This window comes from Vibrio sp. QJM3NY_39, from assembly GCF_057785895.1.
The window spans coordinates 3,169,208-3,226,878 of the sequence record NZ_CM173505.1 but is presented as its reverse complement, the minus strand read 5'-3'; the positions used below and the strand labels follow the sequence as shown (position 1 = coordinate 3,226,878).

Here is a 57,671-nt window from a genome sequence, read left to right as displayed (position 1 = left end):
TTTGGTTTTATTAAGAAGCCGTTTGTTTTTTAAGATACAGAAAGCAAAGAACCTCTCCTTATTTGTTCCTTGGTTGCAGGTCGATCTAGATCTTAGGTGATCGATCTAAACACGGATCTGCTAGAATTTATATCATTCCTTGATGAGTGGTAACGCAACGTAAGTGCGGAGTTAAAAAATGAAATTCGTTGATGAAGCATCAGTAAAAATAGAAGCCGGTGATGGCGGTAATGGTACAGTAAGCTTTTGGCGCGAAAAATTCGTCGCTAAAGGTGGTCCTGACGGCGGTGATGGCGGTGATGGCGGTGATGTTTACATTCAAGCGGATGAAAACTTAAACACACTGATCGATTACCGTTTCCAACGTTTTTACAATGCTGAGCGTGGCGAAAATGGCCGCGGTGGTAACTGTACTGGTAAACGTGGTAAAGATATGACGATGAAAGTACCGGTAGGTACTCGCGCTGTTGATATCCACACGAATGAAATCGTTGCTGAAGTTGCTGAGCATGGCAAGAAAGTTATGGTTGGTAAAGGTGGTTGGCACGGTCTTGGTAACACGCGCTTTAAGTCGTCTGTTAACCGTGCTCCTCGTCAAAAGACAATGGGTACTAAAGGTGAAGTTCGCGAACTACGTTTAGAGCTTCTTCTGCTAGCGGATGTTGGTATGCTTGGTTTGCCAAACGCTGGTAAATCTACGTTTATTCGCTCAGTATCTGCTGCGAAACCAAAAGTGGCTGATTACCCGTTTACGACGCTAATCCCTAGCTTAGGTGTGGTAAGTGTTGTCCCTGAGAAGAGTTTCGTCGTTGCCGATATCCCTGGCTTGATCGAAGGCGCAGCTGATGGCGCTGGTCTTGGTATTCGTTTCTTGAAGCACCTTGAGCGTTGTCGTGTTCTTCTGCATATGATCGATATTTTGCCGATCGATGGTTCTGATCCTATTCAGAATGCACTGACGATCATCGATGAGCTTGAGCAATACAGTGAGAAAGTTGCGCAGAAACCTCGTTGGTTAGTGTTCAATAAAGTTGACCTAATGCCTGAAGAAGAAGCTGACGAAAAGATTCAAGAAATCGTCGAAGCTTTGGGTTGGGAAGGCGAGTACTTCAAGATCTCTGCTGTAAACAAGATTGGTACCAAAGATCTTTGCTTTAAACTGGGTGAGTTCATGGAGAACTTACCTCGTGAAGTTGAAGCAATTGAAGAAGAAGAAAAAGTTAACTTTATGTGGGATGACTACCATAAAGATGCGATGGCCGGTAAGAATGTCGTTACTGAAGATGACGACGACTGGGATGATTGGGATGACGAAGAAGATGACGGTCATGTTATCTATGTTCGTGATTAATAATCCTCGTCGTTTCTTATAAGCACTTTGGTCGCTTTTTCTAAGATACGCTGATAGTTTTATTAAACCGCAATGAAAATTGCGGTTTTTTTGTATCTAAATCATGACGTCTTGCTGTTTTTTATGCAAAATTTATCTTTAGATAATTAACGCCTATGGGAAGGAAATCATGGCATCAAAACAAAGAGCGATCTCAAGGTTAGTCGCTCAATCAGGACAAATGTTATTAGCTCATGGCGCCGAGAGCACATTGGTCGGTGACATAATGCGCCGTATCGGTATTGCTTGTGGGGTGAATGAGGTTGAAGTTGCACTGTCAGCCAATGCATTGGTTGTGACAACAGTAATGGATGATCATTGCATAACGACGACTCGAAGTTGCGCTGATCGTGGCATTAATATGCAGGTGATAACCGAGATTCAACGTGTGTGTATCATGATGGAGAAAGGGATTCTTGATTATGATTTAGCTTATAAGAAGATCCAAGGGATCAGTCCTGAACGCTACAACCGTTGGTTAGTTGTCGTAATGATAGGGCTATCGTGTGCTTCTTTTAGCCGTCTTGCTGGTGGAGATTGGCATGTCTTTATGATGACGTTTATAGCTTCGGCTTGCGGTATGATCGTGAGACAAGAGATCGGTCATCGTCATTTTAACCCCTTATTAAATTTCGCTATTACCGCTTTTGTCACCACCACCATTTCAGCTCAGGCGGTGCTCTACAATATTGGTGGTCAACCCACTATCGTGATGGCTTCGTCAGTATTGATGCTAGTGCCTGGTTTTCCTTTGATTAACTCCGTAGCAGATATGCTTAAAGGCCATATAAATATGGGTCTCGCACGCTTCACCATGGCCAGTTTATTAACGTTGGCTACAAGCTTAGGTATTGTCGCAGCGATGAGCCTATCTGACGTATGGGGGTGGGTGAACTAATGACTATTTTTGAACTTTTTGTTGGGTTACTCAACGACATGTTTTTTGCTGCGATTCCTGCGGTTGGTTTTGCATTGGTGTTTAACGTCCCGCAACGAGCATTAATTTATTGTGCGCTGGGAGGTTCCATTGGTCACGGTAGCCGTTATTTGATGATGCACTTTGGTATTCCTATTGAATGGGCGACGTTCTTTGCTGCTACATTGGTAGGTATGATAGGGGTGCATTGGTCGCATAAATTGTTAGCACACCCGAAAGTATTTACGGTTGCAGCCCTGATTCCGATGGTCCCTGGCGTGTTTGCCTTTAAGGCGATGATTGCCATGGTTGAGATTAACCGAGCCGGATACAACCCAGAACTATTGGCATTGTTGATGGAGAACTTTTTGAAATCGATGTTCATTATCGCAGGGCTTGCGGTTGGCTTAGCAGTGCCTGGGCTGTTATTCTACCGTCGTAGACCTATCGTCTAGCTTCAACTTCATTTTCAAGTAAGGACAGGACTTTCGATTTATGATCATCAGCATGATAGCGGCAATGGCGAACAACCGTGTAATTGGTAAAGACAATCAGATGCCTTGGCATTTACCTGCAGATTTCGCATGGTTTAAACGCTCAACCATGGGCAAACCTGTCGTGATGGGACGTAAGACTTATGATTCAATTGGACGTCCTTTACCGGGGAGGCTGAACGTTGTAATCAGCCGTGACGAGAGTTTAGAAATCGAAGGCGTAACGACGGTAACTTCGATTGAAAAAGCACTAGAGCTGGTTAGTGATGTTGATGAAGTGATGATCATCGGTGGCGGTTCAATCTATGAAAGCTGCTTACCTAAAGCGAACAAATTATACCTGACTTATATCGATTTTGATGTGGATGGTGATACTCAATTCCCAGACTGGGGAGAAGGTTGGAAGCAGAGCTTTAATGATACTTATCAAGCGGATGAGAAAAACAAGCACGATATGGAGTTTGTGGTTCTCGAGCGTTAACGGTGGTTATTAAGAGTTAGGCTCTGAAAATGCTTGCGTTACTGTGCCCAGCTAGCGCAAGCTTCTCGTATCTCGTATCTCGTATCTCGTATCTCGTATCTCGTATCTCGTATCTCGTATCTCGTATCTCGTATCTCGTATCTCGTGCCTCTATAGCGCTTCTTGAGTGAAAAACTGTTTGTCTTCCCAGCGAAGTATCGTCAAGTCTCCCCCCCACACACACCCAGTATCAAGTCCAATCACATCTTTTCCTGAGTAACCTTCTAGCGCAGCCCAGTGTCCAAAAATAACTGTTTTATCCAGCTTTATACGTTGTGGTAGGTCAAACCAAGGCACTAACGGCTCAGTGGTAATTTCGCTTGGCGGAAGTTTACAGGCCATATCGAGTCGACCATCAGTAAAACAGAAGCGCATTCTAGTCAGGCTGTTGATCGTATAGCGATAGCGCTCAATCCCTTCTAAATTTTGACACCATGAGTCAGGCATGTTGCTGTACATGTTTTCGATAAGCCATTGCCACTGCTCGGATTTTAATAAATCAGCTATTTCCAGACTTTCAATACGCGCTCGCTCTAGATCCCATTGAGGTGAGATGCCAGCATGAGACATTACGAACTCTGGATGTTCTTGAATCAAAGGCTGTTGTCTTAACCATTCGAGCAGCTGTTCTCGGTCTTCTGCATCAAGAATGGGTTGAGTCTTGTCTTTTGCTTTAGCTGGAAATAGCCCTAAGGAAACCGCAAGTAGATGCAAGTCATGGTTGCCTAATACAACCTTAGCAGCGTTACCTAGGCTACGAATAAAGCGTAGCGTCTCCAATGATTTAGGACCACGGGCGACTAAATCACCAGCAACCCATAAGGTATCTTGCTGCTTATCAAAATTGACGGTTTTAAGCAGTAATTGAAGTTCGTCGAAGCACCCTTGGATGTCTCCGACAATATAATTCGACACAATAATTTCCTGTAGATACGGATGTACGGCTAATTAAGAATATTAGGGATCGCGAGTCTGAATGGATCAACTTCAGTTATGAAGTCGATGCCTTTGTTATCAGTCATCACATAATGACCTTGCATAACACCCACAGGAGTTTCGATGACGGTACCACTGGTGTAAGTGTATTCGTCGTTGGCTTCAATCACGGGTTGTTGCCCAACCACGCCATCACCTTCTATGGTGAGTTGTTTGCCGTTGGAGTCGGTAATCAGCCAGCGGCGAGACATTAGTTGGACCGTTGTTTTGCTGAGATTTTTGATGGTAATAATGTAGGCGAAGACGTAGCGGTTCTTCGTTGGTTCAGATTGTTCCTCTATGTATTTAGAGTGAACCTGACATTTGATACAAGGCGTAGATATATCCATATTCGCACCTTTTGTTGTTGGTATACTTTAAAGTATTACATAAAAAACAGGCTCCTCACCGAAGTGTAGGAGCCTTTTAGAATTATTTGTCAGCGCTGTGAGTGTCGTATAACCAGTTTGCCATGTCGACAAACTGCTCGAGCGTTAAATTCTCAGGACGCATGCCTGGGTTTACCCCTAGCTCTTCAAGTACTTCTTTGTCGATTAGGCTCTTGTAGCAGTTACGAACCGTTTTACGACGCTGGTTAAAGCCTTCACGACATACACGATCTAGCCATTTCAGATCTTTTGCCGGGTAAGGCAGCACTTCGTATGGCTGTAGACGTACTACTGCAGAATCTACTTTCGGTGGCGGAACGAAGGCCGTTGGTGGCACTTCTAGCACAGGCGTTACTTTACAGTAGTATTGAGCCATTACCGTAAGACGACCATAAGCTTTAGTACCTGGGCCGGCCGCTAATCGGTTAACCACTTCTTTTTGAAGCATGAAGTGCATGTCTTGCACGTCTTTATGGAACTCAAAAAGGTGGAACATCAATGGTGTCGAGATGTTGTATGGCAAATTACCGAAGATACGTAGCTTGTTGTTTGGCTTAACAAGTTGTTCGAAATCGAACTTCATTGCATCGCCTTCATAGATCGTTAACTTTTCAGCAAGATCAGGGTGATTACGTAGGCGTTCAGCAAGATCTCTATCCAATTCGATAACTGTGAACTTGTCAACAAGCTTGCCAACAGGCTCAGTAATTGCGCCAAGACCAGGGCCGATTTCTACTAAGTTCTGGCCTGGTAGTGGGTTAATACTCGATACGATTCCATCAATAATGTATGGATCGTTAAGGAAGTTTTGACCAAAACGTTTACGCGCTTTGTGCCCTAAGTGGACATCATTTCTCATTGCTTTTTCTCTACTAATTCAATGGCGTGCGTGAGCGCTGTTCTAAAGCTCCCTGTATCGGCTTGGCCTTTCCCTGCCAAGTCTAAGGCGGTACCGTGATCGACTGATGTGCGAATAAACGGTAAGCCAAGCGTGATGTTCACTGAGCGACCAAACCCTTTGTATTTCAATACTGGGAGTACTTGGTCGTGATACATACCTAAAACAGCATCTGCATCTTGCAAATATTTTTCATTAAAGATGGTGTCTGCTGGCAATGGGCCAACTAAATTAATACCATCTTTCTGGCGAATTTTTTCCAGCGTAGGGGTGATAGTGTCTATCTCTTCACGACCCAAACAACCATCTTCACCCGCATGTGGGTTCAATCCACACACGTAAATAGTTGGTTTCTCTATAGCAAACTTTTCGACCAAATCTTTATGCAGAATCGTAATGATTTGCTCTAATCTGTCTTCGGTCACTGCTTGAGATACATAAGCTAGCGGGATGTGCGTTGTTACGAGAGCAACACGCAGCCCTTCTGTTGCCAACATCATCACGACAAGTGGAGTATTGGACTTCTCTGCAAAGAACTCGGTATGGCCACTAAAAGCAACGCCAGCTCGGTTAATTACACCCTTGTGAACAGGGCCGGTGACAATAGCATCAAATTCATCATTCATACAGCCAATTGCTGCGGTTTCTAATGTATTTAATACGTAGTGGCCGTTCGCTTCATTAAGTTGACCCGCAACGGCGACTTCAGCGAGTGGAACATGTTTCACAACCAGTGTTCCAGAGCGTTGAGGTTGCTTAGGCGCTGTTGAGTCGTAGTCCAAGAGCTCAACCTCAATCCCTAACATTTCAGCTCGCTCTGCCAGTAAGGTTTTGTCCGCACAAACGACGAGCTGATGTGGCCAGCTTTCTTGAGATAGAGCCAGAGTTAAATCTGGCCCAATTCCCGCGGGTTCACCTGCCGTAATGACAAGGCGTTTAGTTGTCATCTTGGTCATCCTCAACCATTTCAACAAAAGCACTCGCTCTTACTTCTTGTAGCCAAGCACCAGCTTCTTCGTTGAACTTACGGTTAAATAGAATTTGGTATGCTTTATTCTTTAAAGCTGAATCGGTACGGTCTACTTCTCTGCGATCTAACACTTCAACAATATGCCAGCCATGAACCGTTTTGAATGGTGCACTGATTTTACCTTCAGGTAGTGTTTCTACTTGGTGTTTGAACTCTGGTACGTACAAGTCAGGTGTTTGGTAGCCTAACTCGCCGTCTTGAACAGCTGAACCTGGGTCTTGGCTGTATTGCTGTGCAAGGTCACCAAAGCTCGCTTCACCCGAGTTTACGCGACGAGTGATTTCTTCAAGCTGCTCTTTAGCGCCGTCATCACTCAAGATAACCGTTGGTTTAATCAAAATATGACGTGCATTAACTTCGGTAACTGCAACGGTTTCCAAACCTTTTACGTCTTCAATTTTTAGAATATGGAAGCCAACACCACTTCGGAAAGGGCCTATGATGCTGCCTTTGTTCTGCATTTTGATTTGGTCTGCAAAAATCGTAGGCATCTCTTCTTTACGCATCCAACCCCAATCACCACCTTGCAGTGCTTTAGGACCTTTAGAGTAAGTATAAGCCATAGTGCTGAAGTCTTTGCCGTTGTTTAGCTCTTCCACTAAATCTGTCGCTTGTGCTTCCAGCTCTTCTTTGGTTTGGTCATCATTGAATCGAAGTTGAATGTGGCCTATTTTGTATTGAACAGTCGCATTGGTTTCTTGCGCTAAGATGTCCGCTAGGTTGTCAACTTCTGCAGGAAGGATGTTAATACGACGGCGAACTAAGGCATTGCGAGCTTCACTTGCTGCAATCTCTTTTCTTACTTGCTCACGAAATGCGTTGTAGCTCAGGCCTTCTTCAGCAACGGAGGCTGTAAGCTGAGCGACTGTCTGGTTGTTGTCTTTTGCAATGCCTTCAATCGCTTGATCCAGTCGAGCATCATCAATACGAACACCGATACGTTCCGCTTCTTGAGTTTGAATCGTATCAATGATCAGCTTTTCTAGAACTTGCTCATTCAATACATCTTGTGATGGTAATGTTTGATTATTTTTCTTAGCGTTTGCACGCAATGTTTTCATTGAAGCGTCGATATCACTTTGTAAGATAACGCCTTCGTTAACGATCACTTTTACGCTGTCGAGCTCAACCGGTGCTGCATAGCTCGTTGATACCGTGCAAGCTGCTGCGATAGCAATTAATGTGTGTTTCCACAATGTCATGTGTAGTCCTTTAAATTTATTGATTGTTTACCAATAAAGAAAATTAGTTGTTTAAGAAGAATGGGCGACCATAGCTGAGAGAGTTATCAGAGCTGCTTTCCCCAACAGCACCAGAATCAGAGCCTATGTTGGTACCAAAGCCAACAATACCGAAATTCACACTGAAGTTATTTTCGTATTCAGGTGTGGTATTTGGAACGCTAATGTTATTCGTCAAACGGTTACTATAGGTAAAGCCGATGTACCAACAATCTGATCTGTAGTTTAAACGAGCTAACCACTCTAGATCTTCTTGCGTAGTTAAGTCATAGAAATATTGAGCACTTGTGCTCCACTTCGGTGAAATTTGGTAGGCACCAAGTAAGCCAGCTTGTGAGATACCATCTCTGGTTATTGATGATACGTCAAAATCTACAGTTTCATTTATGTATTCTTCTGTAACATAGCGGTAGTTGGTTTGTATATAGCCGCCGGCAAAGCGGTACTCAAGGGTGCTGTTAGCAAGTTGCATCGAAGATGAATCAATGTCGTATTGCACACCGCCATGGTAGAAAAGGTAATCATCATAATTGAAGTCCATTTCAATAGCCCAAGATGAATAATTAGTTTTATCACTTGAGTCTTCGCTGCTTAAGGTTTGCTTTGCATCTTTATCAAAATAGAAAATTTGACCAAAGGAGATGTTTAAGCGCTCTCGGTACTCATCATCAAAAAAGCGAGATGATGCGCCATAGCTAATTTGATTTGCTGACGCAATGCGGTCTACACCACTGTATTTACGGCTCCGAAATAGGCCATAATAATCGGTTTGAAGTAGTGTTGTATCGTAAAGTCCAATATCGCTTTGGTCTTGTTCTGGAACATACAAATACTGAATCTGTGGCTCTAGTGTTTGAGTGTAGTTGCCGACAATTGTGGTATCACGCTCTAACACGATGCCTGCGTGGCTCCTAAATTCAGGTATTACACGAGATGCCGTATCTTCAAGATTGTAGTATGGGTTCTTGTCTGTTGTTCCCGGAATAAATTCATTGGTCGTATCTACTCCATCAAGGTCTTGCTGATAGTATGTACCAAGTAGTCGTGCTTCAGTGGTCCAAGTACCCCAAGTATTCCCTACCGGGATAGTGATACCTGGCTCGACGTGTACACGAGTAGCAGAAGGCTTACCTGAAGCGTCGGTATCAAAGAGCGAAACATGGCTGATCATGTCGAAGTCTAAGTAGTCCATCACTTCAGGAGCATAGTAATTGTATTCTAATTGAGGCATTAGACGATAAGGTAGGTTATCGTCTTTGGTCAAAACTTGGAAATCTCGAACAAGTACCGATGCATCCCAGTTTTGAGAACGGTAAGTCGCTTTACCTTCTTGAAGTAACTGGCCATCTTCACGGTTACCGATACTGCTTGAGCTCACATCAGTGAAGTAATCGATGTCACTTACTTTTGAGTAATCAATCTCAAATAACCAAGATTGCTGGAATATTCCAGAATGTTCTAGTTGAGCGCCCCAGCGGTCACCTTTCTCTTCGAATTTTTTGTCATCGGGGAGGTATTCAGACTTAATGCTCCCTGAGCCAAAATCACTTAAGTAACGGAATTTACTGTTAAGCTGAGTACCACGCTCTTGCATGTACTTAAAAGTCGTTTCCAAGTCGTAATTTGGTGCCAAGTTCCAATACACTGGGATTTCAGCTTCAAAGCCATCGCTTGAACCGTATGAAACGGTTGGGTACAAGAAACCGGTTTTACGAGTATCACCGACAGGTACCGTTAAGTAGGGCAGGTAAAAGACGGGAATACTTTGGATTTCAAAACGTGGATTATAAAAGGTGGCTTGTTCTTCGTCTTGGTCGACACTGATGCTTGATGCTCTTAGGCGCCAAGCGTTGTCGCCAATAGGGCAAGAGGTAATCGAACCATCTTCGATCTCATAAACCGCTTTACCTGTCTTCGATACATATACAGCATTTCCTCGGCCTGGTTCGCAAAGGAATTCGTAATCAGTGTTCTCAAGCGTCATTTCATCTGTAGTCAGATTATTGGTCGCTTTATCGGAAATGGATTTTATTTGACCATCACTAAAGTTTACGTTGCCTTCAGCTACAACGATATTTTCTTGTTGGTGTAGGGTCACATTATCAGCAAGGATGGTCTTGTTCCCTTGCGTAACTCTTACGTCACCCGAATAGATTGCCTTGTCACCATTGATAGCTTCTAAGCGATCTGACTCAACATGAGCGGGTAGCTGTGTCTCGTTTTCTGCAGCGGGCTCGATCAAGCATTGATCTATAGAGGGCATTTCCTGCACACTACTATCGGTGATTGTTTCAGCTTGAGTTGTCGACACGTATAATGCCGTACTTATAGACGCGGCTAACAAGGTGCGGGAAAAAGATTGCATGAAGTTGAACTATCCTGTGTCACTAGATGAAGGGTTGATCTAGTATCAATCCAATTAATAAAGCATTTTCCTTATGATAAAGGAAATATTAGCATTCAGCATCATCAGACAGCGTTACTCAGATAAAATTCATAGATAGAGAACACATAATGCAAATATTTGGCAAAATTTTGGGCGCGTTTTTTGGCTTTTTATTTGGAGGGCCGCTCGGTTTAGTTTTTGGTCTGTTTTTAGGGCATCAATTTGATAAGGCTCGACGTTTAAGCCAATCGGGCTTCAATAGCTCTGGTTTTGGCCGAGGTCCAAGCCAAGCTGAAAGACAAAACGAGTTTTTCAAATCTGCTTTTGCAGTTATGGGACACGTTGCTAAAGCTAAGGGGCAGGTTACACCAGAAGAGATTCAGCTCGCTTCTACAATGATGGAGCGTATGAACCTGCATGGTGAACAACGTAAAGCGGCTCAAGATGCTTTCCGCGATGGCAAAGAGAGTGACTTTCCATTAAGTGATGTACTTGAGCGTGTGAAAATCTCATCGGGTGGTCGTTTTGATCTTCTGCAGTTTTTTCTTGAGCTACAAGTATCTGCAGCATTTGCCGATGGAAGCTTGCACCCAAGTGAGCGTCAGGTTTTGCATAAGATAGCGCAAGGTCTTGGGTTTTCTGCGGAACAGCTAGAGCGCCGTTTACAGATGCAAGAAGCAGCATTTCGTTTTCAACAGCAAGGTGGAAGCTTTGGTGGGCATCAAGGTCACGGACAGTCATCGGGGTGGCAACAGGCTTCGCAACAAAACCAATTGGCCGATGCGTTTAAAGTTCTCGGTGTGAGTGAAAGTGCCGACGGTAAAGAGGTTAAGAAAGCTTACCGCAAGCTGATGAATGAGCATCACCCAGACAAACTAATGGCAAAGGGCTTACCGCCTGAAATGATGAATGTTGCGAAAGAGAAATCGCAAGAAATTCAGAACGCTTATGATCTGATAAAGAAAGTAAAAGGTTTTAAGTAATTGAATATAGACCGAGTCATGATATTAAATGACTCGGTTTTTTATTAAAGGGAATTATATGACGGTAACGTATCAGGATGTTCTAGAGTTTTGGTTCGATGAACTGACGCCTAAAGATTGGTTTACTGGCGGCGCCGAGATTGACGCTTTGATAGCGTCTCGTTTTGCTGAACTGCACAAAGCCGCCATTCAAGGTGAGTTATTTGAATGGCGTCAGACAGCAGAGGGTCGCTTGGCTGAGATTATCGTGCTTGACCAGTTTTCTCGGAATCTTGGTAGAAATAGTCCAGATGCGTTTACTGCAGATCCTATGGTGTTGGTTCTAGCTCAAGAAGCGGTAGCGGGTGGCTTTGATCACCAACTCAATCAACAACAGAAAAGCTTCCTCTACATGCCTTATATGCATAGTGAATCTTTGCTGATGCATGAACAAGCGGTGCTGCTTTTTTCCCAGACAGGGCTAGAGAATAACCTTGATTTTGAGTTTAAGCACAAGGTGATCATTGAGCGTTTTGGTCGTTACCCTCATCGTAATGAGGTGCTAGGGCGAACTTCGACTCCTGAAGAGGTTGAGTTCTTGCAGCAACCGGGTTCAAGCTTTTAATTGTAGAAATACGGTTCAATAGATAAAAAAGAGGCAAGTGGTTAATAAAAACCTCTCGCCTCTTTTTTGTTTAGCTTAATTCATGAGCTTTAACGTTAAAACTAGTTTGCTTGGTTAAGCGACCAATCATAGTCATAACTGATTTTTTCAGTGTTCGTCACCGGCTTTGTTCGATACTGGTCTAAGTGTTGAATGAGTTGTTTTTCTGTACCAAAATCCACAGAAAACCAATCGTAAATCGATGATAGTTGTAGTTTATTGTTTTCAATTAACACGCCCTTATCACTATTTACAAAATCACTAGCAGCTTGTTCTAACAAGGCTCCAGTGTTGTCAGAGGTAAAAGCTTCAGGCTGCAAATTAGGACAACCTAAACTCGCACAGTTCACTGCATAATGCGTGCGCGGATCTTGCCAAATCGGTCTTAAAATTCGATGCTCAATATCATTGAGTGTTAGTGACTTCCCGTTAACGATTACCACATCATCTCCCCATGGCCCAAAACTAAACAGTCCGCCGAGCTTGGTGATGGATTTTATTGGGTAAGCATCGAGAATTAGATCGACAGTCACGGCGTTATATAGATTAACCCAGTAGGCATATTGTTCCGCTTTTGAGTAGTCGAGTGGATTCAACTGCTCTAGCCTCTTGATGTATTGCTTGAGCTTTGTCTTATCTACAGTGCTCACAGCTTGATAGCGAACTAGGGTGTTTTGCCCTTGTTTAACTAAGTAGCTATCGATAAATTGCTGCCAGTCTTGATGAGATACCTGTTCTTGGTTGGTTTCATTGCTTTGGTTCCAGTATGGCCAAAGATCAGGTTTAGGCGCAGACCAAGCTAAGGTTGAGAAAAGTAGGCTGACAATAAAAAGTAGTTGTTTCATGGCATTCTCCTGATGACTGACTACTAAGACCTTATGCTTTACGATTTTCTTTCATAGCTCTTCAGTTAAATAATAGAGCAGAGCTTAATAAGCACATTAAGTTAAGTTAATGTGCTCAGCCAAATAAAAAAGGTTGGCGCTAGGCCAACCTTTTATGTGTACACAAAATAGTGCGATTCTATTTCAAGACTTCTTATTTCAGGAAGCTAGGAATCTGAGCTTCAAACTCTGAAATCTTATCGGCGTGTTGAAGCGTTAGGCCGATGTTATCTAGGCCATTCAGCAAACAGTGACGACGGAACTCATCAATTTCAAACGAGTATTCTTTTCCATTCGCACTGACTTTCATTGCTTCTAAATCAACGTCGATCTCAGCACCTTCGTTCGCTTCTACGAACTGGAAGATTTCATCAACTTCCTGCTCTGTAAGACGAACCGGCACCATCTGGTTGTTGATCGAGTTACCGTAGAAAATATCAGCAAAGCTTGGAGCGATCATCACTTGAATACCGTAATCGGCAAGCGCCCAAGGTGCGTGTTCACGAGATGAGCCACAACCAAAGTTTTCACGAGCCAGTAGAATTGAAGCGCCTTTATAGCGTGGTGCGTTCATTACAAACTCAGGGTTTGGCTGCTGGCCTGCGTCATCTAGGAAGCGCCAATCGTGGAATAAGTGCTTACCAAAACCGATACGGTTCACTTTCTGTAGAAACTGTTTTGGAATGATCGCATCGGTATCGATGTTGGCCGTATCTAGAGGAACGACTAATCCGGTGTGTTGTTGAAAACCTGACATGTTAAATCCTCTAATTAAAGTTCACGAATATCGACAAAGTGACCAGCGATTGCTGCTGCTGCTGCCATTGCTGGGCTAACTAGGTGCGTACGACCATCACGGCCTTGGCGACCTTCAAAGTTACGGTTTGATGTAGAAGCACAGCGTTCTTGTGGACCTAGACGGTCATTGTTCATTGCAAGACACATAGAGCAGCCTGGTAGGCGCCATTCAAAACCTGCTTCGATGAAGATCTTATCTAGGCCTTCTGCTTCAGCTTGCGCTTTTACTTGCTCAGAGCCTGGAACGATCAATGCTTGAACATGTTTCGCTACTTGGCGGCCTTTTGCTACGGCAGCAGCTGCACGCATGTCTTCGATACGAGAGTTAGTACAAGAACCTACGAAGACTTTATCGATGTTGTAATCCGATAGAGATTTACCCGCTTCAAGACCCATATAAGCCAGAGCTTTTTCTGCAGATGCCTTTTCAACAGGGTCTGCGAAGCTTTCTGGTGCAGGGATTGGTGTGTCTACTGAGATCACCTGGCCTGGGTTAGTACCCCAAGTGACTTGTGGTTTGATGTCAGCCGCTTCTAGCGTTACAACCGCATCGAACTCTGCATCAGCATCGGTTTTCAAAGTGTTCCAGTATTCAATTGCGGCTTCTAAGTCTTTACCTTCAGGAGAGAACTTACGACCCTTGATGTATTCGTATGTGGTTGCATCTGGAGCGATTAAGCCCGCTTTCGCGCCTAGCTCGATCGCCATGTTACATACTGTCATACGACCTTCCATTGTAAGGTCGGTAATCGCCTCACCACAGAATTCAACCACGTAGCCAGTACCGCCAGCGGCTGTTGTCTTGCCGATGATAGCTAGTACGATATCTTTTGCGGTAATGCCTTCAGCGACTTTGCCTTTTACTTCAATCTTCATGGTTTTAGCACGCGCTTGTTTTAGCGTTTGCGTTGCTAGAACGTGCTCAACTTCTGAAGTACCGATACCGAATGCTAATGAACCAAATGCACCGTGTGTTGCCGTGTGTGAATCACCACATACGATGGTCATGCCCGGTAGCGTAATGCCTAGCTCAGGGCCCATTACGTGCACAATACCTTGGTATTTGTGGTTTAAGTCGTAAAGCGTGACACCAAACTCTTCACAGTTGTTCGATAGCGTTTCCATTTGGATACGAGCCATCTCGCCAGAAGCGTTGATGTCTTTGGTTTGTGTCGATACGTTGTGATCCATGGTCGCAAAAGTTTTGCTTACTTGGCGAACTTTACGACCTTTTTCACGTAGGCCATCAAAGGCTTGTGGCGACGTTACTTCGTGGACTAAGTGGCGATCAATATAAAGAATTGGGGTTTCGCCTTTCGCTGCAACCGCAACGTGAGCGTCATAAACTTTTTCGTATAAGGTTTTTGCTTGCTGGTTTGTCGACATAGCTTTTCTTCCTTGGGAGCATCAGTCCCAGTGTTTGTTTCTAGCCAAGTCATGCTGTTTAAGCTGACTTGGCTTGATATTATTCTTATGTACTTACTTCTAATCTAAGCATCTAGCTTATGAAGCTAAGATGTACTCAGCGATCTTGTCACCCATTTCAGAGGTAGTCAGCGCTTGGTTTTTGCCTGCAAGGTCAGCGGTTAGCTCGCCTGCAGAAAGTGCTTTAGACACCGCTGTTTCGATATCTTGAGCTGCGGCTTCTTCACCTAGGCTGTAACGAAGCATTAGCGCCGCAGAAAGAATTTGCGCTACTGGGTTCGCGATGTTCTTGCCTGCGATATCTGGCGCGCTGCCACCTGCAGGTTCGTATAGGCCGAAGTTACTTTCGTTCAAGCTTGCAGAAGGAAGCATACCCATAGAACCCGTGATCATTGCACACTCATCAGAGATGATGTCACCGAAGATGTTTGAACATAGCATTACGTCAAACTGAGATGGATCTTTGATTAGCTGCATGGTCGCGTTATCGATGTACATGTGGCTTAGTTTCACATCTGGGTAGTCTTTCGCGATTTCTTCAACCACTTCACGCCATAGGATAGAGCTTTGTAGAACGTTCGCTTTATCGATTGAGTAAACGTTTTTGTTACGTAGACGAGCAGATTCAAACGCAATCTTTGCAATACGTTCGATTTCGTAACGGTGGTAAACCTCAGTATCAAAGGCTTTTTCAGTTGCGCCTTCGCCTTCACGACCTTTAGGTTGGCCGAAGTAGATACCGCCCGTAAGTTCACGAACAACAACGATGTCGAAACCATTACCTGAAATATCAGCACGTAAAGGAGAGAAAGACTCTAAACCCTTGTGGATTTGCGCTGGACGTAGGTTACAGAACAGTTGGAAATGCTTACGCAGAGGAAGTAGGGCACCACGCTCTGGTTGGTCGTTTGGTGGAAGGTGTTCCCATTTAGGACCACCAACTGAGCCAAAAAGTACCGCGTCAGATTCTTCACAGCCCGTGACCGTCGCTTCTGGAAGTGGACAGCCGTGATTATCAATTGCAATACCACCAACATCATACTCTTCGCGAGAAAAGCTAATTGCGTGCTTCTTTTCAATCGCGTCTAGCACTTTGTGTGCTTGTTGCATTACTTCTGGGCCAATGCCATCACCAGGTAGTACGGCAATTTTGTATGATTTATCTGTCATGTTAATCCTTTAATTCTTGTTACTGAGCGGTTTGGCTCGCTTTAAATTTTGTCCCTAAAGCCAACAACATCGGCTCTAGGGCTCTGTTATTGGGGTCTTAAACTGTCGCGAATTTTTGCTGCTTCATTTCAGCAATAGTGTCTGCGCGTTGAATGCTATTGATAACGTGTAGCAACGCTTGACCAGAAGCTTCAACGATATCCGTTGAAACACCCGTACCGTGGTACTTACGGCCTTTATAGTTAGCAATGATGTCCGCTTGACCTAAGCCATCTTCGCCTTCACCTTTCGCAGTAAGGTCGAATTTATCCAACGCGATTTCGTAGCCTGTTAAGCGGTAAATACATTGGTATAAAGCATCAACAGGACCGTTGCCGACAGCCGCTTCGCATTTCTCTTCATCACCACATTGCAGCTTGATGCTGGTGGTAGACATAACACTACCAGATTGTACGCTTAGGTAGTTAAGTTTATAGAAGTCATCTTCGTCACGTAGATTCGCGAAGTGCATTAATGCTTCAAGGTCGTAATCGAAGACTTGTCCTTTACGGTCAGCAAGCTTCAAGAAGTCTTCGTACAATGAATCTAGGTTGTACTCATTATCTTTATAACCCATTGCGTCCATGTGGCTCTTAACTGCCGCACGGCCACTACGGCTTGTTAGATTCAATGCTTTGTTTTTCAAACCAATCGACTCAGGTGTCATGATCTCGTAAGTGTTTTTGTTCTTAAGCATGCCGTCTTGGTGGATACCTGAAGAGTGGCTAAATGCATTCGCACCGACGATAGCTTTATTGTCTTGAATTGGCATGTGGCAAAGCTGGCTAACCAACTTACTGGTGCGGTGAATCTCTTTATGATCCAAACCAGTATGAACACCTAACAACTCTTGGCGAGTTTTGATGATCATTGCGATTTCTTCTAGAGAACAGTTACCAGCACGTTCACCAATACCATTGATTGTGCCTTCAATTTGACGAGCGCCCGCTTGCACAGCAGCAATTGAGTTCGCAACCGACATACCTAAATCATCGTGACAGTGAACAGAGATGATGGCTTTATCAATGTTTGGTACGCGATTGAATAGCATTTGGATAATGCCACCAAACTCGTTTGGAACGGTGTAGCCAACGGTGTCTGGAATATTGATGGTTTTAGCGCCTGCGTTAATCGCGGCTTCAACCATTCGGCATAAGTTGTCGATGGGTGTACGACCTGCATCTTCACAAGAGAACTCAACATCGTCGGTGTAGTTACGTGCATGCTTAACAGCTTTCACCGCCATTTCAACGACATCGTCGTAGCTGCGACGTAGCTTATCTTGTACGTGTACCGTCGATGTTGAAATGAAGGTGTGAATACGGAATTGGTCCGCTACTTTTAGTGCTTCTGCTGCGGCGTCGATATCTTTCGCTACCGCACGAGAAAGCGCACAAATTCGGCTGCCTTTGATGTGTTTTGCAATCGTTTGAACCGATTCAAAATCACCTGGCGAAGAGATAGGGAAGCCAGCTTCAATAACATCCACACCCAGTCTCTCAAGAGCATAAGCGATCTGTAACTTCTCTTTTACTGTCAGGCTTGCTGCAAGTGCTTGCTCGCCGTCACGTAATGTCGTATCAAAAATTATCACTTGATCGTTCATGGGGGCTTCCTTATATCGATAATGAATCGATTGCTATCCAAATTATTATTAAGAATGATGTTCTTTTAAAAGTGCCAGTTACAAAAAAACCCGCTCAGCGCGGGTTTTAATATTTGTGTAGTTCTTGACCCACAACTTACCCGCGCGATTGGTTCACGATAAGGAGAAGTTTCAGCAGTCGAGAAGAAGAAAAAATCATTACACAAATATCCGTAAATAAACTGTTAACACCATATTTACCGTAATTTATTCTAAGCGTCAAACAAGAAAATCCAATAACAGTGTGTATTGCCAGTGTTTTTGTTTGGTTTGTGCTGTTTTTTACTTAAGTGTTAGCTAGATCGACTGATTGGTGGTTTTGTATTGGCGGGTTAGTTTATCGTTTGGTTGATGTGCAGGTTAAAACTTTGTAGTAAATCTTTTTAATGGAACGATTCACCAAAAAAATCACAAGCGTGGCCAAAGTAATTAATCAATTGATTAAATAGTGAGTAATTAATCTTCTACTGTTATGTCTGTTTATCTCTATAATTAATCGAATGATTAATTATAGAGATAGGTTGATGCCATGACGGCACGAAAAGCGGGGCGACCTCAACAGAACTTAGATGTTCGACAATTATTGATTGAGCATGCTCGTGATCTGTTTGTCGTTCAGTCGTACGACAAGGTCTCGACACGCCTGATTGCTGACCGCGCGGGTGTGAACATTGCGATGATCCGTTATTACTTTGGCAGTAAGGCTGGGTTATTTGAGGCGATGCTGCGGGAAACGCTTCGTCCAATGCAGCTACAAATGCAAAAGTTAGTTGAAGAGAGCAGTCATGAGAACTTTCTTGATTTAATGCGGACTTACTACAAAGAGATGGTCAAGGTGCCCAAGTTTCCTCGCTTGATAGCTCAGGTGATGAATATGCCTCCTTCAGAAGTGCAAAGAGAGTTACTAGAAAAGGTTTTCTTAGACGTGGCCAAACCAGCCCAAGATGTCATCTTTGAAAAGCTTGTTGAGCAGGGCATTTTGAAACAAAACATGGATCCGAAACTGTGTCGCGTTTCGTATATAAGCTTGATGGTCTTTCCTTTTATTGCCCCACCCCCTTTGTTAGCCATTCATGGCATTGAGTTAAATGAAGAATTTCTTAATCGTTTAATCGAACACAACATTCAACTGATGACCGAAGGCTTTATTAATGTAGCGAGCACTTCACCCTTGCAGGAACCAAGATAATGAAAATAAGCAAAAAACTCCTCTTTTTTCCAGCACTAGCGGTTGGAATCATCGGACTTGTGGCGGCGATTAATTTAAAACCTGATCTTCCAACTAAACCTGCGGGTGACCGAGCTCGTTTAGTGGAAACCGTAAGTCTAGAGCAGCAATTGATCGCGCCTTTGGCGGTTGGTTTCGGCAAAGTTGTGCCAAAAGTCGAATGGAAAGCGATTGCCGAGGTGACAGGACAGATCGTTTATCGTCATCCGGATCTTGAGAAAGGTCAGGTGATCCCTGCGGGAACGGTCGTGCTCAAGGTTGATCCATTGGATTACGAATTGAAACTGATACAAGCAGAGGCGGATCTTAAATCAAGCCAAATCTCATTAGCGAAATTGAATCAAGAAGAAGACAACCTGAATCAGACTCTTAAGATCGAAAAGAATCGCTTAGTGATCAGCAACAAAGAGCTACAACGTAAACAAGATCTGCGTAAGAAAGGGCTGACTTCTCAATCGGATGTCGACCTGCAACAACAAAGTGCACTGTCTCAACAGAAGCTAGTGTTGGATATCGCGAACCAAATCGCTTTAATGCCTGATGAAAAACGCGTTGCGGAAGCGGTGATAAAGGTCAATGTGTCTAAAGTAAAAGAGGCGCAGCGCTCTCTCGATAAGACCACCATCATTTTGCCAAGAGCGATGAGAATTGCTCAGGTTGATATCGAACAAAGCCAAGTGGTTAACCTTCAGCAAGAGATGTTTGTTGCTCATGGGATTAATATTATGGAAGTTGAGGCACAACTTTCTATTCACGACATGCAAACTTTAGCTTCAAGTTTTACTCAATTCCCTCGCGATGCTGCTGGAATTCCAACCCCTGACCAAGCACCGATCAAAGCGAGTGTTCAACTGAATAGTGGCAGTCTGAATCTGAGCTGGCCTGCAAAGGTAGCGAGAATTAGTGAAACCGTTGATGAAAACCAAGCGACAGCAGGGATTATTCTCGAGATCGCTCAAGACTATTCACAACTGCAGCCAAGCAATGCGACCCCGTTGGTCAACGGCATGTTTGTAAAAGCTGAGATTGAAGGTGTTGCGAATCTAAGTTGGGTGGTTCCAGAGCGAGCATTGCACGGTGACAAGGTTTACCTGATGGATGACAATCAGCGCTTGCAAGTGGTGAATGTTGAAGTGCTTTATCGCAGAGATAACCAAGTGGTTGTGAGTGGCGAGCTACAAACTGGAGATAAATTGGTTCTTAATGACGTCCTGCCAGCTATCGAAGGCATGTTATTGAAAGAATCGAACTCTGAAGAGGTTCAGCTTGAATCTGATACTCAGGAGAGTGCGTCATGATCAAGTTCTTTTCTAGGCACCCAACAGCGGCAAACTTGTTGATGCTTGGGTTATTGATAATGGGTATCAGCTCATTATCAACCATCAAGCGTGAAACCTTCCCCGCTTATGATCCGCCTTATATTATGGCTGCCATCGTTTATCCCGGTGCATCACCACAAGAAGTGGAAGAAAGCTTGTGTGTACGAATGGAAGATGCCGTCGATGGCCTAGCTAACATTGAAGAGACTCAGTGTGAAGCCATCGAAGGTAGCGCACGTCTAATCCTGAAGTTGAATGAGAAAGCGGATATCGGTCGAATGCTGGTGGATGTGCAAACTCAAATCAACTCGATCAATGATTTCCCAACTGAGATTGAATCGCCTGTTGTTCAAGAACTGGATTGGAATGAACCGGTTGTTGATATCGCCATCACAGCAGAAACGTCGTGGCCGGAGCTTAAGGCCTACGCTGAAGACCTCAAACGTATCATGAAGCTTGATTATGATGTTTCACTGGTCGATGTTAGCGGCTTCTCTGATCATCAATACCGCGTTGAACTGGATACTCAAGCGATTCGCCAACTGGGTTTGAGTGTCGGTGATATCGCAGACCAGATTGGCCGTCAGAATGTAAAACTGCCAAGCGGTAACGTTGAAACACCAGACAAGAATTTTCTGATTCGTTTTGATGAAAGACGAATTACACCGGTTGAGCTGGAAAGCATCGTGGTTGGCTCTGCGCCTAATGGATCAGTGATCCGTCTGAGAGACATTGCAAAAATAACCGACCGCTTTGAGCTTGATGAACAGAAGGTGTTGTTTGATGGAAAGCCATCGGCTCTGTTGAAAATCAGTAAAAACAAAGAAGATGATGCGTTACGAATCAAAGAGAACGTGACGCGTTTCGTTGAAGATCAGAGCGCGATTGCCCCTGATGGCGTGACGCTACAAATGACCAACGATCTCTCCTCTGTGCTGTGGGATCGCCTTACCATGATGGTTCGCAATGGCTGGCAAGGTATTGTGCTGGTATTTGCCACCATGTGGCTGTTCTTCAGTTTACGCTATTCATTCTGGGTTGCGGCTGGCTTACCGGTTGCCTTCCTAGGTGGCTTATTCTTAATGGCTAACCTTGGTTTATCGATTAACATCATGTCATTGGTTGGCTTGCTAATGGCGATTGGTATCATGATGGATGACGCCATCGTGATTGCCGAATCGATAGCCTCCCATTTAGATCGGGGGCAAAACGTTGATGATGCGGTGTACAACGGCGTTAAGAAAGTGCTTCCCGGAGTCTTATCTTCTTTCTTAACTACGGTGTGTATTTTCGGTAGCTTGTTGTTCCTCGATGGAGAGATGGGTGCGGTGCTTAAGGCTGTTCCTCAAGTATTGATATTAGTGCTCTCGTTGAGCTTGATTGAAGCCTTCCTGATTCTACCTAATCACTTGTCTCATTCATTACACAAAGAAAAGAATGACAAGCCAGCGCTGCGCTTCAAAGTGGTGTTGCTTGAAAAATTTGAGAACTTCCGCAATACAACTTTGATGAACATGGTCGAGAAGGTCGTGACGTTCCGCTATGCCTTTATGGGCGGAGTGCTGACACTGTTGTTACTTTCTATTGCCTTGATTGCGGGTGGTGCTGTTAAGTTCCAACCCTTCCCCGAATTGGATGGAGACATCGCTGAAGCGCGTATCATTCTTCCGCCGGGCGCATCATTGTCTCAAACCGAGAGAGTTGTAGACAAAATTGTCGCTTCTGCTGAGCGTTTGAATGAGCAATGGAGCGAAGAGGTTGAGGACGGTAATAAATTGGTTGAGCATATCACCAGCCAATTCAATGCTAACGCAGACGCCAACGAATCAGGCCCACACTTAGCCACTGTGCGCCTAGACTTACGCGGTGCAGAGAGCCGCAACACCGTTATCGATGATTTCATCAATGCATGGCGAGAGGATATCGGCGATTTGGCTGATCCTATTTCATTAGTGTTCAAGCAACCTACTATGGGGCCGGGCGGTCGTGCTATCGAGATCCGTGCCAAGCATGATGATCTGGCTGAATTGAAGTCTGCTTCTCTGGAGATTCAGGAGTACCTCAATCAGTTTGACGGAGTGCATGGTGTGCTTGATGACATGCGCATGGGTAAGGAAGAGATCTTAGTTAAACTTCGCCCTGGAGCTGAAACCTACAATGTGAATGGGCAGATGATTGCGTCTCAGTTACGTGCAGCCTTTTTTGGACAAACAGCAGACGAGATTCAAATCGGTGTTGAGAACATCTCGATCGAAGTGCGTCTTGATAAAGAACAGGCTGGCGATTTACAGCAACTGGCTAACTTCCCAATCATCACTGCAGATGGCAGTCAGATCCCGCTAGCAACATTGGCGACATTAGATTTCCAACGTAACTACGTGCGAATCCAGCGTATTGATGGCTTGAGAACCATCAGTATCTTTGGTGATATTGATAATAAGAAGGCGAGCTCATCAGCTATTTTGGCTCAGTTCCAAAAAGATGAAGCAGCCAAGCTTATTCAAAAATACCCAGGATTACGCTTTGATTTTGAAGGGGAGGCTAAAGATGCCGCGAAGACAGGAGCCTCGATGGGTAAAGGCTTCTTGCTTGGTTTATTCGGTGTGTTTGCGATTCTTAGCTATCAGTTCAGAAGCTACTTAGAGCCTGTGGTTGTGATGCTAGCCATTCCACTGGCCTTTATTGGGGTGGTCGTTGGGCACTGGATACTTGGGCACTCTTTGAGTATGCCAAGCATGATGGGCTTTGTGTCGCTTGCCGGGATTGTGGTTAATGATTCCATCTTGTTAGTCCAGTACATTCGTCACCATGTCGATGAGGGAGATAGCGTGCACGACTCGGTAGTGAAAGCCAGTCGCGAGCGTTTCCGTGCGGTATTCTTGACCTCAATGACGACAGCGGCAGGTTTGCTACCGCTGTTGACGGAAACCAGCTTACAAGCTCAGGTTATCCAGCCATTGGTTATTTCGATTGTGTTCGGCATATTTGCCTCGACCTTACTGGTGCTGTTTATGATCCCTGCGGCCTACGCGATACTGGCGGACTTTGGTTTAGTGAAAAAGCATGAACCATTAGAGCTATAACTTTTAGTGCTATAGCCTTTAGCGCTATTATCATTAGCGAACGCTATAACCATTAACACGATAGAAGTAGCGTTTGCTTGCTTATATAAAGAAATAAAAACGTAGAAGAATAAAGCGGCCTTGGGTCGCTTTATTTTTATCGGCAGTTTCTAGGCCCCATCAGCTTGCTTAGCGAAAGCGGTCAATTCGCCTCAAAATTCATTTTAGTTCATTCAAAACGTCACTTAACTGTCATTTCAGGAGCATAACTTGAGCCTTAACTGGATAAGGATTGTTAAGGAGATTGTATGCGTACTATCGAACCTATTGTCCGCTGGGATGTGGCATTTTCTGTTTTCTGTTTAAAGAGCCGTTATAGCGGACAACAGGCGACACTCAGTAAGGCGGTGTCTCATACTGGAGATGGACACCTTTACGTTTTGATTGCTTTGGTTGCACTACTGGCTGACAGTAACACCGGACGAGATTTTCTTTTGGTGGGCTTAACTGCCTTTGCAATCGAGTTACCTATTTACTGGTTTGCCAAAAATACCCTCAAGCGCCGCAGGCCAGCTGAATTTTCTTCATTGCTTCACTCTCACATTGTGCCATCTGATAAATACAGCCTGCCTTCTGGGCATTCCGCTGCGGCTTTTGTTATGGCGACTCTAATCGGACATTTCTATCCGAGCTTATATCTCTTTAGCCTGATTTGGGCGGCTGCGATTGCTGGCTCTCGAATCCTACTTGGTGTGCACTTTTTAACGGACGTACTGATTGGCGCAGCCTTGGGCATCGCTTGTACTAGCCTTGCTATCAGTTTCATCCTGTAATCATTTTTTTTGCAACAACCACTGCCGAGCTTAAGTGGCAAACATAAAGGAACATGCATGAAAATTTTATATGGCGTCCAAGGCACAGGGAATGGGCACATCGCTCGAGCGAGGGCAATGGCTGTGGCTTTTCGTCAGCAAAATATCGATGTCGACTTTCTGTTCTCTGGGCGAGACGAGAGCAAGTACTTCTCGATGGAAGCGTTTGGTAATTATCAGACCCGCAGCGGCTTAACTTTTTACAGCGAGCAGGGGCAGGTTAAATACGGCAAGACATTCATCAAGAACAACATCTGGCGATTTCTCAGTGAGATTAATCAGATCGATTTGACGCCTTATGACTTAGTGTTGAATGACTTTGAACCTGTGACTGCATGGGCAGCTAAGAGGCAAGGTGTGCCATGCATTGGCATAAGCCACCAGAATGCGTTCCGCTACGATGTACCCAAAGAAGGGGGCAACTGGATTGAACATTCGGTGATTCAACATTTCGCCCCAACTGAGCATTCGATTGGTTTGCATTGGTATCACTTTGAACAACCAATACTGCCGCCTATCGTTCACACGCTGGCTGGTGATCAACAAACCAAAACAGCACAAGACTTTACGTTGGTCTATTTGCCGTTTGAGGATCTTGAGTCGATCTCGGAGCTGTTGATGAAGTTTATTTCGCACAACTTTGTCTGTTATCACCCGAATGTCATTGAGCACCGTCGAGTCGAAAATATTGAGTTCAAACCACTGAGTCATACCGGCTTCCAATTCGACCTCAATCAATGCTCTGGTGTAGTGGCTAATGGCGGTTTTGAATTGCCATCGGAAGCCCTAACCTTGGGCAAGAAATTGCTTCTCAAACCACTTGAGGGGCAGTTCGAACAACAGAGTAATGTTGCGACGCTTGAAGCGCTCGGGTTGGCTCAAACCATGAGCTTTTTAGATGCGGCTACCTTGCGTGGTTGGCTCGGTGAAAAGCAGGCCGAAGTGGTTACTTATCCCGACGTGGCAAGTGCACTTGTTGAGTGGGTGTTAGCGGGCAATTGGTCCAACCAAGATGACTTAAGAAAGCAACTTTGGGACAAGGTAGATTTTCCTAGTTATGCATCGCTCACTTAACTCATAAGTGTTATTTCTGAATCAACCACTCAAACAATTCATGAGTTCAATAAATTGTAACAAATGTAACCAAACGATAGAACAGCTAAATAAGTCGAAATGAAACTCATAAGTGATGCATTTTATGTTTTTTTATAACTCTATAAATAATTGATTTTTAGATGTTATTTAATCATTAAGGTAAAATAAAATTATTCTTTATCAATCTTGTTGGTAGCTCGAGATTTATTGGTTAATAGTAATGGTAATCCGAAAAACATCGGTCTGATAAATATAAGAATTAGTGGTTATCTATTCCTATACCATTACCAATTTAACGCTGTCGAACCGACAAGAGGCAACTTGAATGTTAGAGAAAAAAGACGCAATGAGTGCTATTGCAAGCTACAGAATGGAAAGCACACTTCGTGGAGTCGACTTAAATCTTTTGACTGTATTTGATGCAGTTATGCAAGAGCAAAACATTACACGTGCAGCTCATAATCTGGGTATGTCTCAGCCTGCTGTAAGTAACGCTGTTGCTCGTCTAAAAGTGATGTTTAACGACGAACTATTCATGCGTCAAGGTCGTGGTATTCAGCCGACTCAACGTGCTCGTCAGTTGTTTGGTCCAATCCGCCAAGCACTACAGTTAGTACGCAATGAACTGCCAAGTTCTGTGTTCTCTCCAGAGTCGTCCTCTCGTCTGTTCAAGCTTGCGATTTGTAGCCCTTGTGACATGCGTTTTGCACCTAAGATCATGTCGACAATCAACGACCAAGCACCTAGCGTTAAACTGCACATGGATGCAGAATTCGATCGTCAACTTTCTGAGCGTATGCGCTACCAAGAAATCGACTTCGTTATTGATTACGCTCGTTTTGATGAGCAGGGCTTTTCAAGCACCGAGATCTTCCAAGACGAATTAGTTGTTGTTGCTTCTGCTTCTCACCCACGTATCAACGGTGAAGTTTCAGCGGCAGAGCTGCTTAACGAAAAGCACGCAAAACTGTCTCGCATCCATGGTCAACGCAGTTTCTCAGAGCAAGCTTACCGTGACCTAGATTGCACGCCTTTCTACGAAGGTACGAGCTTAAGCAACGTACTTTACGTTGTTGGTCAATCTGAGCTTGTGACTATTGCACCTCGTTGGATGGTTGAGCATGCCGCGAACAAAGATCAGCTTCAGATTCTAGATTTCCCATTCGATAATGCGGCAATTTCTGGCTTCCTAAGCTGGCACGAATCAAGTGAAAAGGACAAAGGACACATTTGGTTACGAGATCAGTTAATGATGATCTGTGGCGAAGTAGTGGCGCTTAACTAAGCACTAATCCCTATGATTTATAAGCCCTAAGCTGGGAGTCTGGCTTAGGGCTTTTTTGTACCTGCTATTTTTGTTGATAGAAAACTTAGCGTGAGACGTACTATTACTTATAACTTTGAGCTTCATCAGTTGCCTTTTCCATGATCAGAGGTACACTTGTGCGCTCAAAAAAGCTTACAGGTGTAAGCCAAAGGTAAAGAGATGGCCAATTTAGATTTTCATATCGTAAAAAGACTTCGTGACCAAATTGCCCAAGGTGGCAACCGTACAGCTTTGAAGCATAAAGTCGACAATGTATGGCAAGGTATTAGCTGGGAACAGTTTGGACAACAGATCGATACGCTTTCGTTAGCACTGTTGGCTCACGGACTGAGAGTTCAGGATAAGATAGGCATCTTTTCGAACAATATGCCTCAGTGGACTGTGGCAGATTTTGCATCTTTACAAGCCCGTCTTGTAACGGTACCAATCTACCCAACCAACACAGCGGCGCAGTCTTCTTACATTATCCAAAATGCAGATGTGAAGATCTTATTCGTTGGCGAGCAAGCTCAATTTGATGCGGCGGTTAGCCTTTTTGAAGAGTGTGAACAGCTAGAAGTTGTTGTGGCGATGTCTGCTGATATCGACACTCAAGAATATAGTTTTGCTGTTTCATGGCAGGACTTCATGGCTCGTGGTGTTGAAGCTCAACAAGCGGAACTTGACGTTCGCTTAGCTGATGCAAACATGGATGACTTACTGACCCTTATCTATACCTCTGGCACGACAGGCCAACCAAAAGGTGTGATGCTTGATTACACTAATATTGGCTATCAATTGAAAGGTCACGATGAACGTCTTAGCTTAACTAAAGATGACGTATCACTGTGTTTCTTACCTTTGTCACACGTATTTGAGCGCGCTTGGACTTTCTATGCCCTTTATAAAGGTGCAACCAACTGTTACCTGCAAGACACGATGCAAGTACGTGATGCTCTAAGCGATGTGAAACCGACAGTAATGTGTGCAGTTCCCCGTTTCTACGAGAAGATTTTCTCAGCGATTCACGAGAAGGTATCTAAAGCACCGTTTATCCGTAAAGTGCTGTTTACTTGGGCGGTAAATATGGGAGCGAAGCTTTCTGTTTGTCACCAAGAAGGTCGTACTCCATCATTCATGCTGAAGAAGAGCCATGCGCTTGCCGATAAGCTTGTGTTATCTAAACTGCGAGCTCTGTTAGGCGGAAACATTAACTTTATGCCATGTGGTGGTGCGAAGCTTGATGAAACCATTGGTCGCTTCTTCCACGCGATTGGTATCAACGTAAAACTTGGCTACGGCATGACAGAAACCACGGCAACAGTATCGTGCTGGGATGACCGCTGTTTTAACCCTGATTCGATTGGTATGTCGATGCCGGGCGCAGAAGTAAAAATTGGTGCGAAGGACGAGATTCTTGTTCGTGGTCCAATGGTGATGCGTGGCTACTACAAGATGCCCGAAGAGACCGCTAAGACATTTGACGAGCACGGTTTCCTAAAGACTGGTGATGCGGGACATTTTGATGAAAATGGTAACCTGTTCATTACTGATCGTATTAAAGAATTGATGAAGACCTCTGGCGGTAAGTACATTGCACCGCAAGTGGTTGAAGGCGCGATTGGTAAAGATCACTTTATCGAACAGATTGCCGTTATCGCTGATACGCGCAAATTCGTTTCTGCGCTGATCGTTCCTTGTTATGACTCGCTAGAAGAGTATGCCAAAGAGCTGAATATCAAGTATCACGACCGTGTTGAGCTTGTTAAACATCACCAGATTGTTGAGATGCTAGAGAAGCGCGTGAATGACTTACAGAAAGAGTTGGCTAAGTTTGAGCAAGTGAAGAAATTCAAGTTGCTGCCAAAAGCATTTTCTATGGATGATGGCGAACTGACACCTACTCAAAAATTGCGTCGTAAAGTTATCAACGATAAGTATCAAGATGAAATCGAAGAAATGTACAATGAAAAGCCTAAAGATAAGTAGTTTTCTGCTTAGATAAATTTTCAGTTGTTTAAAAATCCCCCTACGAATGTGATTGCATTTTTAGGGGGATTTTTTATGCCTGCCGACACAGCACAATGTGCGAAAGCGCACACCAATAAGGGCGTAATTAATCGATAAACCGTGATTCATTTGAATATTAAGCTCTTTTTTTTAGGTGTTAATTGGTTTTTAAATCTAACTATTGGGTTTGGTTTGGGTTTTATTTAATGCTTTCAGCTAATAGTTGGTTTTTTGACGTAATTATCGGATAACAGGTGTTAGACCAGATGATAATAAAGCGTTAAAGTTGTTTCGTATTACTGTTTGTTGTTATCACGACAGACAGCCATAGCCGAAAAAGTGGAAGTATTTCGAATTAGGCTACGAATAAGCCCTAGACTATGAAAAACCAGCCCAACATGTTCACCAAATATGGTTGGAAACTGGTGAGGAGAGCAATATGACAACAAAACCTGAAACAGCCATGTCATTCGGCGCTGAAATGTTATCCGGCGCTGAGATGGTGGTGCAGTCTCTAATAGAAGAGGGTGTAGAACAAATCTTTGGTTACCCAGGTGGTTCTGTACTTGATATCTATGATGCGCTGCATGCTAAAACTGCTGAAATTAAACACGTATTAGTACGACACGAACAAGCCGCTACCCATATGGCAGATGGCTATACTCGTTCTACCGGTAAGCCGGGCGTAGTACTTGTGTGTTCTGGTCCAGGTGCGACCAATACCGTTACTGGTATTGCCACAGCCTACATGGACTCAATTCCAATGATAGTTATTTCTGGTAACGTACCAAATAGCTTAATTGGTAATGACGCCTTCCAAGAGTGTGACATCGTGGGTGTATCCCGTCCGATTGTTAAACACAGCTTCCTCGTTAAGAAAGCGGAAGATATCCCTGAAGTCGTTAAAAAAGCATTCTATATTTCAACGACAGGACGTCCTGGTCCTGTGGTTATTGATCTGCCAAAAGACATCTTAAACCCACAAATCAAGCTTCCTTATGAATACCCAGAAACGATCAAAATGCGTTCATATAACCCAACGGTTACGGGTCATAAAGGTCAGATCAAAAAGGCGCTAAAAGCCCTTCTTGAAGCGAAGAAACCGGTACTTTATGTCGGTGGTGGTGCGGTTATTTCTGAGGCAGATAAGCCGCTGTTAAAATTAGCAGAGGCACTGAATTTACCTGTGGTAAGCACCCTAATGGGGCTTGGCGCTTTCCCTGGTACCCATAAAAACTCTTTGGGTATGTTGGGCATGCATGGTTTGTATGAAGCCAATATGGCGATGCACAATGCGGACTTGATCTTTGGTATTGGCGTACGTTTCGATGATCGAACCACCAATAACCTAGATAAGTACTGCCCTGATGCGAAGATCATGCACATTGATATCGATCCATCTTCTATCTCTAAGAACGTTAAAGTGGATCTACCGATTGTAGGTTCCGCGGAAAAAGTACTAGAGAGCATGGTTAACCTGCTTATTGAGCAAGGTGGAACTAACGATGCTGACGCGATGGAAAGCTGGTGGAGTGAAATTAAACAGTGGCAAGAACGTGACTGCTTAGCGTATGACAAAACGTCTGGTCGTATTAAGCCACAACAAGTTATTGAAACACTTCATAAAGTAACCAATGGCGATGCCTATGTTGCTTCTGATGTAGGCCAACACCAAATGTTTGCTGCTTTGTACTACCCGTTTGACAAGCCACGCCGTTGGATTAACTCTGGTGGTCTAGGCACTATGGGCTTTGGCTTACCTGCTGGTATGGGCGTTAAGTTTGCGAAACCAGATGAAGAAGTTGTGATTGTTACTGGTGACGGCAGTATTCAAATGAATATCCAAGAGCTGTCGACTGCGCTGCAATACAATATTCCCGTTAAGATTATTAACCTTAACAACCGTTTCTTAGGCATGGTCAAACAGTGGCAAGACATTGTTTATCAAGGTCGTTACTCTAATTCATATATGGACTCTGTTCCTGATTTTGCTGCGATTGCTGAGGCTTATGGCCACGTTGGCATGCGTATTTCGTCTCCGGATGAACTGGAATCAGGTTTGGAAAAAGCACTGGCGATGAAAGACCGTTTGGTATTTGTCGATATCAGTGTGGATGACACCGAGCACGTATACCCAATGCAGATCAAAGGCGAGGGTATGGATAACATGTGGCTAAGCAAAACGGAGAGAACATAATATGAGACACATCCTTTCACTATTAATGGAAAACCAACCAGGTGCACTTTCTCGAGTGGTTGGCTTGTTTTCTCAGCGTGGCTACAACATCGAGTCTTTGAATGTATCTCCTACGGATGATCCAACGCTTTCTCGTCTGAATGTCACCACTAACTCGAGCGAAATGCAGCTTGAGCAGATCCAAAAACAGCTACACAAGTTAATCGACGTACTTAAGGTACAAGAAGTGTCTGAGCTTGAGCATATCGAGCGTGAACTATTGATGGTAAAAGTACGCGCTAGCGGCTTTGCTCGCGCCGAAGTGAAGCGCACCGCGGATATCTTCCGTGGCCAAATCGTTGATGTAACGGCTTCGCAATATACGGTTCAAATGGCCGGTACTAGCGAGAAGCTGGATGCTTTCATTCAGGCATTATCTGAAGTAACGGAAGTACTTGAAGTGGCTCGAAGTGGGGTTGTTGGCATCGCACGTGGTGAACGAGCGTTAAAAGCCTAAACAAGAAGTATTTAAAAAATAGTTTTAAAGCCGCTTTTTTAAGCGGCTTTTATTTTGTTAATTTCCTAGAGTGCTATAATCTTGCGCTCTCTTTTTCTTCCTGAGCTAGTAATGCGAAATAAAAAATCAATAATTACATTACTAATCATCTCAATCACACTCTGTTCAGCTGTCGCTCTATATTACTTGCAGCGATATAAAGAAGTGAAGCAGCAGAGTTTTGACTACTCGGCCAAGCAAGCCGTCCATCAATTGGTGTACGCCAAGCGAGACTACGAGCTTCTTAAGACTCAATTAGTTTCCGTAATGGGCCTGTTGAGCCACAGCCAAAGCTTGGTTAACTTTGCCTCTTCTCCCTCTGACCAAACCAAAGATCTACTTGAAGAGGTTTGGCAGTCTGTCCTTGTTAATCAGAAATGGTATACACAGATCCACCTGCTAGATATCTCGGGTAAAGAGCTGGTTCGTGTGAACTACTCCGCTGATTCAGGCCACATAACGGTACCGCAACAGCTTCAAGATAAATCTGACTCGAGCTATTTTCAATACGCCCAAAAACTAGAAGCTGAACAAATTGGCGGCTGGGGCATTGAGCTTGAAATGGAACATGGTGAGATCACCTTCCCTTATATGCCGGTAATTCGTGTCTTTACCCCCGTAGAAACACCTGAGAAAAGAGTGGGCTACCTTGTTATTAATCTCGATGTATGGGGTTTATCGTCGCGTCTTAGTTTTTCACCTGATAATGATCTTAGAGCAGAAGTTCTTAATGAAGCGGGTTATTACATAGCGAGTAACCATAGCGGTAAGCTGTTTGGCGATTCTATTCCAGAAAGAAAAGGCTACAACCTGAAAAACATCGCACCAAAGGCATGGGAAGCGATCTCTAATGATCAGGTGGGGCAAGTTTTTGAAGATGGCAATTTGTTTGCGTTTAACACGGTGATGCTCGCGAATAATCAAAAGGTCCATTTACTGATTCAACTTAATCAGAAACAACTGATGGATCGAGCTGAACCGAGCTTAAGTGACCTCTCTCAAGAAGAAGTGTTTGTGTTGTTAACGGTACTGATTTTTGCGTTTCCGTTTGCTTATTTAGTGACTCATTACCGACGTCGAAGTCTAGAAAGTAAGTTGGCACGCGCCGCATTGAGCGGCATGTCGGCCGTCATGATCTCTGATAAGCAGCATCGTACTATGATGATCAACAACGAGTTTGAGAACATGACGGGGTACTGCAAAACTCAAGTTATCGGTCAAAATGCATTACAGCTGTTGCTTGAAAGTACCGAGCAGGCACTCTCTAGCGATTCAATCTGGCAACATTTAGAGCAAGAAGAAGTATGGGAAGGGGAAGTCCTGTGTAAGAACAAGTTACGTATCCCTTTCACCGTCATCATGCGAGTACAAGCTGTTAAGAATCGTTCTGGAAAGATCAGTTACTATATTACGTCCTTGGTTGATATTTCTGTTAGGAAGGAGCTTGAGGTGCGTTTGAGGATCTTAAGTGAACGAGATTCTTTGAGTAACCTTTGGAACCGCCGCAAGTTCGAAGAGCAGCTCGCGTATTATTCTCGCTTGGTCGAGCGTTACCCTAATGAAGCGACCACTTGCTTAGCTTTAGTCGATATTGATAACTTCAAACGAATCAATGACGAACTGGGCCACGATGAAGGCGACCGGGTGATTGCAAGTGTTGCAAGGCTTCTACAAGACAGCCTACGCAGTACTGATTTTGTTGCTCGCGTAGGGGGTGAGGAGTTTGCATTACTGATGCCACACACCTCACTGCCGGAAGCGAAACGTGTGTTGGATCGATTACGAATAGAAATAGAGCTATCCTCAGGGACTAAAGTGACGGTGAGTGTCGGTTTCACTGATTTGACAAGCAACAGCACTCGCTCATACAAATGTGCCGATGTTGGGCTCTACGAATCTAAATCGTCTGGGCGCAATACCGTCTCTATGTGCCCTAGTCATGCTGATGTCGCTTAATCTTTCATTACTCGATTAGTTTTTAATATTTCACTTGGCTTTCACTGTTTACTTAGCTTTCAACAGACTTAGCCCTTAAATAGATTTACGTTTTAAGTGACTAACCACTTTCCTATCAAGCCATCTTCCTCGCTTCGTATCTTTTAAAGCTAGCCTTCAGCTATTCCTTTCAACATCTATAATAGGAATCTCACTTTTGAGGCGATCTATGTCACAAGTCTTGTGTGGTTAGACTAAAGTCTAATGCTGATGGAAATTTGAGCTAAAATAAACAATAAGTAAACTACCTTGCTTCAGGTTGCGTCGTGTTAAGCGAACCAATAAACAGAGTGTTTACCCGATATAAAAGGGATGACACCGTTAACTTAATTCAGCTGGTTAGCTCGCCTTATCAATGGCTTGAGAGATAGCAGTAGAATTAGGTTAGCTGTAGCAAGAGTTTGGGGATCATACTGTCTGGTTAAAAGAGGCGTGGTATGTTTGTCGATTTTTTAGTGAGGTTAACCATAGGCACATTGGTCATTCTTGGCTTTCAACTGAGTGCACTGTATTTTTTACCTATGGTTGTACTGCTCAATACTCATCACAAAGAGTTTTTTGGGTGGTAGTTCAGTCGTGATACTGGAAACAAAAAACGGAGCCGTTGGGCTCCGTTTTTATTTGGTAAGAAATTACTTGAGCGTTATGCCGCTTCGATAACTTCTTCAATTCGTTTCATTGAACCTAGTAAATGTTGATCAAGTAACTCTGTTGCTTGTTCTGCATTCTTAGAGAGTACTAGCTTCATGATCATTTCGTGCTCATCAATATTGAACAGATCATCAGATGCTGTTTCAGCTGACATTGCTAAGAAGCGGTAACGTTTAACTTGGTTAATAAGTTCATCAAAGAACTTAAACATGTTCTCTGAATCAGCACCTTCAAGCAACGCGACATGGAATTGTTGGTGGCGTTCTTCCCATTCAACAGAATCAAATTCTTCTTCTACGTTCTGAAGGCGTGATAGTTTGTGGTAAGAGGTCAACACTTCTAATTCCCAGCTTTCATCGCCAGCTGAGATCGCTTTTTTAAGCAGAACGGAAGAGACCAGTCGAAGGCTTTCGTATAGGTCATTGAGTTCTTTCTTTGATACTGGAGATACCCAGCAGCCTTTCTGTGGCTCTAGCTTTACGTATTTACTCCAAGATAACTGCACTAAGGCTTCACGAATTGGAGATGCGCCTACGTTGTATCGTGCTTTTAGATCAGCAACAACGAGTTTTTGGCCAGGGGTTAACTCACCATTGAGAATATCTTGGCGAATCATCTTTGATACTTTGTCTGTGAGCGTAGGACTAGACATTACAAACCTCATGCATATTTGATTCTAGTCTGCTAATCCGTCTCTTAGAAAGAGCCCATGGAAGTTAACAGTACGTGATTCTACTGTGATTGATAATACAGCGTACTGAAAAGTTAGGCAAGATTTGTTTCATAAAAAAAGAGGGCCGAAGCCCTCTTTTATATTTTATGCGTATCGGTTCATTCTTATAGAACGTGAACAGATGCCGTGTTTGTAGTACCAGAAGCTACTAGAGCACCAGAAACCATAACTACGATGTCGCCTTTGTTACCTAGGCCAGATTGTAGAGCGATTTCTTTACCGTTGATGTAAAACGTGTCTGTGTTCTCGATAGAGTCAACAAGAACTGGTTTAACACCTTTAGTAAGAACTAGCTGTGCAGCTGTCTTTTCGTTAGTTGTTAGAGCAAGGATGTTTGCAGTTGGGAAGTACTTACGTACTGAACGTGCAGACTTACCGCCTTCAGTTGCAACAACGATTAGAGGAGCCGCTAGCTTCTCTGCTGTGTCTACCGCACCTTTACATACTGCTTCAGTAATGCGTAGACGTGGGCTGTCTAGACGAGAACCTAGCTCAGCTTTAAGAGCTGAATCAGTGCGGTTCGCGATTTGAGCCATGATAGTTACAGCTTCAACTGGGTACTTACCTTTAGCAGTTTCACCAGAAAGCATTACTGCATCAGTACCATCCATGATTGCGTTCGCAACGTCACCCGCTTCAGCACGAGTTGGACGTGGGTTGCTGATCATAGAGTCAAGCATTTGAGTTGCAGTGATAACCATCTTACGTGCGCGGTTACACTTCTCGATCATCATCTTCTGAGCGAAGATTACTTCTTCAGCTGGGATTTCAACACCTAGGTCACCACGAGCAACCATGATGCCGTCAGAAGCTTCAAGGATTGAATCGAAGTTATCTACACCTTCTTGGTTTTCAATCTTAGAAATGATGTGGATGTTCTCGCCGCCGTTAGCGTTTAGAAGCTCACGGATTTCTTTAACGTCGTCTTCTTTACGGATGAAAGAAGCAGCTACGAAATCAACGCCTTGCTCACAACCAAACTTAAGGTCAGCTTTGTCTTTCTCAGAAAGAGCTGGAAGTTGAACAGAAACGCCAGGAAGGTTAACACCTTTGTTTTCGCCTAGAGCACCGTTGTTAAGAACTTTACACTTAACTTCAGTTTCTGTTGTTGCGATAACTTCCATTTCGATTAGGCCGTCATCAACAAGGATAGTGTTACCAGCAGTTAGGTCTTTAGCGAAACCTAGGTAAGTTACTGCTACTACGTCTTTGTTACCAACAACTGTTGCGTCAGTTGTGAAAGTGAACTCTTGACCAGCTACTAGATCTACGTCGTTACCATCTTCAAGTTTGATAGTACGGATTTCTGGACCTTTAGTATCTAGAAGGATAGCAAGTTGCTCACCTTTTTTTTCCATTACTGTACGGAAGTTCGCGATACGAGTGCCGTGTTCTGCGAAGTCACCGTGAGAGAAGTTAAGACGCATAACGTTCATGCCAGCATCTACTAGTTCAGTTAGCTTCTCTACAGATTCAGTTTTAGGGCCAATCGTACATACGATTTTGGTCTTTTTCATGGAAGGTACTCTCCGGTAAGTATTGTTACAATTTGAAATTTATTTAAGGTCTGAAGATTGGTCCGCTACATCAACATTTTGTGCCTGTTGTGTAAAAGCGCGGGACTTCCAATATGTCCTTCAGAGTTGTAAGTCTTTCATCAATTTTAGTCATTTTATGACCAAAAGATTTTGATTCAATATCGGTTTTATGTGACTTACCCCACTATATAAGAGGTAAGTTGCAAAAAAATAACAGTCAGTTTTGTAATTTTTTTTCTTTTCGGGTGCGGATTCTACCACCTAATCAGTTCAATATCACTGCTTAACAATTGTCTTAGGACAAGGTTTTATCGCTATTTATTAATTTTTTGGATCAAAATAAATGGACTAAATAGTTTCGTTGTAACTATAATATGTTTCAAATCGAAACTTACTGGCCTTTTTTAAATGTCGAAACGAAACACCCAGCTCAGAAGACATGCTATTTCTAACCTCGTTAATGAAAAGGGGGAGGTTAGTGTTGATGAACTATCCGCTAAATTCGAAACCTCAGAGGTCACGATTAGAAAGGACTTAGCGTCTTTAGAGAAAAACGGTCAGCTTTTGCGCCGTTATGGTGGTGCGATTTCATTACCGAAAGAGGTTGTGAACGAAGAACTGGGTCCACAAGTTTCGACTCGAAAGATTTCATTAGCGAAAGCCGCTGCAGATTTAATTCGCGACCATAATCGCATTGTGATCGATAGCGGTAGCACGACAGGAGCGCTAATTCAGCAGCTCAATAGCAAACGTGGTTTGGTTGTAATGACCAACTCGTTGCATGTTGCTAATGCACTTAATGAGTTGGAAAGCGAACCAACACTGCTAATGACCGGCGGCACTTGGGATACCCATTCGGATTCTTTTCAAGGCAAAGTCGCAGAATCAGTACTTCGAGCTTACGATTTTGATCAACTATTTATCGGGGCTGATGGTATCGACCTTGATAGAGGCACAACTACGTTCAATGAATTGGTTGGCCTAAGTAAAGTAATGGCTGAAGTGTCACGAGAAGTGATCGTGATGGTTGAGTCGGAAAAGGTGGGACGAAAGATCCCGAACTTAGAGCTGGCATGGGAACACATTGACATCTTAATTACCGATACAGACTTAGGCGAAGAATCTAAAGCAAGTATCGAATCACATGATGTTCGAGTGATCCTGACCGATCCAGCGTAAAAACAAATTTAAGTATTATGCATTTACCTTCCTATAATTGATCTTAATAAAGATCTGGCCTTTGCTTGCTGCCAATAGGAATAAAACGAAATTGATGGAGTGAAACTATGTGTGGAATTGTTGGTGCAGTAGCACAGCGTGATGTAGCCGAAATTTTAGTAGAAGGCCTTCGCCGCCTAGAATACCGAGGCTACGATTCAGCGGGTGTCGCTGTAGTTGATAGCGAATCTAACCTAACTCGTGTACGCCGCCTTGGTAAAGTACAAGAGCTAGCAGACGCCGTCGATCAACAACATGTCATTGGCGGTACTGGTATCGCTCATACACGTTGGGCGACACATGGTGAGCCTTCTGAAGCAAACGCACACCCACACATGTCGGGCGATATTGCCGTTGTACACAATGGCATTATCGAAAACCACGAAACACTGCGCGCTCTGCTGCAAGAGCGTGGCTACGTGTTTACTTCACAAACAGATACCGAAGTTATCGCTCATCTTGTTGAGTGGGAACTTCGTACGTCAGCTTCTTTGGTTGAAGCTCTGCAAAAAACAGCAAAACAATTAGACGGTGCATACGGCACAGTGGCGGTTGATCGTAAAGATCCTAGCCGTATCGTTGTTGCTCGTTCTGGTAGCCCAATCGTTATCGGTTTTGGTGTGGGCGAGAATTTCCTAGCCTCTGACCAACTTGCACTGTTAAGCGTAACTCGTCGTTTCATGTACTTAGAAGAAGGTGATGTTGCTGAGGTGACTCGTCGTGATGTAACAGTATTTGATGTGGCGGGCGAGCGTGTTGAGCGTGAAATCGTTGAATCAAACGCAGAACACGATGCAGGTGACAAAGGTCAATACCGTCACTTCATGCAGAAAGAGATCTTTGAGCAGCCAACAGCGCTGATCAACACAATGGAAGGCCGTATCTCTGACACTTCGGTTATCACTAATGCAATCGGTGTTAAAGCTGAAGAGATCCTAAGCAAAGTAGAACACGTGCAGATCATCGCATGTGGTACGTCTTACAACTCAGGCATGGCAGCTCGTTACTGGTTTGAGTCTCTAGCAGGCGTAAGCTGTGACGTAGAGATTGCTTCTGAATTCCGTTACCGTGATTTTGTTGTTCGCCCGAACAGCTTATTGGTGACTCTGTCTCAGTCTGGTGAAACGGCTGATACGCTTGCTGCACTTCGTCTTGCAAAAGAGAAGGGTTACATGTCAGCAATGACTATCTGTAACGTTGCAGGTTCTTCGCTAGTTCGTGAATCTGATTTTGCCTTTATGACTCGCGCAGGAACAGAGATCGGCGTAGCTTCAACTAAAGCCTTCACAACACAGCTAGCGGCAATGCTGATGATGGTAACTTCAATTGGTCGTCTACAAGGTCGCATCAATGAAGAGAAAGAAGCTGAAATCGTTCAAGCACTGCATCAACTGCCTGCTGATATCGAGAAAGCATTAGCGTTTGATAAAGAGATCGAAGCGCTAGCACCTGATTTTGCAGATAAGCACCACACACTGTTCTTGGGTCGTGGTGAGTTCTACCCAATCGCGATGGAAGCGTCTCTTAAGCTGAAAGAGATCTCTTACATTCACGCAGAAGCATACGCGGCTGGTGAGCTTAAGCACGGTCCTTTGGCTCTTATCGATGCAGATATGCCTGTAGTCGTTATTGCACCAAGCAACGACTTACTAGAGAAGCTGAAATCAAACGTTGAAGAAGTACGTGCTCGTGGCGGTCTACTTTACGTATTCGCAGATGAAGATGCAGGCTTTGAAAGCGATGAGAACATGAAGATCATCAAGATGCCTCACGTAAGTGAAGTAACAGCACCTATCTACTACACAGTACCGATGCAACTGTTGTCTTACCACGTAGCACTAATCAAAGGTACCGATGTTGACCAACCTCGTAACCTAGCGAAAGCGGTTACGGTTGAATAATCGTTAGCTTGTCTAAGAAAATTAGATAATAAGAAGCCCATCCTGTGATGGGCTTTTTTGTGTCTGTTAGCTAACGATCAGCGTTAGAGCTAGCTTTACCGTTATTAAGTATTAAGCATTAAGTGCTTGTTCTAGGTCAGCCAAGATATCGTCAATGTGCTCAATACCTACTGAGAGGCGAATCATCTCTGGTGATACACCTGCTTGCTTTTGTTCCGCTTCGCTTAATTGACGGTGTGTTGTAGAAGCAGGGTGACAAGCGAGAGATTTTGCATCGCCAATGTTCACCAAGCGCTTGAAGATTTGCAGCGCATCATAGAAACGAACACCGGCTTCATAACCATCTTTCAAGCCAAAAGATAAAATGGCAGACGGCTTACCTTGCATGTACTTCTCAGCCAATGGGTAGAACTCAGAGGTTGGTAACCCCGCGTAGCTTACCCAACTCACGTTCTCATGTTGCTTAAGGTATTCTGCTACTTTCAGTGCATTCTCGGTGTGTCGCTCCATGCGTAGCGACAACGTTTCTAGACCCTGCATCAACATGAAGGCATTCATGGGTGACAGTGCTGCGCCTGTATTACGCAATGGAACGGTTCGAGCGCGGCCAATAAATGCGGCTTCGCCAAAGGCTTCGGTATAAACCACACCGTGGTAAGAAGGTTCTGGTTGATTAAAGACCGGGAAGCGATCTTTGTGCTCTGCCCATGGGAATTTGCCTGAGTCGACAATAACGCCCCCCAGCGTTGTTCCGTGACCACCAACGTATTTGGTTAGCGAGTGAACCACGATATCAGCGCCAAAATCGATAGGTTTGCATAGCACAGGCGTCGCCACCGTGTTATCAACAATCACAGGTACACCTTGTGCGTGAGCAAGCTCAGCAACACGTTCTAAGTCTATAATATTCCCTGCCGGGTTACCGATATTTTCACAATAAACCGCCTTGGTTTTTTCATCGATCAGTGCAGCTAAGCTTTCTGGTTTATCGTCTTTAGCAAAGCGAACTTCGATCCCTTGGTTTGGTAGCATATGAGCAAATAGGGTGTAAGTACCGCCGTAAAGCTGAGGTGTTGAAACGATGTTGTCACCGATTTGTGATCCGCACCAGCAGTTTTGGACACTGAGTTAAGTGAGTACAATCACTAATGAGGTGAACCATGACAAGTAAGAAGAAACGTATTATCCATTCTCCTGAATTTAAAGCAGAAACCCTGAAGCTGGCAGATAAAGTGGGAGTCGCTGCAGCCGCAAGACAGCTCTCGTTACATGAGTCTCAGATCTACGGTTGGCGAAAAGCCACAAAGAAGAATTCTAGTATTAGCCAACGAGAACAAGAATTGGCCATTGAAGTCGCTAAGCTAAAGAGGCAGTTGGCAGAGCAAGCAGAAGAGCTAGAAATCGTAAAAAAGGCCGCCACCTACTTCGCGAAAAATCTAAAGTAAATTGCTATGAATTTATGCTCGAACACCTGCTGAGTTTCAGTATTTCCCGTATGGCTAAGGTGTTCAGAGTTTCTCGAAGTGGGTTTTATTATTGGGTTGAGAATCGCCACAAGGCGGTTCAACGTGAGACAGAGCGTCAAAAGCTTTATACCAAAGTAAAAGAAGCCTTTGACGTTAGCAAAGAACGAGATGGCTCAAGACGTATTCAGAAAGAGCTAGCAGAGAGCGGTGATAACCATAATGTTAAGACCATTGCCGCCAGTATGAAACGTCAGGATTTGGTAGCGAAAGCAGCACGCAAGTTTAAGTGTACAACAGACAGTAAGCATAAAATGCCCGTTGCTCGGAACTTGTTCGCTCAAGATTTTAACGCAATGGCTCCGAATCAAAAATGGGCAGGAGACATCACTTATGTTGCCACAAGCGAAGGCTGGCTGTACTTAGCTGTCATTATTGACCTTTATTCAAGGCAAGTTATTGGTTGGTCTATGGATACGAGAATGACGGCCTCACTGGTCTGTGATGCCTTATCGATGGCTTTATTCCGTCGAGGGTTCCCTGAGCAGGTTATAACTCATAGCGATCGAGGTAGTCAGTACTGTTCGAAAGACTATCGAGATCTCATAAGCACTTATAATTTAAAACAAAGTATGAGTAGAAAAGGGAACTGTTGGGACAACGCATGTGTTGAGAGCTTCTTCCATTCAATGAAAGTTGAAGCAATCCAATATGAGCCGATCATGACGAGAGAGCAGATGCGCCAAACGATCTTCGAGTACATAGAAGTTGATTATAATCGAACGAGAAGGCACAGTGCACTTGGGTACCTAAGCCCAATGAACTTTGAAAAGCAAAATGTCGCTTAGCTAAGTGTCCAGTCTGACTGGAGCAGATCAAGATGCGCCAAGCACTTTTTGAGTACATCGAAGTTGATTATAATCGAACAAGAAGGCACAGTGCCCTTGGGTATCTAAGCCAAGTTAACTTTGAAAAACAATATGTCGCTTAGTGCGCTGTCCAGTCTGGCTGGAGGAGATCACCCGTATGTCGAGTCATTGTTCCGCACGGTAAAGTACATGCCAAGTTGACTAGTAAAAGGCTTTGAAACGAGCACAAGCACAGTAAGCTAAATTACGTCACGCCTTCAGATCGTCACAATGGAAAAGATAAAGAGATCTTGAAGCGCCGTGTAGAGGTATTGCTTGCTGCAAAACAGCGAAAGCCTGAGCGGTGGTCTGGTGATATCAGGAACTGCGCGCCTGTTGGTGAGGTTCACCTGAATCCAGAAAGAGAAGCTGCTTAATAAGCAAGCAAATGATGACAACTACCTTGAAAAACACCGATTGAATGCAATTATTAATGGGAGGATTACCCAGGCATTTCCTGTTATGTTCAATTGCGTAACAATATAACGAAGAACGGCTCCAGATTGAGAGCCGTTCTTTTGTCTAAACCTTGGGTTAGCACAACGAGTATTACATTAAGTCACACTCCAGGATTTGACAAATCTACTGGGTTAGGTTCACCTGAAACTTGTCGTATTGACTAAAAAGCATGCGAAACAGGGTAGGGCTATTTCTAAACTGAATTACGCAACAAAGTCACCTTCTTTAAAGGTGGTGATTAACTTTTAGTTCCCGCAGACCTGTGAGAACCAACATTATTTATCTTTGTTCTGACGCAATGCTCTTTGAGCTTCATAAAGTGATAAAGGGTACACAGGCTCCTTCTGGTTTAGTGCTTCTACATAAAACCAATCATTTTTTTGATCAGATGCTTTACGATCAACCGTTGATTGAAAGTATTGGCTATTTGCACCAACGACTATGGTTTTAGGATGTAAACGGTAGTGATCATAGCGATTCGATGTATATTGACCATCACCTTGTCCATTTTCATAAGCATAACCAGAGCGCTCATGCACCTCTTGTCCTCTTGTCGTTACATTCCACAGAACATTACGGGGACCTGAATGAGGTAAATTTCTCCAAGCTCCTGCACTGTTGATTTGAATTTGCCCTGACTGTTCGACTAAGTTGTGACCCAATACACCGCCATGAAAGTCAATATTGGCAATAAAGGCATTTGAATGTGTATCATTTCTAACTTTGGTTGATAAGTTTCGTAAGACATTACCACCAGAGCTTTGGTTATATGAAATAGCGTGTGTTCTGTTTGCACTCATTTCAATATTTTGTACTAAGTTATGATAACTACCAGCGCCTTGTGTTCCATAATAACCAATACCATGATGGCCAGCAACACCACTAATGGTGACATTATCTACGGTGTTATGTAGTGAATTACTTAACGATAAATCCATCGTAAAGTTGTGGATTGTCACATTTTTCACCCAGCTATTTTTCACTTGATGGAATCGAATACCACCATTACCATAATCGTAATTATAATCTGATGTTACTTTGTGATGAGCATATGCATATGTCTCAGGAACTATCATTTCTATTTGTAAGTTTTCAATACCAACATTCTCAAATCTTTGTGTGTATAACCTCAAATCTGAAGCCGAGGAAACTTTAAACTCATACGGGAAAGGGGTTGCAACGGTGACTTCAACAATATTTCCACCTAAATCACTGTCTATCTCTTTAACTTCAGTAACCGTATTTGCGAAACGTACTGCTCGGGTTCCATTACGAATGGTCCAAGTCTCATCAAGAGTCAATGGTTTTAGTGCTTCCAAAAGTGGAGCTCGGTTAAATTTACCATTTATATCATTCATATAGCTTGTTAAAGCAATCTTATCACCAGGCTTTAACGCAACTCTTGTATTAAGATCTATTTGTACTTTATCATCGCCAGGAATAACATCTTTAACCAACGCAGAAGAAAAAGAGCCAATGCCGGTATTCGTTCCTTCTCCAACATTGATTAAATGTTCAGTGGCCACAGCTTTAACCTTAAGCGTGGTTTCATGCTGTCTTATTATCGTGGCAGAATCCCCTTTATCACCACGACCTCTTAAAATAATATTTGATGCGCTGATCGAAAGTGTATTCCACTCATTCTTATCAACATTTATGTCATAAGAACCACTTTCAAACTGAACAATACCACCACCAGCTTCTGCTGCAGTATCAATTGCAGACTGTATAGCAACATAATCATCAACTCCGTCTTGGTTCGGCTTTGCCCCATAAGATGAAACATGAAAGATCTCTAAATCTGATAACTCAGATGCTTGTGGAAGCTCACTTCCCATTTTATAGCCAGCGGTTCCCCAGTCATTTAAGAAATAATCACCCGAGTAATCATTGTTTAGAAATTTATCATAAATTTTGGCGCTCTTAGGCTCTGAGTCATCTGGTTCATAGCTATACTCAATTCGTATTGTCGGTGGTTGAACCGTATTAAAATCAAATTGATCTTTTGTATAATATTGAACATGAACTTCACTTGCCGTGCTGCCATCTGAGTTTTCAATCGTGAGGTAAAATGACAGCATTTTCTTATCTGGGTTTCTGGCTAAAAAATCAGTGATATCCATCGTCATAATACCTGACTGTTCTTCGGCTTCCCAAGTGCCAATTTTTTCACCTAACTCAATTGGTGTACTACCACTAACAGTCATCTCTTCCCATGGAGAGTCCGTAACATAAATATCGGTAATCGGTTCACCTTGGGTTTTTAAAATTCTTAAAACTAATTCCACTTTACTTATTTCAGAATCTTTCGGTAATGATCCAAGAGCTTCCATATCAAACTTAATAAGACCGCTCGCTTTCATTCTGGCATCACCATCGCGTTTCGCTAAATGGATTTTTTGCTCGTGACCAAAGTTATTGGTATTGCCACTGGCTTCTCGAACCCAAGTGTCTGCAATCGCTGGAAAGTAGACAACATCTTGAATAATAATTGGTTCTACAGATTTACAATCAATATCATCCCAAAACCATGACCCTAAATGTGGTGTTTCCCATGTTCCTGGGTTGTTCTTTGCAATAAAACACTCATTATTATAGATTATGGTATCGCCATTTTTTACGATTGTTTGTCCAGGAATGAACTCAATATAAACCGGGTCAGGCTTAGGTTCTTCAGGGGAGGTATCGTCACAATCAATATTATCCCAAAACCATGAGTTTAAATATGGTGTCTCCCATACTCCAGGATTATTCTTTGCAATAAAACACTCATTTTTATAAGTTGCGATATCATCATTTTTTACGAATGTTTGTCCAGGTATGAATTCAGTATGATTCGTTGTTACCTCCTGAGCATTTTCGCTTGAATATGAATGATGAGAAAGCATTAAACACAAAGCACCATTTAGTATATGTACATATTTAGATGTATTACTCTTAATAAAATTTACTTCCCATTTTTTTGTCGCTGTCATCTTAGCTTTATCCTTATTTAAGAGACTGGATATTATTAGTAATTTTAAATAATGTCACATTATTCAAATAATGTTTGTCATGACCTTACCTCGATATTGATTGAGGTAAGGCCTTTATTTGGAACATTAGAATGTGGTGTTTATAACGCGCTTATCTAATAACAAAGTAAAACAAGTTTTACGCAAACGTCTGGCGTTGTTGATCAAATCAGCTTGAAGATCAACGACACCATACATCGCTAGCCGTTAGCTTCTAACAGGCATACCTAGTCCTATGACTTTGTTAATCGCTTTGATATTCGCCATGATTTCGCCAACTTGAGCGTTGTAACATCTCAAGCTCAATTTACCGCTTGTTAGTCCTTTATATCGGGACATTGCGGTCTCAGGTATTGAACGAGAGTGATAACCAGACTCAGTTTTCCACTCCGCTATTGTCCCATTTTTCAGGGTCTCGTGGCAATTTTTTGTATCATATGGGCTTTGTTGCGTAATTCAATGGAGCTAAATCAAGAGCCTACGATCTGATCAGCTACGTTCACTCCTTCTCGTAGCTCTATGCCTAAACCTCGTTACAAAACAACCAACTGGAAGCAATACAACCAATCACTTATTAACCGTGGCTCTCTGACCTTTTGGATTGATGAAGAGGCAATAAACGGGTGGGCGCAAAGCAAACAGAGTAAGAGCGGGAGGCCACGTCGGTTCAGCGATTTAGCTATCACGACAGCGCTCATGGTGAAACGAGTTTTTTCTATGCCACTGAGAGCTCTGCAAGGGTTTATCGACTCAATATTTATGCTTGCCCATGTTCCATTAAGTTGTCCGCATTACACCTGCATCAGTCGTAGAGCAAAGCAAGTTGAGGTCTCATTTAAGACTAAAGCGAGAGGAGCAATACAGCACCTGGCCATTGATGCGACTGGCCTAAAGGTTTATGGCGAAGGTGAATGGAAAGTCAAAAAACACGGGACAGATGGCAAGCGTAGAGTTTGGCGAAAGCTGCATATTGCCGTTGATACAAGCACTCATGAAATTATCGCAGCCGAGCTAAGTTTATCGACGGTTACAGATGGAGAAGCCCTCCCGAACTTACTGAAACAAACACGCCGAAGTATCCTTGAGGTGTCTGGTGGTGGAGCTTACGACACGAGATTGTGTCATGCTGCTATTAAGATTAAGGGAGCCATTGCGCTTATTCCCCCAAGAGAAGGGGCAGCCTTCTGGGAGCGTGGTCACCCTCGGAATCTCGCCGTGGGTTGCCAGAAATTATACGGCTCAAATAAGTATGGAAAGAGCGGTATGGATACCACAAACGTTTACTCTCAGAAACAGCGATGTATCGAGTTAAATAGTTGCTAGGAGGGAAACTAAGAAATTACAATGCCCAGGTGGGTGAAGCTTACGCGATGATAAAAGCGTTGAACAAGCTTACAGGGTTAGGTATACCTGAAACTTGTCGTATTGATTAAGAAATGCGCGAAACGGGGTAGTTCTATCTTTAAATTTAATTACGCAACAAAGCCCATTTTTTTCTACCTAATTTAAATACCATACGCTTAGAAGCCTTACGCTGCGTTAATTATGAGCGAACTTGAAACTCCCACTGAACCTTGCTGCTATCAAAGCCAATGCTTCCGTAAAACTTATGTGCATCAAGTCTTTTTTCGTTACAGCGTACTCTAAATTTACCCAAATTTTTAGCCTGAGCATATTGGACTAAAGCTCGACCAACACCATGACCACGACTTTTAGGGGAAACAACTAACCCACCGATTTCATAAAAGTTGTCTGAGGCGAGACGTCTAGCATAGAAAAGATGTAGCCAACCAATAATTTGACCTTTACACTCTGCTACAAATACTTGGTCTTGAGTAGAATTGAGCAGTTCTTGAAGTTTTGCAGCTGATTCAGTGGAGGATAACTGAGAATAGCCGAGGTATTCTGAGACTTCATTGATACCGACCGTATCCAATTCTGAAGCAGAGTCTGATAGTTTTGGACTTTCTTTAAATAAAGCATTTAACCAAGCTAAAGCTCTCATGATGATGGAAGGATTAAATGAAGAAAACACTCCGGAGTTATTTATCCAGTCAGGCTTAAACAGCGATGAGTTGATTATTGTAAGGCCAGAAGAATCCTAAAATCCTAAAATCCTAAAATCCTAAAATCCTAAGTCGCTGGGTCGGTCACACTAGACTGGCCCTGTAATCTCTCTCTAGCCCTTGCTCTACCTGATTCCCTCAGGAATTACTTTCCCTAGGTTTTGTTGACGGCGTCGTCGGTCCGGTCCTAGTCCGGTCTTTCGAGTCAATTCTAGGGTTGATAGGGTTGGGAAGTTGCCGAACGGATTCATTAGTTATTTCAGAACCAACCCTAGTAACCCTGTTAACCCTGTTAACCCTTCCAACTCCGACATCCCTGACATCCCCATCAACCCCGTCGATGGCATTCTCACGCTAGATTTCCATCTGATTCCACTGCCCCAACTTATCCCTCGAACTCATACGAGATTCGCCCTAGAACCACTCCTAGCGTTGAGATTACCGATTCCAGTATGAATACCAGTCCAGTGATTAGCCTTCATTTCTGGCTCTGTGGTTCACTGCTGCTGACGACTAACCTAAATCACTTAAGAGATATCAGACCAATTACCACTGAGGGTAATTGGTCATCATTGTTCAACAGTCATCTGGTTCTAATCTTCGGTGCTGAGTCTCCTGACTGATCTCAGCTAGAACTCCATTTAGGTATCTCATTTACATCTACATAAATTACTAAATCTAATGGAACTGAATGTTGGTTATATTTTTGTTGGTTTAGTCGGGAAGTTTTTCTGGGGGTCTTCTCTGGTGTTGAATGGTATGTATTTAGCGCAGAATCGTGTTGTACAGATAAGAGAGGTTACTGATGGTTGATATCAGCCTGAGATAGATTTACGGGTTCTGTGGTGATTAGGTGGAGTGTTTCACTGGCGCTAATGGAATGGTGCTTACAGGAAGTAATCGAAGACCGGATATGGAAAGGACTAGAAAAGATAAAGGCCCATGAATTTCTTCATGAGCCTTATCGGAATTTGGTGGCCCCTCCCAGATTTGAACTGGGGACCGAACGATTATGAGTCGTGCGCTCTAACCACTGAGCTAAGGGGCCGTAGGGCATAGATTATAGGGGAACCAATCAATGGTGTCTAGACACTATGAGGGGCAATTCCGCTTACATCTTAGCCACTTAAATCACGTAGGCACAAAAAAGGTGAGCCAACGCTCACCTTTTTTATTTTATGCTTAAAAGCTAACCACACTAAAGCGTGTAATTACTCGTCTAGGAAGCTACGCAGAGTTTCTGAGCGGCTTGGGTGACGAAGTTTACGCAGTGCTTTTGCTTCGATCTGACGGATACGTTCACGAGTTACGTCGAACTGCTTACCAACCTCTTCAAGAGTGTGGTCAGTGTTCATGTCGATACCGAAACGCATACGCAGTACTTTCGCTTCACGAGGAGTTAGGCCTGCAAGAACGTCTTTAGTTGCACCGCGCAGGCTTGTTGCCGTTGCAGAGTCTAAAGGCAGTTCTAGCGTTGTATCCTCGATGAAATCACCTAGATGCGAATCTTCGTCGTCACCGATTGGTGTCTCCATTGAGATAGGCTCTTTAGCGATTTTCAGTACTTTGCGGATCTTGTCTTCAGGCATTTGCATGCGCTCAGCCAACTCTTCCGGAAGCGGTTCACGACCCATCTCTTGTAGCATTTGACGAGAGATACGGTTTAGTTTGTTGATCGTTTCGATCATGTGAACCGGAATACGGATAGTACGAGCTTGGTCGGCAATCGAACGAGTGATTGCTTGACGGATCCACCAAGTAGCGTAAGTAGAGAATTTGTAACCACGACGGTATTCAAATTTATCTACCGCTTTCATCAGACCGATGTTACCTTCTTGGATCAGATCCAGAAATTGTAGGCCACGGTTTGTGTACTTCTTAGCAATCGAGATTACTAGACGTAAGTTCGCTTCAACCATCTCTTTCTTCGCACGACGAGCTTTCGCTTCACCGATAGACATACGACGGCTGATATCTTTGATGCTTTGAACAGTAAGAGACGTTTCACGTTCGATGATATCCAGCTTTTGGATAGAGCGACGGATGTCGTGTTCGTTACGTTTGATCTTTTCAGCGTATGGCTTGTCTGAAGCAAGAACTTCGTCCAACCATGCTTCGCTAGATTCATTGCCAGTAAATAGTGCAATGAAAGATTTCTTCGGCATTTTGCCGTACTCAACCGTTTGACGCATGATTAGGCGTTCTTGAGTACGTACGCGATCCATTGAAGTACGCAGTTCGTTTACTAGGTAATCAAACTGTTTTGGCGTCAGACGGAATTCTTTGAATACGTCTTGCATCATTGTTGTTGCAAGCGTTGCTTTCGGGCTTTCGTGGCCGTATTCATTGATTGCTAGTTGACGGTTTTGGTAGCTAGTGCGAAGCGCTGTGAATTTCTCAAGAGCAAGCTCAGGATCAATACCTGTATCTTCCTCTTCTTCTTCCTCGTCGTCTTCTGCTTCTTCTTTGTCTTCGTCTTCTAGATCAGTTTTAGCGAGCTCTGAACCGATGTGAGTCGCCGTTGGCGCAGCTGTGCCATCGTCGTCTGGGTCAACAAAGCCATTGATTAGATCTGTTAAGCGAATCTCTTCAGCGAGTACACGGTCAAACTGTTCCAAGATATATGGAATCGTGCCTGGGTACTCAGCAACAGATAATTGAACGGTATTGATACCATCTTCAATACGCTTCGCAATGTCGATTTCGCCTTCACGAGTCAGTAGTTCAACTGTACCCATTTCACGCATGTACATACGAACTGGGTCAGTAGTACGGCCAATCTCGCTTTCTACGCTTGAAAGCGCAGCAGCAGCAGCTTCAGCTGCATCTTCATCTATATTGGCATCGTCATCATTAAGAGCTAGGTCATCAGCGTCAGGTGCAGTTTCTACTACCTTGATACCCATGTCATTGATCATTTGAATGATGTCTTCTACCTGTTCAGAATCCACGATTTCTGCAGGTAGGTGGTCGTTTACTTCGGCGTAGGTCAGATAGCCTTGTTCCTTGCCTTTAATAACAAGTAATTTTAGCTGTGACTGCGGATTTTGATCCATAGATGATATCCAACTTCAGGTCTGGTGAAGGACGTTGCATTCTCAAATGCAAACCAATTATGTTAACAAATTTCTTAAATGCTGACTAATCAAACAGGGTTACGCTTTTAGATCTCGCATTAAAGCGAGTAGCTCCCTTTTTTCTTCGGCTGATAAACCGACACTTCTTGCTTTGGCCTGCAGGTTTTCAATTTGTTTTTCAACGCATTGGGCAAGGATATTGTCCAATGAGTCTAAAAATATGTCTTCTTGATTGTCTTCGTCGAGGGGGATTTCCCAGCTCGCGAGACGAGACAGAAGTGCCTCATGTTTGTTCTCTCGCCAATGTTCTAATAATTGGCCTGTGCTGATATGGGGGTTCACTCGGCAGATATCAAGTACTTCGATGAATAAACTTAGTCCTGGCAACTGTAAGCCTTTGACACTTGATAAATCCGGTACCATATCAGCATAGCTCGGATTTTGGATAAGCAAAGCGATAACTTCACGCATTGGAGTGCGCTTTAGCTCTTTATGTGGTTGAGGTTTATTGTCGCTATTAACCTTTAATAAAGCATTGAGAAACTTTTGAAGTTGGAAATCACTCCACCCCGTACCTAAAGCAAGTTCTCGCCATAAATATGCTTTTAAAGAAGGATCTTGAGTCTTATCTAGTAAAGGGGCTGCATTAGTAGCAACATAAGTTCCCCAACGTCGCGAGTCAGTATCCGGAGCGTCTTTTTTTATCTCAGTTAATAAAAAGTCGATTAACGATTCCGCATTTTTAATTTCATTTTCAAATGCGGCTTTCCCATTTTCTCTTATGTAGCTATCAGGATCATCACCATCAGGTAGGAATAAAACCTTTAGTACTTTGTTCGCATTAAGGAACTCTAATGCGTTTTCCATAGCTCTTCGTGCGGCTTCTCTGCCTGCTCGGTCACCATCGTAACAACAAATTACAGTATTAGTTTGTCTGAATAGTGTTTGCAGTTGCTCTGTACTTGTTGCTGTGCCAAGCGATGCTACTGAATAATCGACATCGTATTGCGCGAGTGCGACAACATCCATATAACCTTCAACCACAAGTATTTGCGGCGGTTCTCGGTAGGCCTGCATCACTTCATAAAGGCCGTAGAGCTCTTTGCCTTTATGGAAAATTGGCGTTTCAGGTGAGTTCAGGTATTTCGGTGTGCCGTCTTCTAAGATGCGACCACCAAAACCAATGACTCGACCACGACGATCGCGAATCGGGAACATCACGCGTCCACGGAATCGATCGTATCGGTTGCCTTTATCGTTTTCTATCAACATGCCGCCAGTAACGAGCATGTCTTGAGCTTCTTTTTGTTGGCCAAAGTTCTTACGAACCAAGTCCCATTCATCAGCGACGTAGCCAATCCCAAACTTCTGTACGATTTCACCAGAAAGGCCGCGATTTTTTAGGTAATCAATCGCAGGCTTGTTCGCTGAGATTTTTAGCTGAGAGCGGTAAAAATTACTGATGCCGCCCATCAAATCGTAGAGGTTACGTTTTTGTTCGCTGTTGGCTCTTGGCGCCGTGGATATTTCACCGCTGCGCTGTTCTCTAGGAACATCAAGCCCTAAAAATGAGGCCAGCTCTTCAATCGCTTCAACAAAATCGAGACGTTCGAACTCCATAATGAAGTCGATAGCATTGCCGTGTACGCCACAACCAAAGCAGTGATAAAACTGTTTTTCTTGGCTTACGCTGAAAGAAGGGGTCTTTTCGTTGTGAAATGGGCAACAAGCACCATAGTTTTTGCCTTTTTTCTTAAGTTTCACGCGTGCGTCCACAATATCGACAATGTCGAGACGCGCTAGGAGATCATCGATGAAACTACGCGGGATGTGTCCTGCCATAAAACCTTAGAAAAATGCACTAACTGAGAGTGTGGATAATAATAGTTTGAATAGGTTACAGATACAAACAAGCCGTGCGTTCCGAAGGATTGCACGGCTTGTTGCAATTTGATTTGGGATTAAGCGAGTTTAGAACGAACTAAACCACTAACTTTACCCATATCTGCACGCCCTTGAATTTGTGGTTTCAAGATAGCCATTACTTTACCCATGTCTTGCATGCCCGCAGGTTGAGCTTCCGCGATTGCGCTATCAAGTAGTGCAATAACTTCTTCTTCAGTTAGCGGTTGAGGCATAAAGCCTTCAAGTACCGTAATTTCTGCTTTTTCCACGTCAGCAAGATCTTGACGATTTGCCGATTCATATTGAGCAACAGAATCGCGACGTTGCTTAACCATTTTAACTAATATAGCAATAATGTCGTCGTCGTTCAGAATGATCCGTTCGTCAACTTCACGTTGCTTAATTGCTGAAAGAGCTAAGCGGATAGTGCCAAGGCGCGGTTTGTCCTTGGCTTTCATCGCTAATTTTTGCTCTTCTTTGAGTTGTTCAATAAGAGCCATAACTCAGTCCTTATGGATTAAGTTATTAGTACAGACGAACGCGACGTGCGTTTTCGCGAGCTAGCTTTTTAGCGTGACGCTTTTGAGCTGCTGCTTTAGCGCGTTTGCGAACTGTAGTTGGCTTTTCGTAATGCTCACGACGACGCACTTCAGAAAGGATACCTGCTTTTTCACAAGAGCGCTTGAAACGACGTAGTGCAACGTCGAACGGTTCGTTTTCACGTACTTTAACTATTGGCATATGCCTTTCACCTCAGGGGTTATTCATTATCGCTGGTTACTCAGTACCAAATCAGAGAAGTTACCCATCGAGCTAACTCTCTATTCGCGTTTGGCCATTAACCAGCTTGATCAAAAATGGTGCGGAATTTTAATCCGATCACAGTGGCTTTGTAAAGCACTTTGTCGATTATAGTCTGTACAATATTTGTTTGAAGAGCTTAGGCAGGGTAATATTGCGCTAATTTCCCATTTTAGACGAAAGCGTGCCGAGAAAATTATGCGCATTATTGGTATTGAAACCTCTTGTGATGAAACAGGAATCGCAATTTATGATGATGAGCAAGGGCTGCTTTCTCATCAGTTATACAGCCAAGTAAAACTGCACGCCGATTACGGTGGTGTGGTACCTGAGCTAGCGTCGCGTGACCACGTAAAAAAAACCATTCCACTGATTAAAGCGGCATTGGCAGAAGCGAACCTAACGTCGAAAGACATTGATGGCGTGGCTTACACAGCAGGTCCCGGTTTGGTTGGTGCATTGCTTGTGGGTGCAACGATTGGTCGCAGTATTGCTTATGCGTGGGGCGTGCCTGCTGTGCCAGTGCACCATATGGAAGGTCACCTTCTTGCGCCAATGCTAGAAGACAATCCTCCACCATTCCCATTTGTTGCTCTGCTGGTTTCTGGCGGTCATACCATGATGGTCGAAGTAAAAGGCATTGGTGAATACCGAATCCTTGGTGAATCGATTGATGATGCGGCGGGTGAAGCGTTTGATAAAACCGCGAAGCTGATGGGCTTAGATTACCCGGGTGGCCCGTTGTTATCTCGACTTGCAGAAAAAGGGACTCCGGGGCGTTTTAAGTTCCCACGTCCAATGACCGATCGCCCAGGGCTAGATATGAGCTTTTCTGGTTTGAAAACGTTCGCGGCAAATACCATTCGCGCTAATGACAACGATGACCAAACTCGTGCTGATATTGCTTACGCGTTCCAAGAAGCCGTTTGTGCGACCTTGGTAATAAAATGTAAGCGTGCTTTGGTAGAGACGGGCATGAAACGTATCGTGATTGCTGGCGGTGTTAGTGCCAACAAACAGCTACGTATTGAGCTTGAAGCGCTGGCCAAGAAAATCGGTGGTGAGGTTTACTACCCACGAACTGAATTCTGTACTGATAACGGTGCGATGATTGCTTACGCAGGTATGCAACGCCTTAAAAATGGTGAAACGGCTGATTTGTCTGTTCATGCTACGCCGCGTTGGCCAATTGACCAACTAGAGCCAATTGCGTAACCAGTAGCAATCGTTCAACGAGAAACCGTCGATCAACAAGAAACCGTCGGTCAACAAAAGCTAAGCGCAGAATAAACCAGTGTGTTTCGATAAACGGTCGCCTTGTGCGGCCGTTTTTATATCCTAGCTTACCGACTATATGTCGATAAATAATTGCTAATAGAGATTAGGGAAGAACAATGAACAAGTTTACAGTAGACAATCAGTCGATGGCGTACCTAGATGAAGGTCAAGGCCCTGTTGTTGTGTTAGGTCACAGCTACCTTTGGGATAGTGCAATGTGGAAGCCGCAGATCGATGCATTAAAAACTCAGTATCGCTGTATTGTTCCAGAGCTTTGGTCTCATGGTGAGTCACAAGCTGCACCAGCTTCGATGCGTAACTTGAAAGATTACGCTCAGCACGTTTTGGCTCTGCTTGATCATTTAGAGATCGAAGAATTCTCTGTGGTTGGCTTATCGGTTGGCGGTATGTGGGGAACAGAGTTGGCGGAATTAGCTCCTGCACGAATCAAGTCCCTGGTACTTATGGATACCTTTGTTGGTTTAGAGCCAGAAGTTGCTCATGCTAAATACTTCAGTATGTTAGACACCATTACTCAAACCAAAATGGTTCCTCAGCCGATTGTAGAAGCGGTTGTTCCACTGTTCTTCGCCAATGATGCTCAAACTAACTCACCAGCTTTAGTGGAAGGTTTTACTCAGCAGCTATCGTCACTTAAGGGTGAGCAAGCTGAAGAAGTCGCACGAATCGGTCGAATGGTGTTTGGGCGTCGCGATATGATTGAAGCGGTAGAGAACTTTGCACTGCCAGTTTTGATTGCCGTTGGACAAGAAGATAAGCCACGTCCGGCACTTGAGTCATACCTAATGCACGATTGCATTACGGGCAGTGAGTTAGTGGTGATTCCTGGTGCTGGTCATATTAGCTCGCTAGAGCAGCCAGAGTTTGTGAACACAATGCTGAAGACGTTTTTAGATAAACATCTGCTGTAAGCTCTTAAAGGCTGAATAGTCTTGATCGACTGAGACTTGTGTCGGTTTAAATTTATCCCAGTTTAAAAATGATTCGGCTTAGACATGACAGTTTAAGCCGATTTTTTTTGCCCGAGTTTGGGTTCACTGCCATCGAGTAGGCGACGAATATTCTGATGATGACGTAGGACGATCAAACAACACAACATGGCCACAGGCAGTGTGTATTGAGGTTTGACTAACCAAGCGTAGAAAGGTGCGAGCAACACAGTAACCAGTGCCGCTAAAGAAGAATAACGAAACAAAAAAGCCACGACTAACCAAGTCGCCATGATCATGCCCGTTAGATCGAACCCAATTGGGGCGATGGCTCCGAGTGCTGTTGCGACGCCTTTACCACCTTTAAAGTGGAAGAATATTGGGTACATATGACCAAGGCATGCAGCAATCGCCACGACGCCTAAAATGATCGAGTCGATGTTGAGGTAGTAGCCAAGCCAGACTGGAATGGTGCCTTTAAGCATGTCACAAAGTAGCACGGCTGCAGCGGCGCCTTTGCCGCCAACACGCAGTACATTGGTGGCCCCTGGATTGTTGGAGCCTACCGTTCTTGGATCAGGAAGTCTTAAGACTCGGCATATCAAGACCGCACTCGAAATTGAACCTAGCAAATAGGCTGCAATGATCATGATAAGAGCCAAAGGGGTCATGTTTTTCCTTAAACGGTTATAAGTCTAACGATGGGAAAATAATGCTCAATCCAAGAGTAATTGATATCATATCTGGAATTACACGAATAATACGTTTTTTTCCCCCATATGGGTATCCGACCTCTAAAAGGACAAGTCATGGCACTGGATAAAGTTTTCATTGAACAGCTAGAAGTAATTACAACGATCGGTGTTTACGATTGGGAACAAGAGATTAAACAAAAACTTGTGCTTGATATTGAAATGGCTCATGACAACCACCCTGCTGGTAAGAGTGATGATGTTGTCGATGCTTTGGATTACTCAACAGTCAGCACTGCCGTACTTGACCACATTGCGAATGGCCGATTCCTATTGGTTGAGCGTGTAGCAGAAGAAGTCGCTGAATTAATCATGACTCAGTTTTCAGTGCCTTGGATTAAAATCCGTTTAGCGAAGCCTGGCGCAGTGCCACAAGCAAAAGCCGTCGGTGTGATCATCGAACGAGGTCAAGCATGACAATAGCCTATGTTGGTGTTGGCACGAACATAGACCGCGACAAGCATGCAAGGGTGGCATGGACAGAGCTTCAATCGTTAGGGACTAACCTTAAATGCTCTAAGATCTATCATTGTGAGCCTGTAGGGTTTGAAAGCCATTCGTTTTATAACTTTGTGATAGAGCTCGACACACCACTCTCATTGACTGAATTTTCACAGCAACTTCGTAAAATTGAGTTTAAATGGGGTCGATCTCAAGATGCTCATAAACTTCAAGATCGAAAGCTCGATCTTGATATTGTGCTGTTTGGAGACGTGGTTTCTGAAAGCGAACCAGAATTACCACGCAGTGATATCTATAAATATCCTTTTGTAACACAACCACTTTATGATCTGTGTCCTGCGAGAGTGATCCCGCAAGATGGAAGAACCGTCAGTGAAATATGGCAGAAGATGCAGCAATTAGATTCGCTCTCTGTCGTAGATATAAAACTATAATTTTTAAGGTAAGTAATGAGTTATTTTGAAGCGTTTATGTTGGCGTTGGTGCAAGGCTTTACTGAGTTTTTACCTATTTCCAGTTCTGCACACTTAATCCTTCCTTCTGCTGTATTAGGTTGGGAAGATCAAGGCTTGGCTTTTGATGTGGCTGTCCACGTTGGTACTTTGGCCGCAGTAGTTATCTATTTCCGCAAAGAAGTGGTCTCTTTGTTGAGCGCATTCTTTGGTTCCGTGTTTAAAGGTGATCGTAGTAAAGAAGCGAAGCTCGCGTGGATGATCATTCTCGCGACGATTCCCGCGTGTATCTTTGGGTTGTTGATGAAAGATATTGTTGAGCTTTATTTGCGTAGTGCGTGGGTGATTGCGACGACAACGATTATTTTTGGTTTATTGCTATGGTGGGTGGATAAGAACTCAAGCCTGCGTGATGACGAATACCAAGCGGGTTGGAAAAAGGCGCTGTTTATTGGTCTTGCTCAAGCCATGGCGATTATTCCAGGTACGTCTCGTTCGGGCGCGACGATTACTGCGGCGCTTTACCTTGGTTTCACACGTGAAGCCGCGGCTCGATTCTCTTTCCTAATGTCTATCCCAATCATCACTCTGGCGGGTG

General features: G+C 43.8%; 45 protein-coding genes, 1 tRNA gene and 3 pseudogenes (1 of these 49 cut by a window edge). 26 read left to right on the top strand and 23 right to left on the bottom strand.

Features of this window, described 5'->3' with window-relative positions; translation table 11 throughout:
* Positions 1-178: 178 nt before the first annotated feature.
* The 4 genes from cgtA (at position 179) to folA (ending at position 3,281) form a co-directional block, all read left to right on the top strand.
* Positions 179-1,351, top strand: a complete 1,173-nt coding sequence (gene cgtA, locus AC3CHU_RS14290; RefSeq protein ID WP_009847831.1) for an Obg family GTPase CgtA — start codon at positions 179-181, stop codon at positions 1,349-1,351.
* Positions 1,352-1,520: 169 nt separating this feature from the next.
* Positions 1,521-2,288, top strand: a complete 768-nt coding sequence (locus AC3CHU_RS14285) for a threonine/serine exporter family protein (RefSeq protein WP_004735903.1) — start codon at positions 1,521-1,523, stop codon at positions 2,286-2,288.
* Positions 2,288-2,761 carry a threonine/serine exporter family protein gene (locus tag AC3CHU_RS14280; protein ID WP_009847830.1) on the top strand — a complete coding sequence of 158 codons (474 nt, stop codon included), beginning with the start codon at positions 2,288-2,290 and terminating at the stop codon, positions 2,759-2,761. The genes AC3CHU_RS14285 and AC3CHU_RS14280 overlap by 1 nt, the downstream gene beginning before the upstream one ends.
* 40 nt (positions 2,762-2,801) lie before the next feature.
* Complete coding sequence (folA, locus tag AC3CHU_RS14275; RefSeq protein WP_076645650.1) at positions 2,802-3,281, top strand: type 3 dihydrofolate reductase; 480 nt, start codon at positions 2,802-2,804, stop codon at positions 3,279-3,281.
* Positions 3,282-3,431: 150 nt separating this feature from the next.
* Here folA and apaH read toward each other — a convergent pair whose 3' ends face one another.
* The 6 genes from apaH to lptD form a co-directional block, all read right to left on the bottom strand.
* The gene (gene apaH / locus AC3CHU_RS14270) at positions 3,432-4,235 is read right to left on the bottom strand and encodes a bis(5'-nucleosyl)-tetraphosphatase (symmetrical) ApaH (protein WP_488524785.1); all 804 of its coding nucleotides are present in this window, start codon (positions 4,233-4,235) and stop codon (positions 3,432-3,434) included.
* A 29-nt stretch (positions 4,236-4,264) separates the two neighbouring features.
* Positions 4,265-4,645, bottom strand: a complete 381-nt coding sequence (gene apaG / locus AC3CHU_RS14265; RefSeq protein WP_004735899.1) for a Co2+/Mg2+ efflux protein ApaG — start codon at positions 4,643-4,645, stop codon at positions 4,265-4,267.
* 82 nt (positions 4,646-4,727) lie between these two features.
* Positions 4,728-5,543, bottom strand: coding sequence for a 16S rRNA (adenine(1518)-N(6)/adenine(1519)-N(6))-dimethyltransferase RsmA (gene rsmA, locus AC3CHU_RS14260; protein ID WP_065207183.1), 816 nt, complete (start codon positions 5,541-5,543; stop codon positions 4,728-4,730).
* Positions 5,540-6,529, bottom strand: coding sequence for a 4-hydroxythreonine-4-phosphate dehydrogenase PdxA (gene pdxA, locus AC3CHU_RS14255; protein WP_488524784.1), 990 nt, complete (start codon positions 6,527-6,529; stop codon positions 5,540-5,542). The genes rsmA and pdxA overlap by 4 nt, the downstream gene beginning before the upstream one ends.
* Complete coding sequence (gene surA / locus AC3CHU_RS14250; protein ID WP_102360820.1) at positions 6,519-7,814, bottom strand: peptidylprolyl isomerase SurA; 1,296 nt, start codon at positions 7,812-7,814, stop codon at positions 6,519-6,521. Before surA ends, pdxA begins: the two co-directional genes overlap by 11 nt.
* A gap of 43 nt (positions 7,815-7,857) precedes the next feature.
* Positions 7,858-10,218, bottom strand: a complete 2,361-nt coding sequence (gene lptD, locus AC3CHU_RS14245) for an LPS assembly protein LptD (protein ID WP_488524783.1) — start codon at positions 10,216-10,218, stop codon at positions 7,858-7,860.
* A gap of 149 nt (positions 10,219-10,367) precedes the next feature.
* Here lptD and djlA point away from each other — a divergent pair, with 149 nt between their 5' ends.
* A complete protein-coding gene (djlA, locus tag AC3CHU_RS14240) occupies positions 10,368-11,222 on the top strand; it encodes a co-chaperone DjlA (protein ID WP_017077642.1) in 855 nt (284 codons plus the stop codon).
* Positions 11,223-11,280: 58 nt separating this feature from the next.
* The gene (locus AC3CHU_RS14235) at positions 11,281-11,826 is read left to right on the top strand and encodes a DUF924 family protein (protein WP_488524782.1); all 546 of its coding nucleotides are present in this window, start codon (positions 11,281-11,283) and stop codon (positions 11,824-11,826) included.
* Between the two features lie 101 nt (positions 11,827-11,927).
* On the opposite strand, the gene AC3CHU_RS14230 is transcribed toward AC3CHU_RS14235, so the two are convergent.
* The 5 genes from AC3CHU_RS14230 to leuA form a co-directional block, all read right to left on the bottom strand.
* Positions 11,928-12,710 (bottom strand): DUF547 domain-containing protein, encoded by a 783-nt coding sequence (locus AC3CHU_RS14230; RefSeq protein ID WP_488524781.1) that lies wholly within the window; start codon positions 12,708-12,710, stop codon positions 11,928-11,930.
* Positions 12,711-12,903: 193 nt separating this feature from the next.
* Positions 12,904-13,506, bottom strand: a complete 603-nt coding sequence (leuD, locus tag AC3CHU_RS14225; protein ID WP_488524780.1) for a 3-isopropylmalate dehydratase small subunit — start codon at positions 13,504-13,506, stop codon at positions 12,904-12,906.
* A 14-nt stretch (positions 13,507-13,520) separates the two neighbouring features.
* Positions 13,521-14,933 carry a 3-isopropylmalate dehydratase large subunit gene (leuC, locus tag AC3CHU_RS14220; RefSeq protein ID WP_488524779.1) on the bottom strand — a complete coding sequence of 471 codons (1,413 nt, stop codon included), beginning with the start codon at positions 14,931-14,933 and terminating at the stop codon, positions 13,521-13,523.
* 117 nt (positions 14,934-15,050) lie between these two features.
* Entirely contained in the window at positions 15,051-16,142 is a 1,092-nt protein-coding gene (gene leuB / locus AC3CHU_RS14215; protein WP_488524778.1) for a 3-isopropylmalate dehydrogenase, read from the bottom strand.
* 97 nt (positions 16,143-16,239) lie between these two features.
* The gene (gene leuA / locus AC3CHU_RS14210; protein ID WP_341635317.1) at positions 16,240-17,787 is read right to left on the bottom strand and encodes a 2-isopropylmalate synthase; all 1,548 of its coding nucleotides are present in this window, start codon (positions 17,785-17,787) and stop codon (positions 16,240-16,242) included.
* Positions 17,788-18,355: 568 nt separating this feature from the next.
* On the opposite strand from leuA, the gene AC3CHU_RS14205 reads away from it, so the two are divergent.
* The 10 genes from AC3CHU_RS14205 to AC3CHU_RS14160 all read left to right on the top strand — a co-directional run bounded on the left by AC3CHU_RS14205 (position 18,356) and on the right by AC3CHU_RS14160 (position 33,406).
* Positions 18,356-19,015 carry a TetR/AcrR family transcriptional regulator gene (locus AC3CHU_RS14205; protein WP_488524777.1) on the top strand — a complete coding sequence of 220 codons (660 nt, stop codon included), beginning with the start codon at positions 18,356-18,358 and terminating at the stop codon, positions 19,013-19,015.
* Positions 19,015-20,352, top strand: a complete 1,338-nt coding sequence (locus tag AC3CHU_RS14200; protein ID WP_488524776.1) for an efflux RND transporter periplasmic adaptor subunit — start codon at positions 19,015-19,017, stop codon at positions 20,350-20,352. Before AC3CHU_RS14205 ends, AC3CHU_RS14200 begins: the two co-directional genes overlap by 1 nt.
* The gene (locus tag AC3CHU_RS14195; RefSeq protein ID WP_488524775.1) at positions 20,349-23,456 is read left to right on the top strand and encodes an efflux RND transporter permease subunit; all 3,108 of its coding nucleotides are present in this window, start codon (positions 20,349-20,351) and stop codon (positions 23,454-23,456) included. Before AC3CHU_RS14200 ends, AC3CHU_RS14195 begins: the two co-directional genes overlap by 4 nt.
* Positions 23,457-23,743: 287 nt before the next feature.
* Positions 23,744-24,268 carry a phosphatase PAP2 family protein gene (locus AC3CHU_RS14190; protein WP_054541387.1) on the top strand — a complete coding sequence of 175 codons (525 nt, stop codon included), beginning with the start codon at positions 23,744-23,746 and terminating at the stop codon, positions 24,266-24,268.
* 57 nt (positions 24,269-24,325) lie between these two features.
* Positions 24,326-25,381: an MJ1255/VC2487 family glycosyltransferase gene (locus tag AC3CHU_RS14185; protein ID WP_488524774.1), complete on the top strand. Its 1,056-nt coding sequence runs from the start codon at positions 24,326-24,328 to the stop codon at positions 25,379-25,381.
* A 346-nt stretch (positions 25,382-25,727) separates the two neighbouring features.
* Complete coding sequence (gene leuO, locus AC3CHU_RS14180) at positions 25,728-26,687, top strand: transcriptional regulator LeuO (RefSeq protein ID WP_004735878.1); 960 nt, start codon at positions 25,728-25,730, stop codon at positions 26,685-26,687.
* Positions 26,688-26,888: 201 nt separating this feature from the next.
* The gene (locus AC3CHU_RS14175) at positions 26,889-28,697 is read left to right on the top strand and encodes an AMP-dependent synthetase/ligase (protein WP_488524773.1); all 1,809 of its coding nucleotides are present in this window, start codon (positions 26,889-26,891) and stop codon (positions 28,695-28,697) included.
* A 460-nt stretch (positions 28,698-29,157) separates the two neighbouring features.
* Complete coding sequence (locus AC3CHU_RS14170) at positions 29,158-30,915, top strand: acetolactate synthase 3 large subunit (RefSeq protein ID WP_488524772.1); 1,758 nt, start codon at positions 29,158-29,160, stop codon at positions 30,913-30,915.
* A 1-nt stretch (position 30,916) separates the two neighbouring features.
* Positions 30,917-31,411, top strand: a complete 495-nt coding sequence (gene ilvN / locus AC3CHU_RS14165; RefSeq protein ID WP_004735875.1) for an acetolactate synthase small subunit — start codon at positions 30,917-30,919, stop codon at positions 31,409-31,411.
* 111 nt (positions 31,412-31,522) lie between these two features.
* Positions 31,523-33,406, top strand: coding sequence for a sensor domain-containing diguanylate cyclase (locus AC3CHU_RS14160; RefSeq protein WP_488524771.1), 1,884 nt, complete (start codon positions 31,523-31,525; stop codon positions 33,404-33,406).
* A 682-nt stretch (positions 33,407-34,088) separates the two neighbouring features.
* Here AC3CHU_RS14160 and AC3CHU_RS14155 read toward each other — a convergent pair.
* Both AC3CHU_RS14155 and pykF read right to left on the bottom strand, forming a co-directional pair.
* Complete coding sequence (locus AC3CHU_RS14155; protein WP_004735872.1) at positions 34,089-34,712, bottom strand: GntR family transcriptional regulator; 624 nt, start codon at positions 34,710-34,712, stop codon at positions 34,089-34,091.
* A gap of 221 nt (positions 34,713-34,933) precedes the next feature.
* Positions 34,934-36,346 carry a pyruvate kinase PykF gene (gene pykF / locus AC3CHU_RS14150; RefSeq protein ID WP_054547842.1) on the bottom strand — a complete coding sequence of 471 codons (1,413 nt, stop codon included), beginning with the start codon at positions 36,344-36,346 and terminating at the stop codon, positions 34,934-34,936.
* A gap of 429 nt (positions 36,347-36,775) precedes the next feature.
* Here pykF and AC3CHU_RS14145 point away from each other — a divergent pair, with 429 nt between their 5' ends.
* Together AC3CHU_RS14145 and glmS are read left to right on the top strand one after the other, a co-directional pair.
* Entirely contained in the window at positions 36,776-37,546 is a 771-nt protein-coding gene (locus tag AC3CHU_RS14145; protein WP_004736011.1) for a DeoR/GlpR family DNA-binding transcription regulator, read from the top strand.
* Between the two features lie 107 nt (positions 37,547-37,653).
* Positions 37,654-39,486 carry a glutamine--fructose-6-phosphate transaminase (isomerizing) gene (gene glmS / locus AC3CHU_RS14140; RefSeq protein WP_004736010.1) on the top strand — a complete coding sequence of 611 codons (1,833 nt, stop codon included), beginning with the start codon at positions 37,654-37,656 and terminating at the stop codon, positions 39,484-39,486.
* 111 nt (positions 39,487-39,597) lie between these two features.
* On the opposite strand, the pseudogene AC3CHU_RS14135 reads toward glmS, so the two are convergent.
* Positions 39,598-40,587: pseudogene (locus AC3CHU_RS14135) on the bottom strand (O-acetylhomoserine aminocarboxypropyltransferase/cysteine synthase family protein); the annotation flags it as partial.
* Between the two features lie 59 nt (positions 40,588-40,646).
* Between AC3CHU_RS14135 and AC3CHU_RS14130 the strand changes: the two are divergent.
* Positions 40,647-41,797, top strand: a protein-coding gene (locus tag AC3CHU_RS14130; RefSeq protein ID WP_488524770.1) for an IS3 family transposase whose coding sequence is annotated in 2 segments (ribosomal slippage) — positions 40,647-40,890 and positions 40,890-41,797 — 1,152 coding nt in all. Because the reading frame shifts where the segments join, the coding sequence is not laid out codon by codon here.
* A gap of 32 nt (positions 41,798-41,829) precedes the next feature.
* The gene (locus AC3CHU_RS14125) at positions 41,830-41,940 is read left to right on the top strand and encodes an IS3 family transposase (protein WP_488524769.1); all 111 of its coding nucleotides are present in this window, start codon (positions 41,830-41,832) and stop codon (positions 41,938-41,940) included.
* Between the two features lie 651 nt (positions 41,941-42,591).
* Here the strand turns inward: AC3CHU_RS14125 and AC3CHU_RS14120 are convergent.
* Entirely contained in the window at positions 42,592-45,291 is a 2,700-nt protein-coding gene (locus AC3CHU_RS14120) for a CBM96 family carbohydrate-binding protein (protein ID WP_488524768.1), read from the bottom strand.
* 246 nt (positions 45,292-45,537) lie between these two features.
* Positions 45,538-45,786 (bottom strand): annotated as a pseudogene (locus AC3CHU_RS14115) (hypothetical protein); the annotation flags it as partial.
* 63 nt (positions 45,787-45,849) lie between these two features.
* Between AC3CHU_RS14115 and AC3CHU_RS14110 the strand changes: the two are divergent.
* Positions 45,850-46,763, top strand: a pseudogene (locus tag AC3CHU_RS14110) (IS5 family transposase).
* Between the two features lie 110 nt (positions 46,764-46,873).
* On the opposite strand, the gene AC3CHU_RS14105 reads toward AC3CHU_RS14110, so the two are convergent.
* The 6 genes from AC3CHU_RS14105 to rpsU all read right to left on the bottom strand — a co-directional run bounded on the left by AC3CHU_RS14105 (position 46,874) and on the right by rpsU (position 53,119).
* Complete coding sequence (locus tag AC3CHU_RS14105; protein ID WP_488524767.1) at positions 46,874-47,365, bottom strand: GNAT family N-acetyltransferase; 492 nt, start codon at positions 47,363-47,365, stop codon at positions 46,874-46,876.
* 1,003 nt (positions 47,366-48,368) lie between these two features.
* Positions 48,369-48,444 (bottom strand) — tRNA-Ile (locus AC3CHU_RS14100).
* A gap of 163 nt (positions 48,445-48,607) precedes the next feature.
* Complete coding sequence (gene rpoD / locus AC3CHU_RS14095; RefSeq protein WP_009847799.1) at positions 48,608-50,452, bottom strand: RNA polymerase sigma factor RpoD; 1,845 nt, start codon at positions 50,450-50,452, stop codon at positions 48,608-48,610.
* A 99-nt stretch (positions 50,453-50,551) separates the two neighbouring features.
* Complete coding sequence (dnaG, locus tag AC3CHU_RS14090; protein ID WP_488524766.1) at positions 50,552-52,315, bottom strand: DNA primase; 1,764 nt, start codon at positions 52,313-52,315, stop codon at positions 50,552-50,554.
* A gap of 119 nt (positions 52,316-52,434) precedes the next feature.
* The gene (locus tag AC3CHU_RS14085) at positions 52,435-52,878 is read right to left on the bottom strand and encodes a GatB/YqeY domain-containing protein (RefSeq protein WP_488524765.1); all 444 of its coding nucleotides are present in this window, start codon (positions 52,876-52,878) and stop codon (positions 52,435-52,437) included.
* A 25-nt stretch (positions 52,879-52,903) separates the two neighbouring features.
* The gene (gene rpsU / locus AC3CHU_RS14080; RefSeq protein WP_004396009.1) at positions 52,904-53,119 is read right to left on the bottom strand and encodes a 30S ribosomal protein S21; all 216 of its coding nucleotides are present in this window, start codon (positions 53,117-53,119) and stop codon (positions 52,904-52,906) included.
* A 258-nt stretch (positions 53,120-53,377) separates the two neighbouring features.
* Here rpsU and tsaD point away from each other — a divergent pair, with 258 nt between their 5' ends.
* The gene (tsaD, locus tag AC3CHU_RS14075; RefSeq protein WP_004735972.1) at positions 53,378-54,394 is read left to right on the top strand and encodes a tRNA (adenosine(37)-N6)-threonylcarbamoyltransferase complex transferase subunit TsaD; all 1,017 of its coding nucleotides are present in this window, start codon (positions 53,378-53,380) and stop codon (positions 54,392-54,394) included.
* A gap of 179 nt (positions 54,395-54,573) precedes the next feature.
* Positions 54,574-55,389, top strand: a complete 816-nt coding sequence (locus AC3CHU_RS14070; RefSeq protein WP_488524764.1) for an alpha/beta fold hydrolase — start codon at positions 54,574-54,576, stop codon at positions 55,387-55,389.
* Between the two features lie 92 nt (positions 55,390-55,481).
* On the opposite strand, the gene plsY is transcribed toward AC3CHU_RS14070, so the two are convergent.
* Positions 55,482-56,078 (bottom strand): glycerol-3-phosphate 1-O-acyltransferase PlsY, encoded by a 597-nt coding sequence (gene plsY / locus AC3CHU_RS14065; RefSeq protein ID WP_004735970.1) that lies wholly within the window; start codon positions 56,076-56,078, stop codon positions 55,482-55,484.
* 138 nt (positions 56,079-56,216) lie between these two features.
* Between plsY and folB the strand changes: the two genes are divergently transcribed.
* The 3 genes in view from folB to AC3CHU_RS14050 are tightly spaced (at most 15 nt apart) and all read left to right on the top strand, a layout consistent with a single transcriptional unit that may run on beyond the window.
* Complete coding sequence (gene folB, locus AC3CHU_RS14060) at positions 56,217-56,576, top strand: dihydroneopterin aldolase (RefSeq protein WP_488524763.1); 360 nt, start codon at positions 56,217-56,219, stop codon at positions 56,574-56,576.
* On the top strand, positions 56,573-57,055 hold the full coding sequence (folK, locus tag AC3CHU_RS14055; RefSeq protein ID WP_488524762.1) for a 2-amino-4-hydroxy-6-hydroxymethyldihydropteridine diphosphokinase: 483 nt from the start codon (positions 56,573-56,575) through the stop codon (positions 57,053-57,055). The genes folB and folK overlap by 4 nt, the downstream gene beginning before the upstream one ends.
* A gap of 15 nt (positions 57,056-57,070) precedes the next feature.
* A protein-coding gene (locus tag AC3CHU_RS14050; protein ID WP_004735967.1) for an undecaprenyl-diphosphate phosphatase crosses the window boundary here: on the top strand, positions 57,071-57,671 show its 5' portion. The gene runs 203 nt beyond the window's last position; the window shows 601 of its 804 coding nt (coding positions 1-601); it begins with the start codon at positions 57,071-57,073; the stop codon falls past the right edge of the window.

Coding starts and splice junctions, on each gene's coding strand:
- apaG (WP_004735899.1), bottom strand. CDS start 4,645: ATGGATATATCTACGCCTTGTATCAAATGTCAGGTTCACTCTAAATAC.
- folK (WP_488524762.1), top strand. CDS start 56,573: ATGACAATAGCCTATGTTGGTGTTGGCACGAACATAGACCGCGACAAG.
- AC3CHU_RS14235 (WP_488524782.1), top strand. CDS start 11,281: ATGACGGTAACGTATCAGGATGTTCTAGAGTTTTGGTTCGATGAACTG.
- AC3CHU_RS14145 (WP_004736011.1), top strand. CDS start 36,776: ATGTCGAAACGAAACACCCAGCTCAGAAGACATGCTATTTCTAACCTC.
- folB (WP_488524763.1), top strand. CDS start 56,217: ATGGCACTGGATAAAGTTTTCATTGAACAGCTAGAAGTAATTACAACG.
- ilvN (WP_004735875.1), top strand. CDS start 30,917: ATGAGACACATCCTTTCACTATTAATGGAAAACCAACCAGGTGCACTT.
- djlA (WP_017077642.1), top strand. CDS start 10,368: ATGCAAATATTTGGCAAAATTTTGGGCGCGTTTTTTGGCTTTTTATTT.
- AC3CHU_RS14070 (WP_488524764.1), top strand. CDS start 54,574: ATGAACAAGTTTACAGTAGACAATCAGTCGATGGCGTACCTAGATGAA.
- AC3CHU_RS14230 (WP_488524781.1), bottom strand. CDS start 12,710: ATGAAACAACTACTTTTTATTGTCAGCCTACTTTTCTCAACCTTAGCT.
- AC3CHU_RS14155 (WP_004735872.1), bottom strand. CDS start 34,712: ATGATTCGCCAAGATATTCTCAATGGTGAGTTAACCCCTGGCCAAAAA.
- leuD (WP_488524780.1), bottom strand. CDS start 13,506: ATGTCAGGTTTTCAACAACACACCGGATTAGTCGTTCCTCTAGATACG.
- AC3CHU_RS14170 (WP_488524772.1), top strand. CDS start 29,158: ATGACAACAAAACCTGAAACAGCCATGTCATTCGGCGCTGAAATGTTA.
- pdxA (WP_488524784.1), bottom strand. CDS start 6,529: ATGACAACTAAACGCCTTGTCATTACGGCAGGTGAACCCGCGGGAATT.
- AC3CHU_RS14120 (WP_488524768.1), bottom strand. CDS start 45,291: ATGACAGCGACAAAAAAATGGGAAGTAAATTTTATTAAGAGTAATACA.
- leuA (WP_341635317.1), bottom strand. CDS start 17,787: ATGAACGATCAAGTGATAATTTTTGATACGACATTACGTGACGGCGAG.
- AC3CHU_RS14195 (WP_488524775.1), top strand. CDS start 20,349: ATGATCAAGTTCTTTTCTAGGCACCCAACAGCGGCAAACTTGTTGATG.
- tsaD (WP_004735972.1), top strand. CDS start 53,378: ATGCGCATTATTGGTATTGAAACCTCTTGTGATGAAACAGGAATCGCA.
- AC3CHU_RS14190 (WP_054541387.1), top strand. CDS start 23,744: ATGCGTACTATCGAACCTATTGTCCGCTGGGATGTGGCATTTTCTGTT.
- AC3CHU_RS14205 (WP_488524777.1), top strand. CDS start 18,356: ATGACGGCACGAAAAGCGGGGCGACCTCAACAGAACTTAGATGTTCGA.
- leuO (WP_004735878.1), top strand. CDS start 25,728: ATGTTAGAGAAAAAAGACGCAATGAGTGCTATTGCAAGCTACAGAATG.
- AC3CHU_RS14175 (WP_488524773.1), top strand. CDS start 26,889: ATGGCCAATTTAGATTTTCATATCGTAAAAAGACTTCGTGACCAAATT.
- plsY (WP_004735970.1), bottom strand. CDS start 56,078: ATGACCCCTTTGGCTCTTATCATGATCATTGCAGCCTATTTGCTAGGT.
- AC3CHU_RS14185 (WP_488524774.1), top strand. CDS start 24,326: ATGAAAATTTTATATGGCGTCCAAGGCACAGGGAATGGGCACATCGCT.
- folA (WP_076645650.1), top strand. CDS start 2,802: ATGATCATCAGCATGATAGCGGCAATGGCGAACAACCGTGTAATTGGT.
- AC3CHU_RS14280 (WP_009847830.1), top strand. CDS start 2,288: ATGACTATTTTTGAACTTTTTGTTGGGTTACTCAACGACATGTTTTTT.
- lptD (WP_488524783.1), bottom strand. CDS start 10,218: ATGCAATCTTTTTCCCGCACCTTGTTAGCCGCGTCTATAAGTACGGCA.
- pykF (WP_054547842.1), bottom strand. CDS start 36,346: ATGAAAAAGACCAAAATCGTATGTACGATTGGCCCTAAAACTGAATCT.
- rsmA (WP_065207183.1), bottom strand. CDS start 5,543: ATGAGAAATGATGTCCACTTAGGGCACAAAGCGCGTAAACGTTTTGGT.
- AC3CHU_RS14160 (WP_488524771.1), top strand. CDS start 31,523: ATGCGAAATAAAAAATCAATAATTACATTACTAATCATCTCAATCACA.
- glmS (WP_004736010.1), top strand. CDS start 37,654: ATGTGTGGAATTGTTGGTGCAGTAGCACAGCGTGATGTAGCCGAAATT.
- rpsU (WP_004396009.1), bottom strand. CDS start 53,119: ATGCCAATAGTTAAAGTACGTGAAAACGAACCGTTCGACGTTGCACTA.
- leuB (WP_488524778.1), bottom strand. CDS start 16,142: ATGACAGATAAATCATACAAAATTGCCGTACTACCTGGTGATGGCATT.
- AC3CHU_RS14125 (WP_488524769.1), top strand. CDS start 41,830: ATGCGCCAAGCACTTTTTGAGTACATCGAAGTTGATTATAATCGAACA.
- surA (WP_102360820.1), bottom strand. CDS start 7,814: ATGACATTGTGGAAACACACATTAATTGCTATCGCAGCAGCTTGCACG.
- AC3CHU_RS14085 (WP_488524765.1), bottom strand. CDS start 52,878: ATGGCTCTTATTGAACAACTCAAAGAAGAGCAAAAATTAGCGATGAAA.
- rpoD (WP_009847799.1), bottom strand. CDS start 50,452: ATGGATCAAAATCCGCAGTCACAGCTAAAATTACTTGTTATTAAAGGC.
- dnaG (WP_488524766.1), bottom strand. CDS start 52,315: ATGGCAGGACACATCCCGCGTAGTTTCATCGATGATCTCCTAGCGCGT.
- AC3CHU_RS14200 (WP_488524776.1), top strand. CDS start 19,015: ATGAAAATAAGCAAAAAACTCCTCTTTTTTCCAGCACTAGCGGTTGGA.
- AC3CHU_RS14285 (WP_004735903.1), top strand. CDS start 1,521: ATGGCATCAAAACAAAGAGCGATCTCAAGGTTAGTCGCTCAATCAGGA.
- leuC (WP_488524779.1), bottom strand. CDS start 14,933: ATGTCGACAAACCAGCAAGCAAAAACCTTATACGAAAAAGTTTATGAC.
- cgtA (WP_009847831.1), top strand. CDS start 179: ATGAAATTCGTTGATGAAGCATCAGTAAAAATAGAAGCCGGTGATGGC.